Here is a 57671-nt window from a genome sequence, read left to right as displayed (position 1 = left end):
CAGTGCGATGCCAAGGCCAGGCGCGAGGATCGTGCCTGGCGTAAAACTGGAGAAATCCAAGCCGGAAAATCCCACGTCATGAAGAATTAGGGCATCGATGAGCAGAATGAGGCCGACTTCGAGCAACAGGGCCACGGCGAGCACTTTGGCGGCCATCGTGATCTTGTGATAGCCAAGCCAGGAGACGGCCAAAATCCCGAGGCCTGCCCATATCTCCCATCGCGTCGAAAAATCGAAGGCACTCTGCAGCAGATCGGACATGAAATAGGCCATTGCCCCCAGCACGGAGGCTGCCGCGCAGATATAAGCCGTAACCGCGACATAGGCGGCCGCGATGCCGGCTTCCTTGTTCAGACTGAGTGCAATGTAGGCATAAAAGGCGCCAGCGTTGCGCACATGCGGGATCATCCGCACATAGCCCATCGCAAACAGGATCATGATCAAGCTGACGAGGAGCTGCGTCCCGGGCACACCCGCGCCATTGCCAAAGGCGAGCGCCAAGGGGATGATTCCGGCGAGAACGCCCATCGGCGCGGCACAGGCGAGGATCATGAAAATGATGTCGCCAGTTCCCAATACACCGCTCAGCAAGCCGCCGTTGGATTGATCTTCTTGTGTACGCCTGTTCATGCTGCTTGCGTCATCCTCCCCTTGCCGCACACGCTGTGTTGCTCAACCCAATCAATGACGGATCAACCGTCTGTCGGTATTGCGTTGCTGGCATCTTAGTTTGTATTTTCGGCCAGCCTCGTTTGCGGGCTGGTTTTCTTATCTCGCATCAGGCCGCGTCTGTCGGCGCAAGCGCCATGACGCGTAGTGGGCTTCCCGAGCCGCCCTTGATCTTGAGTGGCATGGCGATGATGATCGATCCAAAGACAGGCAACTGATCGAGGTTCGTCAGGCATTGCAGACCATAGCGGCCATTGCCGTGAAGGATTGAATGCGCGGGGAGCGGCTCATCGAACAAGCTGGATTGCCCCGCGTCTGTGCCGACCGTTTCCACGCCTAGCCCGATGCAGTTACGGTCATGGACGAGGAAGCGCATCGCGTCGGCATCCGGGCCGGGCGAGTGGGCGCCATCGTCCTTGAGATTAAGATAGGAGAGCGTGCCTACCCGCTTCGACCAGTCTGAGCGCAGCAGGACCCAGTGGCGTGGCGGGATGGGGCCGTTGCGTGTTTCCCATTCCTCCAGAAAAGCGCGCGTAACGATGAAATCCTCGTCCGCCGCTGCTTGCGGCGCAATGTCGATGACGACGGCGGGGTGGATGAAGTCTTCTGGTGGAACCGCGTCAACCGTTCCGTTTGGAATGTCGCGCCCCGTCACCCAATGCGCCGGCGCATCGAAATGCGTGCCGGTATGCTCGTTCATCGAGATATTGTTCCAATACCATGCCGGGCCATTGGCATCGTAGCGCGAGACGGTTTCCATCCGGAAGGGCTCACACTGCCCAAATTCGGAGGGCAGTACGATGACCGGAAAATCGCTCGACAGGATGTTGGTAAGGTCGATGGCGCGGATCGCGCCGTCAGCTATGCCCGCGATCATGGTGGAGAGGGTCTGATTGGGGGTGAGGGTCACAGGTTCTTCTCCCTTGCATAGAGTGCCGGGTCAGCCAGCCAACGCGTCATCGCGTCGTCGGCCACATCGCCAACGCAGGTCTGCTCGCGCCCTTTCTGAAGTGCCTCGATTGTGGCGGACGCCAGCCGGGCAGGCGCAACCTTTGGCGGTGGGATGCTTTGGTGATGCTCATCCTCTACCGGGCCGGTGAAGATCGACAGCACGCGCACGCCAGCTTCCCGTATCTCGTGACGGAATGCCTGCAACAGTGAGAGCCGCGCTGCCTCGGCTGCGGCAAAGCCTGCATGGTCCGCCGAACCGGTCAACGCATCGCTCGATATGATGTCCACAAAGGCGCCATGCGATCGGCCTGCAAGCATCGGCCCGCAGCTTTGCGCCAGCCGTGTGAGCCCAATCGCTGCCACTTCAAAGGCACGGCGCTGCTCGACGATATTTGCGCCGCCACTAACGCCGCCACTGCGCACATGGCGCGCAGTGTTAATGACGATATCCAGCGGCCCGCCGATTTTGCTGAGCGCTTCAGACAGGCTGACCTGGTCCGTGATGTCGAGCGGCACCATCTGCACGTCGGGCAGACGCAGGATGGGGTGATCGGCATCGGCGATGCGCGTGGGCGGCAACATGCCGGCCATAATCAACCCCGCGCCTGCATCGTGCAGTGCCTTGACCATTGCGAGGCCGATGGCGCTGCGGGCATCGCTCACCAGCACGGTCTTGCCTTGCACGGGCACGATGAACTCGCGCAGTTGCGGATCGGTCATGTCGAAACCCCTATCAGGCGGAAAAGCGAATAGAGCGGCATTTCCGCTTCTGTCGAGGAGGATGCGAACCTCCACCCGGTCATCGGGGGCGAGATCGCGGTGCAGATGGACGAGGGCTATTGGCCCCGCATCGAGCGCGACCGTGCCGGTGCGCCAGGGCAGATGGTCGCGGAAATAGAGATCGGTCGTGGCGTGGATGATAGTGTGGCTGAGTAGCTGCCCACCATTCTCGATATCCTGCCAGGCAAGTTCGCCCCAGCAGGCCGGGCAGGCGTCACGCGGGGGATAGGTCGCCGTACCACAGGATGTGCAGACTTGCAGTACGAACCGACCCATTGCGGCGCGGGCGGACATGGCGTGCATAGCACGGCTGCGCGCCGAAGGGGGCGTGTGCCGCGCCTTTTTGCGGGCCAGCGGATCGCGTTTTTCGCGGGATGCGCGCTCGCTCATCGCAGAGCTTTCAAGAGAGCGGCGCCCGTGCAAACGCCGCGATCATAATTGACAAGGCCAAAGCCGGAGACGAGCGAAATTTCGGCATCGGGCACTTGGGCGCCGAGCGGCTGCGCGATGATCTGGCGCAAGCCCTCGGTCATGTTCTGGAAGCCGCCTGCAGCGCCTGCCTGACCGGCAGAAAGCTGGCCTCCATTTGTGTTGAGCGGAAGGTCGCCGTCAATGTCAAAGCTGGTCTCGCGAATGAACTGCGCAGCCTCACCCTTGGGGCAGAAGCCCAGATCCTCAAGCTGCATCGCCACGATGACCGGATAATCGTCATAGACCTGCAGTGTATCGACGTCCGTAGGGGCGATCCGTGCAGCGTCCCAAAATCCGTCAATGTCCATTGCCCAGCCGCCGCGATACTGCACCGGATCTTGCGGGAAGGCGTTGTGCCGTTCGATGGTCGCCATGATCGTCGCTGCGGCGAGGCCGCGCTCGGCGGCAATCTCCGGCGTGGTGACGATGAAGGCTTCGGCCCCGGCGCAGGGCATCACGCAATCGAACAGGTGGACGGGGTCTGCAATTGGCCGCGCGGCCAGATAGGCATCCAGCGTGAGCGGCTTGCGTTGCAGCGCCAGTGGGTTGGACCCGGCATTGGCGCGTTGGGCGACGCACAGCTTGCCAAAATCAGCGCGGGTGATGCCGAAGCGGCGCATATAAGCGTCCGTAATCAGCGCGAAGGTCGCGTTGGGGCCGCCATATCCATAGGGATACACGGCATCCCGCGAGAAGCGCGAAAAGCCTGCGAGGCTGTGGCGGAAGCTATCGATCTGGTTGGTGTCTGCTGCTAGGCACACGACCAGATCGGCATCGCCACATTGCACGGCGCGGGCAGCGCGGCGCAAGGCCATAACCCCACTCGCGCCGCCGGTCGGAATATGGTCCAGCCAGCGCGGCGTGAGTCCCAGATGCTGGATCATGCCCACGGCACTATCAGGGCCGGACGAGAAGCTGGAGAAGCAGAAGCCGTCTATATCGGCGGGCTGGAGACCAGCCACTTGAGCGAGTTGCTGCAAGGCCCGGCCTGCCCACCAATGCGCGCTCTCCGGTGAGAAGCGTACATAAGGCACCGTGACTGGTGCGCAGACGGCAACGCCATCATAGGAGGAGGGGCGGCGGCTCATTTGCTCCGTTTCTTGAAGGCGCGCGTGTCATGCAGCGCCCCTGCGGCCATCTGGTCTGTCACAAGATCCTTCAATGCCGCGCGCAGGATCTTCTCCGTGGGCGTGCGCGGCAGTTCGGTGACGAAGCCGATCCAGCCCGGCACCTTATAATAGGCCATCTCGTCCAGCGCCCAGCGCGCAATATCTGCCGCAGTCTCGTCATCCGCATCGCTGGTCACGACCAACGCCACCACTTCATCGCCGCGCACTGCGTCGGGCGTTGCGGCCACGGCGACCTGGCGGATAGCCGGGTGCTTTGCGAGGATCGTCTCCACCTCTACGGCCGAGATATTCTCGCCCGAGCGGCGGATCACATTCTTTTTGCGATCGACAAAGCGCAAGTCGCCATCGCTATCACGCGCGACTATATCCCCGGTGTGGAACCAGCCGCCCTCCCAGGCCTCCTGCGTCGCTTCTGAGTTTTTGAGATATTCGCGGAAGAAGCCGTAGCGCGGATTATCTCCCGCGCGCCGCACCAGCAACTCGCCGGGCTGGCCATCCTGTGCATCGTCGCCCGCATCGTTGATGATCCGGATCTCGATTTCGTCGGTCGCTCGCCCAAAGCAATGGGTGCCCACCTTGCGCGGCTCGTGGGAGGCGCAGATAACGCCCCCGCTGCCGGTTTCCGTCATGGCCCAAGCCTCGATCAGCGGGAAGCCGAAGCGCTCTTCGAAAGGCCCATGAAGCTCGCTGGAGACGCCCGCACCGAAACCAAAGCGCACGGCATGGTCGCGATCCTGCGCACTCTCCGGCGCCTTCATCAGCATCGCGGGCATCACACCCAGATAGTGCAGACATGTCGCCTTGCTACGCCGCACGGAATCCCACCATGTCGAAGGGTGAAAGCGATCAAGTAGGATAAGGCATCCGCCCTGCGTCATCATCGCCATGACGGATACGGCGAGAGCGTTCATGTGGAACAATGGCAGCGGCGTCAGCATGCGTTCCTCGCCCTCGCGCAGAACGATCAGCCCGCCTACATCGCGATACCAGTCGCCTGAATGCAGGAAATATTCGTTCGTCAGCACACAGCCCTTGGGGCTGCCCGTCGTGCCCGATGTGTAGAGCAGAGCCGCTTCCCGGTTGGCATCATCTGTCGCAGCAGGTGGTACGGACGTAGGCAGGGGCGGTGTTGGCTGGTTAGGGGTGACCGGCAGCATGGCGCTCCCGGCGGTCAATGCAGCCTCGGACATCTCCGCCAGACGATCTGGCAAAACGAACGCCGCTGCCATCTCAGAATGCGCGATCAGATATTCCAGTTCGCTACGCCGCAGGTCCGGGTTGATCGGCACGATCGACGCGCCGAGCCGGTTTGCTGCAAGAAAAATCTCCAGAAATTCGGGCCGATTGTGCAGCAGCACTCCGACGCGTGTACCCTCGCCATAGCCAGCCGCCGCTAGGGCATCGCTACGCTTAACTACACGCGCCAGCATCTCCGCATAGCTGATTTCACCTGCCGCGATGCCGTAGATATCGGCAGTTTCAGACAGAATGTCGAGAAAGGGCTTGTCTGGCCAGCGGGCGGCAGTCGCACGAAAGCGTGCAAAGATTGACAGGTCGCTCATGAATTGATGCCGGCCCCGTTAGTCCGCCACAGTGCGGCCTGTTGAAAGATATGCATCAGCATATGTTTATAGCTAAACTAAATGCTGTCAAGCCATCTGCGTCGGTAACGACAGGAAGCTTCAGCCGGTCAATTTGTTGAGGTTGGTGAGCATACGGGCAAGCACATTGCGGCAAATATCACGTTCGGCTGCAGACGTGCCCTCACTTAGCATTTCGAAATAACCGTCCATTGCCGGCCAGATTTGGTGCAGTTGTTTGCGTCCCTTGCTGGTCAAAACAATCTCACGGCGGCGCTGGTCCTGCTCAGGGACGCGCCGTTCGACCAGGCCTTGTAAAACCATCGCTTCGATCGCGCGGCTCGTGGAGGATTGTTCGGTGAAGGTCCGTTCGGCGACTTCGTTGATCGTTAGCCCGTCTTCGATCTGCAGGATCGACAACGCCCTGAGCGTAACAAGATTGATGCTGTCTTTTTGCAGCATACGCGTTTGTGTCGCTTGTCCAAGGCTGGCTAACCGATTGATTAGATAGGGTAGGTAGCTTTCTAGCTCGGCATAGCTGCTTGGGGGACTAGCGTGGTTCATTCTGTCTCTCTTCAATGCTTTTGGTCTAACGTCCGCGCTAGCTGCTCCAGAGTGATGCGCGTATTGCTTAGCTGCTCAGCAGCTATGGAGCCAAGCAGGCTTGCCAGCAGTTCATCATGCCGCGCCCTTGCCGCCAGATAAAGCGATCTGCCCGCTTCGGTGATTTGGACTAAAAAAGCCCTGCGATCGCTGGCTGATTCTTCGCGGCATATCAGTCCATCTGCGATCAGGCGTCGCACCAGGCCGGTCACGTTGCCGTCTGTAACCTTGAGTTGACGGGAAAGATCCCGCTGGTTGATGCCATTGGGGAAGCGATGAAGCTGGGCGAGTACGTCATATTTGGCCAGCGTTATACCAAACTCGTGACTCAACTCCCGGCTCAGCCGACCGAAGACTGCGCTATGAACTTCCAACATAGCCTGCCAGGCCTTCGTTTGCCCATTGCGCTCAGCGTCGGCCATTAGCGGCAAAACCTTGTTAGCCTGATGAGCGCCATCACATCCTCATTGTCCAAGCCCGGATGCTGCCCGCGCTTCAATTACCCCTTGTTCGCCGCGTAATGCGGTCTGCCGGGCGAGGGGGCAAGTGCAATCATGCGAAGGAACGGATGGTCTTGATCAGGCCTTCCAGATCGCCGCCCTCGCCATCGCGAATGGCAGTTTCGCGTAGCCGCCGGGCCCAGTCTGCCGCATCTTCGCGGTGCGCCAATAACTTGATTTCGTCGGTGACCCTGCCAAATTTCGAGACACCGCGCGCATGCGTATCGGAATAACCTTTGATAAGGCGCTGGCATTTCACGAGTTCTACGCCAAGCGCATAATTGCTTGGGGTCAGGTCGGCGACGAGTTTTAGCCAGTCATGGCGATGCGCTGTCTCGGTGGCGTGGCGCAGCGAAGCACGGCGCATGCGGCGCATGCCCGCAAGCGTATAGAGCATCAGGAACCAGCCTGGCGAATAGGTGCGCACGCGGCGGCCTTTGCTGATCCGCCGATCTAGCCAAGCATAGACGCGCTCGTGTCGCATGAGCCACTCGCCGAGCCGGACAGGAACCAGCCCGACCATTTCCTCCATACGGGGATGCATATATTCGGTCGTCTCGAATAGCTGATCTGGCCGCAAACCGATTTCATCGCCGATCCGCTGGCGACGCGCTGAACGCGTCTTGAGGTCAGCGACGCGGATCACATCATCATAAGTCATTGCATTGGCGATGTATTTGGCGGCATTGAGGGTGAGCGCAAAGCCCTTGCTCTCCCCCTTCAGCTCAACGTCGATCCGGTGAATCGCCTCGAGCGTGGTCAAATATTCCACGCCATAATCAAGATCCTGATAGTCCAGTACCTTTGCGAGTCCGGCGCGTGCCATCGGCTGGGCCTTTAGCGGGATGCTGGCCTGCAACCGCTCGACCAAGGCGGCAACCCGCGGCTGCATCGGCGCGGAGGGACTCCGAACCTGCTTCGTTGGCACTGGATCGGGAAGGGGCGTTACGTTCTCCGCATTGTTGTTCGCGCGGGCGAAGGCGGCGTCAAAGACAGCGATGCTCGCCGTCACGCCCTTGCCGTCGCCGCGAATGACCGCGTGATAAGCTTCGATGGGGAAGGGTAATATTTCAGCCGCAGCCAGCGCACCGAACATGGCGGATGAAATGACGCTGCCATGCTTGGCTGCGAGCGCATTCATGTCGAAGATGATGCTGCGCTTGGCGGTGATGCCGATCGCGTCAGTCACTGCACCGCTATCCGCAATCCCCTTGCCGGGTGCGCTTTTTTCGCCAATCGCGAGGGATCGGTGGCTCGATGCGATGAGCGTCGTACGTTCCGGGGTAACGATCCCGCGCAGGATCGAACGACCTGCTTCGATGAACTCCGATGCGATGACGACGTCGACATCGCCTGGGGTCGGCATTTGCGCAAGGATCGGCGAGCGTCCGCCGCTCGCCTGCATCATTTCTACATAGTAAATGGTCGCGCCGGTGCGCTGCGCCACGCCGGGCACGGAGGTTGACTGGGCGACCCAGCCCGCATCCTCGGCTAGCTTGACGATCCAGCCGGTTAGCACGCCGCCGCCCTGGCCACCCATCGCAACGATGGCAATGGAGATCGGTCGCTCGGTCGCCGGACCACCCGGTGCAAGCGGAAGCTTCACTGTTTCATTGCGTATCATGCCACTGCCTCCAGCACTACGCGGCGACGGTCGCGACGCGCCTGCAGGAAGCCGATGAAGGCCAAAGCGCTTTTCGCCTTGAACTTGTCCCACCAGCTGGGGTTGTGAATGATATCCGCGCGGTAGAAGGAGGGGCAAAGCACCGCCGCCTCGGAGACTTCACCGCAATTGCCGCAGCCCACGCAGCTATTGTCGATGGCGGCAACCGGGTCGTCGCGCAACGGATCGTCGAGATGCTTCACCGAGAGCGACGGGCATCCGGAAAGCCGGATGCAGGCGTGATCGCCCGTGCACACATCTTCATCCACGCCGAAACGCTGCTTGATAACGCGCACGCCATTTTTGACCGCCCTGGCCTCCAGAGGTCGCACCCTGCGCTGCTTGTTAAGCATGCATTCGGATGACGCGATGATGATCTTAGGGCCCTTTTCCTTCGTGGTGAGGGCTTCAGTCAGCACGCGCTTCATCTTGCCGACATCATATGTGCGGTCGACTTCGCGCACCCAGGTCGCGCCGATGCCGCGCACGGCTTTTCCGATCGGGTTGTTAGTCTTGCGCGTCTTGTTGGGTGCGCGGGACGAGAGAATGTCCTGCCCGCCTGTCGCGGAGGAATAGAAATTATCGACGATCAGGAAAACGCCGTCATGTTTGTTGTAAACGGCATTGCCGATGCCGCTGGTGAGGCCGTTGTGCCAGAAGCCGCCATCGCCCATCACCGCGATAGAGCGCTTGCCGGTGCTGCGGCTGAACGCCGATGCCGATGCGGCGCCAAGGCCAAAGCCCATCGTCGTGTTACCGAGGTTGAAGGGTGGCAGGATAGAAAAGAGGTGGCAGCCAATGTCGGCGGAGACATGATGCTCGCCCAACTCTTCCTGCACCATCTTCATCGCGGCGAAGATCGGCCTTTCCGGGCAGCCTGTGCATAGCCCCGGCGGGCGAGCCGGAACGACCGATTTGAGGTGCTCTACAGGCGCCAGCGCCAACACAGGCCGCGCGTCGGGGCGGGGAGGGCGGTTGCCGAGCGCCCGTGGATCATTCGTCTCGAAAAAGGCCTCGAACCCGCCCAGCAAGGCCTCGACCGAATAGTCGCCCCCCATCGGCAAGACATCCTTGCCATGGATCCGCGCCGCAACATTGCACCTGCGCAACACGGTATTGAGCGCCTGCTCCAGATATTCGGGCTGGCCCTCCTCCACCATCAGCACCGCATCCTTGTTGCGCGAGAACGCCTCGATCTCGCTGTCGATCAGCGGATAAGTGACGTTGAGCACATAGAGCGGAACCTTGGTGTTTCCATAGGCATCCGACAGGCCAAGATACTGCAAGGCGCGGATGACATTGTTGTACATGCCGCCCTGCAGGATGATGCCAACCTTGCCCTCATCCGGACCGAAAAATTCGTTGAGCTTGTTCTCGCGGATGAAATTGATGGCTGCGGGCAAGCGATGGCGAATCTTCTCCTGCTCATGCTCATAGGCCGCAGGCGGGAGGACGATCCGTCCAAGGTCGCGGCGTGGCGTGTTCAGCGCATCGTCCAGCGTATAGGCGGGGCGGACATTATCCTTGCATACGAAGCTGCCGTGCATGTGGCACGTGCGAACCCGCACTTCGAGCATCACCGGAGTATTCGATGCCTCGGAGAGCTCGAAGCCCTTCTCGATGAAGTCGACGATCTGTGCGTGGTCGGGCCGCGGATCGAGCAGCCACATTTGCGACTTCATCGCGAAGGCATGCGTGCGCTCCTGCATGATCGAGGAGCCTTCGCCATAATCCTCACCGATGATGACCATTGCGCCGCCGGTTACGCCGCCAGAGGCGAGGTTGGCCAGCGCGTCGGACGCGACATTGGTGCCGACCGTGGATTTCCACGCCACCGCGCCGCGTAGCGGATACATGACCGAGGCCGAGAGCATGGCGGCCGCCGTTGCCTCGTTCGCTGAACTCTGAAAGTTGACGCCCAGTTCGCCCAGAATGTCCTGCGCGTCGGACAGAACGTCCATCAAATGGGAGATGGGAGAGCCTTGATAGCCACCGACATAAGAGACACCGGCCTGCAACAGGCCCTTGGTGATCGCCAATATGGCTTCACCCTTGAACACCTCTCCCTCGCCGAGGCGAAGATGTTCAACTTCTTTGGCGAAGGACCGTTCTGCCATCTCAATTCCCCTAGGTTCTATGCATATGCATATATTTAGAGGTAAATTAAGTCAACAAGATGATTATTTAGCCCTGCACGAGGTCGATGCGTTGGGCATTCATTGCGAATCCGGGCATGTAACGACGCAGGATTTCGGCCTCGATGACGGTCTTTTCCGAGGCATCGCGCGCCTTGCTCATCTCCGCATCGACAAGCGCTTCATCTCGCCCGAACGCGCGCAGGCCTGCCAGATCTGCCCAGACGAGCCAGAAGGATCGACCATCGGGGGCCAGCCAGCCCGGCGCAATCTGCGGCGCATAGGCGCGGGCGGCAGAGTCCCCATCGGGCAGCCAGGCTTTGTCCTCATGGATTTGGCGCCACGGACCCCAGGGATGATCCGCTACCCACAAGCCAAGATAGCTCGGCTTACCAAAGGCCGTACCGTCCGGCGCGCAACCGATCCCGGCGCTGGTCATCATATAAAGCCCCAGCGGCGCATTCCACACCACGCTCGGCAGCCAGGATTCGACCACCAGATCGCCTGGGAACAGATTGGCACTGTTCACCCAACCAAGCGGAAAGCTGTGGATCGGCTGGCGGCTGGCAATATCTGCCGACCATTGTGCTCCGCCACCGCGCGTGCGCCCTGCAAAGAAACGATATGCTCTGCGATCAAGTAAGCGATCCTTTTCGACGCGGAACAACATGAGCTGATTCATCAACCCATCGACACTTCCGTTCAGACCATAAGCATAGACATAACCATCACGATCAGCCCCGCTGGCGCCGCCTTGCTGAAGAAAGGCCAGCAGCGAGAAGCAACCGTCCGGTTCATTGAAGAAGGGGAAACGCTCGCGTGACTGCGCGCTCCAATCCTCCCATACGACGGGGCTTGACCCATCCCCATTGCGCCAGGTCGCACCGCCATCCGGCGAATGAATGAGCTTTGCGCCCGTCCAGCGCCGGGGGCGATCCTCGGCATGATCGAGCGTGGCGAGAGCCTGATAGATGTTCTGGCCAATCGCGATCACGCCGTGGCCATAATAATGCGGCGCACCTTCGGGATGGGCGGCTCGGTCCACGATAGGATAGCCTGCCAATTGCGCGAACCGGGCGCTCTGCGGTGGGCCATCGACCGTCCACAACCGCGTGCTGAAGAATGTCGCAGGCGGCGGCACCCAGCCGGGGCCATCGTTCACGACAACGATCTGGCGACCGTCGCCCACCACGGTCATCTTATATCCATCGCCCAGCCCGCCCAGCCGAGTGACGGTGCCTTTGGCGGGCACGACGTGTCCAATTGAAGAGGAACCGCGTCTCGACGGAGCGGCAAGAGCGGGGGGTATACCTGCTCCGGCGACGCACGAGGTAAGGCCAAACGCCAGGCTCTGGCGCAGGAAGTCGCGTCTGCGGTTCATCTGCAATCTCCGGGAGCGGGGGCCGCGCGGTGATGCGACAGCCCCCGAATAGGCTTACTTGATCTCGTTGCCTGTCTTCATCTCGACGGTGCCGTCAGCGCCCACCTTGAACAGCGGATCTTCCCGATCGCAGAAATATTCCTCCATTTGGTAATCGGGGTTCCGCTTGTAACCGTAGGTGAAGGTGTAGGGTTCGAGCAGCCGTTGCGGATCCGTGATGGTGATGGCGTCTTCCAGCAGATCGGGTCCGGTCAGCCGGATCCGCTCGGTTATGACCATTTCACTACTGGAGGGAATCTCGAAGAAGTGCGCGCCTTCCTGCACACCCTTGGTGGTCACCACTAGTGTATCGCCTTCCCATTTGCCGACGGAGAAGCCGTAATAATTAGGGTTGAGCGCCTCGATCGGGGGCATTGGCCGGTTGAGGTAGATGCGCCGTGTCTGCGTCAGGAATTCAGCGAGAACCGTAACCCGGCCGGGCGTCTGAAGAATTTCGAGCGGAAAGATCGCGCCCATTATCGCTGGCATACCCTCTGGCAGGCATTGCGTACTGGGGTCTACCCGCGGTTTGCCAGCCTTGATGAGCGCTTCTCGCTCAGCGCGCAGCTTCTTCCATTCAGTCGCATAAGGCTCCTTGAGCTTCGGGCCGCTCCCCGGCACGGGGAGCTCAAGAAACGAAAGCTCCTGTCCCGCAAAAGGATCGGGATAGATTTCCCATACGCCAGAGATGTCAGGCTCGTTCGCTGACGCTGCGGCGGGAGCCAGATTAAAGCCCGTAAAGGCGAGTGCTGCTGCAAGAAGCAGTGCAAGTTTCGGTTTGCGCATTCCCATTCTCCCTCCTGGCTGGGTGCGCCAGCCAGGCCTATTTTCTATGTCAATTGGGTGAGTGGTGCTGGATTACCAACCGCTCAGCGTACGCCCGTCCGGCAACTTGATGGTGTTGAGCATGCCGCCTGGCTGGCCATTGCGCAGCGGGTAGAAGCTCAGGTCCACCTTGTCGCCAGCCTTGAGCGAGTTGAAGGCCCAGCCGCCCTTGCGCATCATGTTCACGCTGCTGCACTCGAACACGTAGCGGGTAACTTTCGGTCCCTCCTGCACATTAACCACAACGAAGGAGTGTGGGTTGGTGAAGCGAAATTGCGAAATCGTAACTGAGGTCTTCTTTAAAACTTTCGTCTGATCGAACATCGCGAACGAATGATGCGCGAGTGCTGGACCGGCCAATATGGCTCCAAACATGCACAAAGTGATCGCTTTCGCGGCGATATGTCCAAAACGTTTCATATACCCGTCTCCTTATTCGTGCCCGCGGTCCCAGATTCGTCGCCGAATACGTTTGCTGAACCTGACGGCCAGTTCGGTATCTTGAGTGACGTTTGTGCTCGCGTGGTGAGTAACTATAATGGAATAACGTAACTTGCGTGCGGTACGCTGCGAAGGCGATTACAGTTGTGAAACCGTTACAAGCGACGGAAATATCAGCGATATTACAAGGGTTTTACGCTTGACCTTATTATTTCTCTGTTTGCTGTCTAATGTTGCCAAGCGGTCCCATTGTTGCGATCTGTGAATTGTGGACCAATCCTCTGATCCTGTGAAACCATCTGCCTTGCACGAGCGCCATCCAGGTCTTGTTGAAGCGTCTGGTGCTGCGCGCGCCGCGCTTGAGGCAAGCCGCTCGGATCGCCTGCTCCGGCTGTTTGACTATTTGCTGTCCAAGAGCCTCATGGGCGAAGCACCATCGGAGCAGCAGATTGCGGCAGATGTTTTCAGCGCGGAAGATGCGCTGACGGGTGGGCAGGATCCCAATGTCCGCGTCTATGTTCATCGGCTGCGCAAAGTACTCGAGACAGTTTTCGCTAATGCGACCGGCCCGAAACTGCACATACCCGTTGGCGAGTATCGCGTACGCCTGATTGAGCGGAGCGATGCGGGGGCACAATCCGTTGCCCTGCCGCGCGTTCCTGTGGACGTAGCGGCCCGGCGGCGCAGGCTCGGCATCGTCATCCTGTCGGGCGTTGCCATTTTACTCGTTTTGCTGCTCGGCTGGCGTTGGGTGGATCGCGCGCCGCCCGCACTGGCGCAAACAGCCCTGTGGCAGCCGCTGAGCGAAAGCGAGCGACCGCTCGTCGTAATCGTAGGGGACTATTATCTGTTCGCCAAAATCAAGGGTGCATCCGCCGCACCTGATGGCGAGCCGCAACTGGTCTGGGATAAATCCGTACCGACCCGCGAAGACCTGACGGTGTTGCAAATGCTAGATCCATCGCAGGCTAATGCCGTGGTCGATTATAACCAGCAATTCGTGTCAGGCGGCACGATCGAGGCGCTGTCATCCCTGCGCGCCACCCTCAATCAGTTGCCCACTTTGCGCCGTAAGTCCGTCAAGCTGATACCTGCATCGCAATTGACGCCGGAAATGCTCAAATCCTCAGATATCATCTACGTTGGCCAGTTTAGCGGCATGCCGGCCCTCTTGCGTGATCCGCTCGAGGAGGCGTCCGGTTTCCAGATCGATCCCGGCTTCGATGGCCTTACTGACCGGGTCAGCGCCAAGCGTTATCAATCGGATGGTATGATCCTCACCGATGAGCGGATCGGTCGGCGAGATTTTGCCTATCTGGCAAGCAGCCCTGGTCCCGCTGGCAACCATTTGCTCGTGATCGCAAGCATAGGTGAAGCAGGGCTTAAGGAAGCGGCATTGCTGAGCGGGAATCTGGCGCAAATGAAGACTCTGGGGTACGATCCTGCCAAACGGCTAAGCGGATTTGAGGTGCTGTATCGCGTCAGGACCATCAAGAACGTCAACATAGGCGCAACCAAATTGTTTAACCGGGCGCTGCGGGGGGCGGGTATCTGGGATAGTTCAGGAGACGTGGCGCCATATAGGCCCTTCGACAGCAGAAAAGCGTCGGCAGAACAGCGATGATGTGGCGCGGCGCAGGCGTTGGTCCCCTGTCCGCTACGAGTAAGCTTCTGGCCGTTTTGGCAATGGTTGCGCGGGGTGATCCTCTGCACATTTTGCGCATGAAAACACTCAGTCTGGCCGTTGCTTTGTCCGCCCTGATGCCGTGCGCGGCATGGGCTGATCCTGTCGAAACTCTGGTCGCGCAGGAAATGGCGCGGAGCAATACGCCAGGTGTCGCCGTGGCGGTGGTCGATCGCGGGCGCATCGCGCGCGTGCAGGGCTTTGGCCAAGCCAATATTGAGCATGGCGTGCCCGTCCATGCCGATACGCTCTTCAAGGTGGGGGCCACGGGCATGCAGTTCACGGCGGCTGCGGTCATGCTGCTGGTCGAGGATGGCAAGATCGAACTGGATGCGCCTGTGTTGCGCTATCTGCCCAAGGCACCTGCGAAATGGGGCAAGGTGACGATCCGTCAGTTGCTAGACCACACATCGGGCCTGCCTGCGACGCCCAATGGCGATTTTCGCACAGATTATACGAATGCAGAGTTACTAGCCATCATAGCCGCGGAGGACCTTAATTTTCCAGCCGGAGCCCATTGGCGCTTTAGCTATGCGGGCTATATCGTGCTCGGCTTCGTTATCGAAGAAGTGACAGGCGAGCATTGGTCGAGCTTCATGGCGCACCGCATCTTCACACCGCTTGGCATGAACGGCGCACGCAAAATTGACGAGATGGCTATAATCTCCAATCGTGCGGCAGGCTATGAGTTGCGCGAATCTGGGATGCGTAACGCGGAATGGGTATCGCCAACCGCTAATTCGACAGCCGATGGCTCGCTTTATCTTTCAGCGCTCGATTATGCGGTTTGGGCACAAGCTGTTTCGGAACGCCGCCTGCTTAGCCCGCAATCATGGGATATATTGGCCAGGGAAGCGCGTCTGGGAGATGGCGCGACCTGCGCCTATGTGCCCGGCTGGTCTGTCAGCATGCGCGGAACGCAGAAAGCTTGGGGGCAACTCGGCAGTTGGCAGGGGTTCCAGGGGTATACATTGCGATACCCTGATCGAGACCTTGCCATTGTTGTCTACGCCAACGGCGAGAAAGCCGATGTGCAGCGCGTCGCACGCACGATCGCCGGATTGACCGATCCTTCGCTTGCGTTGCCGCCAGCCACTCCGCGCACCGATGTCGATTCTACCACCCTTAAAGCGCGCTCTTTCATTGAGGATTTAGCAAAAGGGCGTGCGCGCGCTACCGATTTCACGAAGTTCGCGAAGCTCGATTTTGACGAACTGACTGCGCTATATGGCGCAATGTTGGCCAATCTGGGGGAGCTTACCGAATTCGCGCTGTTCGACCAGTCGCCGAGCTGCGGTGAAACCACTTACCGCTATCGTGCGCGCTACACCAAGGGCATGGTCGATATTCAGTTGGGGCTTACCAGTGCCGGTAAGATCGTCAACCTTGAGATCTCCCCCTTAAGCGAATGGACTCAACCGCTTTAGCTCGGAACGGCAACGCCCTGATACCGCGCGGTTGATACAGGCCGATCTGAGAAGGTCGGGCTCGACGTGAGATCATAGAAAGGCCGAATGCACAGCTTCTGCTTCGGACCCACTCCTACCGCTCAGGCATCCCTTTGCTCGTCTCTCGGCAGACAAAGAGCTTTCCCATTGCCGGTTCATCATGGGCACGGAACGGGTCAATGCGTGAAGGGTTTACGCCATTGGATGACAGGAGATGGTATGGCTGCACGACCCTATTGGAAAGGCCAGATCCGGCTCGCGCTCGTGTCTATCCCGGTCGAGATATATTCCGCGACCCGAAGCGGCGCGACGATTGCCTTCAATCAGATCCACGAGCCTTCAGGCAAGCGCATCAAATATGAGAAGGTGGTGCCGGGCATTGGACCGGTCGATCTCGACGATATCGTCAAAGGATTCGAGTATTCCAAGGGCGAATATGTGCTGCTTGACGAAAAGGAGATCGAAGGCGTCAGGCTTGAGAGCAAGAAGACACTCGAACTCACGCAGTTCGTCGACTCCCATGACATCGATATGATCTATTTCGAGAAACCCTATTACGTCGTGCCCGCAGACGAGCTTGCGGAAGAAGCGTTTATTGTCCTGCGCGAAGCGCTGCGGCGCAGTCGAAAGGTGGGGCTGGGCCAACTGGCGATGCGCGGCCGGGAATATGTCGTCAGTATAAAAGCGTGCGGTCGCGGAATGGTGATGGAGACGTTGCGCTATGCTGACGAAGTCAACAAGGCAGCAAGCTATTTCCGGGAAATCGGTGATGACGAGCCGGACGACGAACTGCTCGATCTCGCCACCACCTTAATCGACAAGAAGACCGGCAAGTTCGATGCTAGCGATTTCCATGATCGCTATGTCGATGCGCTCAAGGCGCTTATCGAGCAGAAGAAGAAGGGCAAAACGCTCAACATCGAGAGTGCCGATGAAGGTGGCAGCGACCCGAGGGGAGGGAATGTCGTCGATCTCATGGCTGCGCTGAAAAAATCCATCGGCCCGGAGAGCAAAGCCAAGTCTTCAGCAAAGAAGCCCGCTGGTAAAGCGACGACCAAGCGAGAGGTTAATTTGGCGGACAAGACACCGACCAAAGCACCCGCCCGGAAACGAGCGTAAATGGCAGCAGTTAGGGCTTAAGCGGTAAAGAGGCGGACCGAGCAGAATGGCGAAGGCTCAGGACAAACCTGCAAAAGACAGCCTGGACATCTATCGGGCAAAGCGTGATTTTGCGCGCACCGCAGAGCCTTCCGGTGCAGAATTCCCGACCGCCGGCAACGGCTTTGTCGTTCAGAAACATGCAGCGTCGCGGTTACACTACGACTTCCGCCTTGAACTCGACGGCGTTCTTGTGAGCTGGGCCGTCACTCGGGGGCCAAGCCCAAGCCCCGACGACAAGCGATTGGCAGTACGTACCGAAGATCATCCGCTCGATTACGCCCGGTTCGAGGGCATTATTCCCAAAGGTGAATATGGCGGCGGCACGGTGATGCTGTGGGACAATGGCACCTGGGAGTCGATACCCGGCAAGGATCCACGCCAGACGTTGCCAGAGGGCCATCTCCATTTCATTCTCCATGGCCATCGTATGCGGGGCGAGTGGATATTGTTCCGGCTCAAGCCACGCGGGAAAGAACGGGGTGAAAACTGGATATTGCGCAAGGTCAGCGATGGCTTTGCAGGGGGATCGGACGATCTTGTAAACCAGCATCTTACGAGCATCGACAGCAGCAGGACGATGGAAGAAATCGCGGCCGGTAAAAAAGTCCCCAAGCGTAAAATCCAAAAAGCGAAGTGTCCGGTGCAGCGAAAGACGAAGGGCGGCGATCCACCACCTTTCCAGCCGGTGCAACTCGCGACGCTTGTCGACCATGTACCCGCAGGCAAACAATGGCTCCATGAGCTAAAATATGACGGCTATCGCACGCTTTTGGCCATGAGCGGCGCTGGTGGAAAAGCCTATACCCGCTCAGGTCTCGACTGGTCCGATCGCTTTGCCGGGTTGATCGCGGACGCGGAAAAGTTGGAGGCATCCAGCGCGCTGATCGATGGCGAGGCAGTGGTGATCCTACCCGATGGCCGCACCAGCTTTCAAGCATTGCAAGCGGCGCTTAAGAATGACGCCGACCGGATCGACTATATGGCGTTCGACCTTTTGCAATTGAATGGTGAGGATCTGACCGGTCGGCCCCTGCTCGAACGCAAGACATTGCTCGCCAAGCTGATCGGGGACGGGCTTGGGCGTATCCGCTATTCCGATCATATCGTCGGGCGGGGGGAGCAGCTATTCGAACGCTTCTGCGGTGCGGGGCTCGAAGGCGTCATCTCAAAGCGTGTCGATGCACGCTATTCTGGCGCCCGCTCCGGAAACTGGGTCAAGACCAAGTGCACCCGCCGTCAGGAATTCGTGATCGTAGGCTGGTTGCCATCGGACAAGCAGCGCGGATTCAGATCGCTGCTGCTGGGCGTCCATGAAAAGGGCAAGCTGCGTTTCGCCGGGAAAGTCGGCACCGGCTTCTCTGCGGACGAGATGGAGAGGCTGCTGGAGCTGATGGCGCCACTTGCGCGGAAACAACCCACAGTCGAGGCACCGCCTGCGGCCGTGCGCCAAGTGCACTGGATCAAGCCCAAACTGGTTGCGGAGGTCGCCTATGCAGAGTTTACGGACGAGGGAGTGCTGCGCCATTCGAGCTATCTGGGTTTGCGAGAAGACAAGAAGCCGGAAGCGGTCGTGTTTGAGGACGATTTGCCCGTCGAGGAGGTAACCCGACCCACCGCCACCAGCGGCGTGAAAATTAGCAATCGCGAACGGGTGATATTTCCAGAGGGTGAAATCACGAAGGGCAATCTGGCCAACTATTATGAGGCGGTGGCGGATATCATGCTGCCTTGGGCAGGCAGTCGACCGATCAGCCTCGTGCGATGCCCACAGGGCCGCGACAAGAAATGCTTTTTCCAGAAGCATGACGCCGGAAGCTTTGGCGAAGCGGTAAAGCAGGTGCGCATCGTCGAAAAGGATGGGGAGGAGGAATCCTACCTTTTCGTGGATGCGCCCGCCGGTCTCCTCACGTGCGTCCAGATGGGGACCATAGAATTTCATGGTTGGGGTGCCCGTATCGAGGATGTCGAGAAACCGGACAGGCTGGTGTTCGACCTCGATCCCGATGAGGGGCTTGAATTTAAGGATGTGGTGTCGGCTGCCTTTCATCTTAAAGACACGTTGGCGCAGATGGGTCTCGTCACCTTTCCCATGGTGACCGGCGGAAAGGGTGTCCATGTGATCGCGCCGCTGACCCCAGGCGCGGAATGGCCGCAGGTCAAGGATTTTGCGCACCGTTTCGCCACTGCATTATCACAGGCCGATCCTGACCGGTTTACCGCAGCTCTGGCCAAGGCGAAGCGTACAGGCAAAATCTTCATCGACTATTTGCGTAACCAGCGCGGGGCGACCGCCGTCATGCCCTATAGCGCGCGTTCGCGGCCGTTCGCGCCGATTGCCGTGCCGCTAAGCTGGGAAGAACTGCGTAATCTCGATAGCCCAGCGCATTGGCATATTGCGGATGCGGCAGAGATGGTGAAGCGTGCGGCCTCCAAGGATTTGGTACAGTGGGGCAGAGCCGATCAGTGTCTACCTGACCTCTAGAAACGGCCCGACTGGATTGGCGGAGGACGCAGCAGACATAGCAGGTGTTGCGCGCTCCGCCCCACTCCTTGCGTTGGTGAGTACGATCCGTACGCCCGCCCTAACGTCGGTTAATATGATTTCTCAATGACGATTGGACCTATCCGACGTCCAGGCGTTGTCCGCTCATAAGGAGGCGTAGCGTCGAGGCTGCGCTTCACGGACATCATCAGAGGAGTCGGAAATGTCCATGACCATGGCAACAGACGAAGCCCCCCCGGCAACATCGAAGCTGAAAGACGAACGTACGAGTGCGATCGCCGCCCTGACCCAACCTAAGGGCGACGACTTGATAGGACGGTCGGTCACGATCAACCGTCCGCGAGAAGAGCTGTTCGCCTATTGGCGCGATTTCTCCAACCTGCCCACGTTTATGGATAATGTCGAACGGATCGACGTCTTGTCCGACACGAAATCCCACTGGGTGGTTAAAGCGCCGGCGGGAAAAACCGTGGAATGGGATGCCATTATCACCGAAGAGAAACCGGGTGCGCTGATCGCCTGGACATCGGCTGAGGGCGCTGACGTACCCAATAGCGGGCGTATCGAATTTGTGGATGCTGCGGAGCGCGGGACAATCGTCAGGGCGACAATCGCCTACGACCCACCCGTCGGCGTCGTGGGCAAGGTGATCGCCAAGCTGTTCCAGCGTGAGCCCGCCATCCAGGCGCGACGCGACTTGCGGCGGTTCAAGCAATTGATGGAAACCGGAGAGGTCGCAACGGCGGCCTGGACACAAAAACAACGCGACGAGGAGAACGCCTGATGCGCGCACTTACATGGCACGGTAAGCATGACGTCCGCGTCGATACGGTCGATGATCCGGAGATTCTCAACCCGCGCGACGCGATCATCAAGATCACCTCGACGGCGATCTGCGGTTCCGACCTGCATCTTTACGACGGGTATATCCCGACCATGCAGGCAGGCGACATTCTTGGCCATGAGTTCATGGGCGAAGTTGTAGAAACTGGTGCCAAATCAAGCTTGAAAAAGGGCCAGCGGGTCGTGGTGCCTTTCACCATCGCCTGCGGTAGCTGCTATCACTGCGGCAAGCATCAGTATTCCGCGTGCGACAATGGCAACCCGGCTGACAATCAGGACATTGGCCAGGAAATGTATGGTCAGCCCATGTCGGGACTGTTCGGCTACAGCCACCTGACGGGAGGCTATGCCGGTGGGCAGGCCGAATATGTCCGCGTTCCGTTCAGCGATGTGGGACCGATTATTGTGCCTGATGGCTTGGACGACGACGAGGTGCTGTTCCTTTCCGATATCCTGCCAACCGGCTGGCAGGCTGCGGAAAATGCGGACATCGAACCGGGCGATACGGTCGCTGTATGGGGCTGCGGCCCGGTCGGGTTGTTTGCGGTCCAGTCCGCCTTCCTAATGGGCGCGCACCGCGTCATCGCAATCGACCATTTCCCGCATCGCTTGGACTTGGCCAAGAAATTCGGGGCGGAAACGATCAACTTCGAAGAATCAAAAACTTACGAAGCGCTTATGGAAATGACTGGCGGCATCGGGCCTGACGCAGTGATCGACGCCGTCGGACTCGAAGCCCATGGCTTCTTCGTCGACAATGTGGTCGATCAGATTAAGGCGTCGCTGTTCCTGGGGACCGATCGCACCCATTCGATCCGGCAGGCGATCCATGCCTGTCGCAAGGGCGGCCGCGTGTCGATGCCGGCCGTCTATGGCGGCTTCGTAGACAAATTTCCGCTGGGCGCATTCATGGAAAAAGGTCTGACGCTCAAGACCGGCCAGACAAGCGTGCAGCATTATATGCCTGCCCTGCTCAACGCGATTCTGGAAGGCAAGATCGACACGACCTTTCTCATATCCCATCGCATGAGCCTTGAGGACGCGCCCAAGGGTTACAAGATGTTCCATGACAATCAGAATGACGTGACCAAGATCGTGCTGAAGCCCGGTCTGGCCGCCGCGATATAATAGGAGACGCACCATGGCAGACAAATTTGCAATCGTCACAGGCGCCTCGACCGGCATTGGCTTCGAACTGGCCTCTATCGCGGCAGAAAACGGCTATGACTTGCTGGTCGTTGCTGACGAACCGCTGATCGATGCCGCCGCGCAGGACTTTAAGCAGAATAACGTCGACGTTGTATCGTTGGAGGCTGATCTGGCTACATTGGAGGGCGTCGATGCGCTCCTTGCTGCCACAAACGGCAGAAAAGTCGACCTGTTATGCGCAAATGCCGGGCGCGGCCTCGGTCACGGCTTTCTGGATCAGGACGTGGCTGACTGGCGGCGTGTCGTGGACACCAACATCACTGGCACGCTGTATTTGCTCCAGAAAGTCTTGAAGGAAATGGTCGCGCGCGATGCAGGCAAAGTGCTCATTACCGGATCTATCGCTGGCTTTATACCAGGCAGCTTTCAGGCAGTGTATAATGGCTCAAAGGCGTTTGTAGACAGCTTTGCCGATGCGATCCGCAATGAGATCAAGGAAAGCAAGGGGGTCACCATCACGACCTTGATGCCCGGACCGGTGGAAACCGAATTCTTCGATCGCGCCGATATGCTTGATACCAGCGTGGGATCCTCGGAAAGCAAAAGCGATCCGGCCGACGTCGCCCGCGATGGCTGGGACGCCTTAATGAAGGGCGAGGCTCATATCGTGTCTGGATGGAAGAACAAAATTCAGGCTGCAGTGGCGCACGTAACGCCGGCTGCGGTTCTGGCGGAACAGCATCGCAAAATGGCGGAACCCGGGTCGGGCGACGATGACTAGGAGACGGCCTGCGCAAGCGGCTTGTCAGAGCCGTTCGTTGGCGTGGGCATGCTGACTTCACGCCTCCTCTCCAACCGCGTCAAACGATCTATCCGCCATCAGGTGGTCAGTTTGTTCAACGATGGGAGAAAGAGGGAGACGCCGGTATCGAGAAGCAGCAACGCTCTGTTGGACGAAGGGTCGGCTGCATGGCGCGTGCATGGCGATGTCACATCCATGATGGTGGGCGGGATAAGCAGCCTGCTGATGCAGATGCTGCATCCGGCTGTGCTGGCAGGGGTGTGGGATCATTCTAATTTCCGCGCCGACATGCATGGCCGCTTGCGGCGAACCGCGCGCTTCATCGCCACGACGACCTACGCCGATCGCCAGCAGGCGGAAGCTGCCATGGCGCGGGTTCGTGCCGTGCATGACCATGTCACGGGCGCTCTGCCTGACGGTACTGCCTACCACGCCAATGATCCCGCGCTGCTTGCCTGGGTCCATGTTACCGAAACGAGCAGCTTCTTGGACGCGTGGATCCGCTATGGTGAACCGGGCATGTCCTTGGACGACCAGAATCGCTATTTCGCGGAAATGGCGGTGATCGGCGGCACGATGGGCGCCGACCCGGTTCCCACTTGCCGATCCCATGCGCGTGCGTTGATCGAAAAGATGCGTCCACAATTGTACTTTGATGCAAGAACGGAGACGGTGGCACGATTGATACTGCACGGAGGTGCGACCCGATTAATGGCGGAAATGCCAAGAAGGTTGGCAGCTCAAGCGGCGGTAGACCTATTGCCACATTGGGCGCAGGTTATGCACGGACTTAACCTAACGCCTTTGGAGCGCCCGATCATCCGCGCAGGCACGTTCGGCGTTGCCCAGACAGTGCGTTGGGCGTTCAAATGACCAAACCCGTTACCTTCGACCTAGAAGCACTGCGCCTGTCCATGGAGGATGCCGCTAGTCGTGGAGATTTTGAAACTGCCGCGGCTCTGAGGGACCGCATCAGTCTTTTGCGCGGCATCCCGGCGGGAACCCAGCCCGTGGATTTCGATACCACGGGATTGGACCGTCAGAAGCCCGGTGCCATGGGGTTGGGGACGAGCCGACAACGTGCATCTCCACCTCCCGGATGGTCACCGCCCAAGAAGCCGGATCTCATGACCCAAGGGCGATCTCGGCGCGGCAAAGGCAGCAACAGCGACAAGTAAAACCGAGTTTTGGGCCGCCGGATCGTTCGTCGTGACGGATTGCAGCTACTGCGCGTGCGGCCCGGCAAGATGTGTTTTGACCGCCGCATAGACTGCCCGAGCCTTGATCAATGCGTCGAAATGAAGACGTTGCCGGCTGGAGCCGATCGCGATGGCCCCATCGACGATCTTCCTGCTGTCTCGCCACAGTCGATGACAGTTGTTCGCTTCGCGCGGTACGCAGGTGTCGAACGACATATGGGGCTGACGTCCGATCCTACTTCTGATGTCCCGCATCAATAGCTGGCCAGGGGCGTAGGCCCGATATTCTTCATCGAAGGCCATCTTGAAGCCATGGCCCCAAGTCGAGGATTCAAACCAACTCGACATGGCGACGGTCCGGCCATTGGCCGACAAGCTGCACAATCGTGCGCTGCCGTTTGCATGGCCGCGTTCGATGACGGTGCGAAACAGAATTTCCGTTGCTGGATCGCTACTGAGCGCGCTGCCCATGCGGCCCTTCCAGCCGGATGCCTCCATTTCCAAAAATGCATCGATCCAGGCAGCGCAGGGCTGACCCGCATCGAGCATCGTGATGGCCACAGGACCATGATCGCGTTCAAGGCGCTGCGATAGGCTGCGCAGTCGACCTTGTGTTTTGGCGTCGCCGCGCACTTCGGCATCGTCGCCAGCGCGGTGCGCCGGGCGCTCAAGGCACTGGATGGTGTGACATGCACGCCCTTCCTGCTTGCAGCGGTCGAACAAAGCGATGCTGACCGGATCGTCGGCATCGAATCTTTCAAAATGAAGCAATATTTCGCCGCTGGTGCGCATGTCGAGGAACGCAAGTAATCTATCCCAGAAGATTTTCGCCGATTGCGCTGCAACCAATGGCGTCCCCAGAAACTGGTTGGTAGCTGACCAATTGCGCCATATGCGTGCAGGCCAGCGTCCAAATCGTTGTTCGGCAATCAGCGGCATCACGCCAAGCCATCGCCCGCGTCCATGGCTAACGACAACAAGCATCGCGTCACTGCCATCATGGGAATGGCTTAGCGCGGCTTTCATAAACCAATCCTGCACAAACACATTGGCAGCACCGGCCTGTGCGGACAATGCCGCCCAGCACTTGCAATCGTGTGCTGTTAGGTCCGCGTAACGCAACATGCGTACATTTAGCTGGTTCGCACCAACCGCTAACTCCTCATCGCTATTACTCGCACGAAAGGCGCTGGCGGGCGGCAAGGCACTCATAACAGACCGGCTTTGCGTGCCACACGGCAACCGAGCGAACGCCATTTCGGCACCTTTGGCCATGTGGGTATGGCGCCGGTCGGCAATCCGCAGCGGCGCAACATCGGATTGATCTGCAGCGCGTCTCCAACCGACTGGCTCCATTCACTCTGCCACGTTATCGATAGAGACACTGAAGGTTCCGCGCCCGCCTTTACCCAATGGGGCGACGCATAAGGAACGAAAAGCGCATCGCCGGGCCGCAGCGTGTGAATATTGGCCTCCGCTTCATAGGCGTCGTTCCAGGGCAGCATATTATTGCCCCCGCCATGATAGTCCTCGTGCCGCTCAAGCGGTAACCAAGGAGGAATGGGTTGATAGGTCGCAAACTGCTTATCGCCCGCAATCTGGAACAGGATGTTATATTCGCAGTCGAAGTGAAACGGCGTTAATGTACCAGGCGAAGAAATGAAGATGAATCCTCTGACGGTCAAACCCTTGCCGGTCGCAGGAAAAATTGAGGGTCCGATCTCATCCATCAGCCTTTCTAGCAACTCACGATAGGCGGGCAGTTGCTCTACGAAGCGGAGCATGACCCAGTTGCCGCTCGTACCGATAGATTGAATGACGCTTGCCGCATCGGCGTCGTCTGATCGGTCCATGGCAAACTCGCCGCCGTTCGCAGCGTTCGAGATCCGCCGCTCGACATATTGCGGCGGCAGTTCGAGCGCCGCTTTGGCCAGTGCATCCAATGATAAGAGGGGCTGATCCACGAGGCTGTGCTTCAGCATCGCTGGCGATAGAGGATAGGCACTGGCGAAGGGGCCGAGACTGGACGGGGCGAGGAAGGTCATAGCGGCAAGTCTTCAGCGAGGGCAATTGACTCAGCATTGCCGCTGAAGGCTGAAAATCCAGTTAAGTGCCGCACGTTCGTTCTGGTGCAATTCCTTACCAAAGTGCGTTCCGCTTAGATTCCCCTAACAGCAATCCCAAAGCCAAGTGTTCACACTTGAAAAGGAAAGTGCTGCGGGACAAGGTTTGTCATGTTGCGCTGCCGCAATATCGGGGTTAGGGACCCCGCATTCGTATGGACCCGGTGCAATTCCGGGTGGCTATTCCGGCCGCCGATCCGCCGGACAACGCATTTCGCACCTTTGTTTACGCAACCGCGATGACGGCCTTGCTGCGATTTCTGCGGATTAGATATATATGAACACCACTTCCCTGGCCCGATATCGCGCCGAATGGTTTAGCAGTCCCAGCGGCGCGCGCCGAGATGTACTGGCTGGCATGGTCGGCACTTTCGCTCTGATTCCTGAAGTCATCGCTTTCTCCTTTGTCGCAGGCATCGACCCGGAAGTGGGAATTTTCGCCTCTTTCGTAATCGGGATCGTCATCGCCTTTGCTGGCGGCAGACCCGCTATGATCTCTGGCGCAGCCGGCTCGGTTGCACTTGTCGTGGCAGCGCTGGTCCACAGTCACGGCCTCCAATATCTGCTGGCTGCAACGCTTTTGGCAGGCATCCTGCAGATAGCTTTTGGCCTGCTGAAGCTGGACGTGTTGCTCAGATTTGTGTCGCGCTCGGTTCGAACCGGATTCGTCAATGCATTGGCGATACTGATTTTTTCAGCCCAGCTACCCCAGATGCTGGGAGTGACTTGGCATACTTATGCAATGATCGCATTCGGCCTCGGCATAATCTACTTGGTCCCTCGCGTGACGCGCTCCATTCCGTCTCCGCTAATCTGCATCGTCGCTCTGACGATCATCAGCGTGGCGTTTCCAATGCCTATCCACACCGTAGCCGACCTTGGTCGATTGCCCGCATCGCTGCCCTCTTTCCATCTTCCCGATTTTCCGCTCACTCTGGAGGCTCTGCGCATCGTTGCGCCTTACGCCTTCGCGATCGCGGCAGTCGGGTTGCTGGAATCGATGATGACGGCCAGCGTAGTCGATGACCTCACGGAAACGACAAGTTCGAAGGCGCGGGAGTGCACGGGTCTTGGGCTTGCCAACCTCTTGGCGGGCCTGTTCGGCGGCATCGCGGGATGCGGCATGATCGGCCAAACTGTCGGCAATGTGCGGTACGGCGGGAGAGGGCGCCTCTCAACACTGGTTGCGGGGGTGTTCCTGCTTGTCGTCATGGTCCCGCTGCGCCCATGGGTTGCGCAGGTGCCGGTCGCAGCCTTGGTTGCGATCATGATCATGGTCTCCATCAGCACCTTCTCGTGGGGCTCGCTGGCGGACCTGGCACGTCATCCAAAGGTTTCGGGGGTGGTCATGCTGGCCACAGTTGCAGTGACGGTCGCCACGCACGACCTGTCCGCTGGAGTCGCGGTAGGCGTACTGCTCAGCGGCGTATTTTTTGCCTTCAAGGTCACGAAATTAATGCACGTAGACGACGATCTCGATCCTGTAACCGGCATCCGAACCTACACCGTCACGGGGCAGATTTTCTTCGCCAGCGCGGAGATTTTTGCCGATAAATTCGATCTTCGTGATACGACGGATCGTGTTCGGATCGATCTGACGGAGGCTCACCTTTGGGACGTCACCGCTGTCGGAGCCTTGGATGATGTTGTTACCAAGATGCGCCGACACGGTACGGTTGTGGAACTGATCGGACTCAACCAGGCCAGCGCGATCCTTGTCGACCGGCACGCGCCGTTGGTTCGAGGGGCGACAGTTTAGTTGAGGCTATAGGTGTCGAGAATGAAACGGAAACGATGGGGTAGGGGTTCGGCATGCACGCCTTTCCCATCGTCCGCTTTGCGCCGGATATTTGCACCATTACGTGCACACGCGCCTATTTGACGTTTGCCAACATAGCGGTCATCCGCTTCGCTGCCATGGGAGGCAGCTTTACCGCCTTTGCTGCGGCGATGTCAGCCGGGGTCACCTTGCCGACCTGCACCAGCGCCACCATGCCCATGGAATAATGGGGCATGCACTTGATACCGTAGAGGCCAACTTTCGTCACCTTCATGGCGACTTCCTTATTCATGAGGCCTTTCATTGGCGTAGCGCCGGTGGGAAGCATCGTAGGCAATGTTTCTGCATTATGCGCAACATCGGTAGGCTTGAAGTAGATGGTATCGCCTGGGGCCGCTTTAACGAAGGCTGGTTCGAACACCATTGCTCCGCCGACACCGGAGTTTTTCATATGAACTATGATGTCTTTGGCGCTAACCGGCACTGCAGTTATTGCCGTAAGTGTAGCGATCAGGACGGCAACAGTTTGAAAGCGCATATATTCTCTCCATTATGTCGGTCACCCTGGCCGATGCCGTAATTCGATACGCATGTCTTCCGACATGGCGCGTGGACGTACAATTGGCCATTGGTCTTAAGGCTCACCGCTCCGGCGCAGCAGGAACCAGGGGGTGGCCCAAGCTACTCCAGCCGTCCGTGCCTTCTGCGAACCACCAAATATTGGTGTAGCCCATCTTTCGCAGCCGGCGCGCGGCGTTCCAGCCCATCCAGCAGTCAGCAAGACAGAATGTAACGATCATGCGGTTTTTCCGGCCCTGCGTCAGCCGGGACACACTCTGCGCAAACGCGGCAGCAATTGCCGGCGGCGGCGTGCCTCGTCCGACCTCGGGGAACCAATGTGCACCGGGCAGCGAGTTGTGCGGCTGTGCCAGTCGCCAAGTGCCGTCGTCCTGCCTTTGCCCGCCCTCTGCAGGAAGAACGTCGATCAAAAGCACGTCGCGCGTCGGGTTTAATGTCGCGATTGCTGATGCTGCAATCCTGGGTGCCCCTTCAGGCGCGTGCCGGACTGGGCCGCGATAATGCGATGTCCGGTAGCCCTCGGTGTCAAACACATGATCCTGCGCAGATAAAGGGCTACCGATGGCACCCAGCATCCCCAGCCATGCGAACTTTTTTCCAACAACCATGCGAAGCCGCCTACCGGACCAAAGGTGCAATAGTAGCGGCAGAGGATCGGGATTACTTTAGTCCTTTGGGAGAACAATATGCGGCGCAGTGTTCTGGGTGTGGTTGCGTTGGTGGCCGCTGCTGGTTCGGTCGCAGGAGCCGCGCCATATCCCCCCGATCCACTGCAATCGCCGATGTGGACTGCCCATGCCGAGACGATTTTTGGGGACGATCCGGTCCGTTTCGATCCGCGCGTCAAAGTGACCTATCCCGAGATCGCGGAAAACCAGCGTGCCTTTCCCGTGGCGCTCGACGCGCGCAACATTCCCGATGTCAAACGCATGGTGATATTTGCCGATCTCAATCCTATTCCCATAGCCGTCGATTATAGTCCGACAGCGGCGCAAGCCTATATCGCCACGCGCATCAAGCTCGATCAGCGCACGCCTGTGCGTGGCGCGGTGCAACTGATGACCGGCGAATGGCTTGTCGGCGGCGGCTGGGTCGATGCAGCAGGAGGCGGCTGTTCCGCGCCACCGATCAGCCGCGTGAAGGGCGATTGGGCACAGCATCTGGGCGAAATACGCGGCGAAGGATGGCCGATGGCCGCGCAGAGCAGCGGACCGCCCTTGAGCCGCCTGCGTGTCAGCTTTCGGCATCCGATGGACACCGGCCTCGTCGCCAACATCGCAACCTATCATATCGAGGAGATCGTGGTGAAAAGCGCGGTGGGCGCGGTTTTGGGTGAAATGGCGTTGTGGGCATCGGTGTCCGAAGATCCGGCGCTGACGATCATGCCCAATGCTGCGGTGGGTGACCGGCTCACCGTCGTCGGGCGCGACACTAATGGCCGCGAATATACCGCGAAGATCGCCATTGCCGCACAATCGCCGATGCCTTTGGCTCTGGCGCAGTGATCGTATCGCGCCGGACCGCTATTGCCGCGCTGATGGCGGCCCTCCCGGTCGCAGCATTGGCGCAAGCCAGCGACTACTCCATCGTACCCGAACGCGTTGCTGACGGCATCTGGATGATCCACGGCGCTGACGCGCCCATATTGCGCGAAAATGGCGGCGCCATTGCAAATATCGTGATTATCGACACACCGACTGGCACAGTGCTGGTCGATAGTGGCCCCTCGCTGCGCTACGGTCGCGCGCTTAAGGCGGCTGCGGAACGTCTGACGGGCAAGCCGGTCGTGCGGGTATATATCACTCATCTGCATCCCGATCATGGCATGGGCATCGCGGCGTTCGACCCAGCGATAGTGGCTGCGCTGCCTCAGACGATTGGCGACTTGCAGCGTGATGGACAGGGCTTTTCCGATGCGTTGTATCGGCTTCTGGGCGATTGGATGCGCGGCACCGATCTTGTTTTACCGGCGCTTCGAATCGGTTCGGATTTCGAGGATTTTGGCGGACGGCGGATCGGGCTGATAGCGCTTGCAGGGCATAGCGCCGCCGATCTCGCGCTGCTGGACGAGCAAACTGGAACGCTGATCGGTGGCGATCTGCTTTTCAACCGGCGCGCGCCCAGTACACCAACCGCCGATCTGGACGTGTGGCGTGCAAGTCTCGACAGATTACGCACCCTGCCGCACAAGGCAGTGATCCCCGGTCACGGTCCCTTCGATCCGGGTGGCGTGACGGCAATTGCGCAAACGCGCGACTGGATAGACTGGTTGGAAACGACGATGACCCAAGCCGTCGCCAGCGGCCTGGACATGGTGGAAGCGGGACAATTACCGATCCCGGCGCGCTTCGCCGAGATGGCCGCTGCTCGCTACGAATTGCAGCGCAGCGTCTCCCATCTGTACCCCGCTATCGAAGCCAGGATGTTGCCCCGCGTGGACATCCCCAACCCTTAGAACTTCGCCTTGATCCCCGCATACCATCTCCGCGGCGCTCCCGGGCCATAGGCGCGCGGGTCCGAAGCATCCGGTGCTTCGGTAAGCGCAATTTCGCTGACATCGCTGAACGTACCGAAGGTCGCGTATCGGCGGTTGAAGACATTGCGCACTTCGCCAAACAGGGTGACACCGCGCAGCACGTCCAGTCCGGCACGTATATTGGCAAGGATGTAGCCCGGCGTTTTTGGCGTCAGGTTGGCCTCATCGCCCACCAGATACTGACCGCTGCGTCCCATGATATCCGCGCCCACCGACCAGGTCCGCTTGCCTGCCAAGGCCGCACTGTAATCCAGGCTGAGCGTCGCGCTGTGTTTAGGAATGCCCGGGAGCGTATCGCCGCGCATAATGGCTATCGTTCCGTCCGCCTCCGCCAGCGGATTGGCGGGGCTGGTGCGGACATGCGCTGTCCGGAACGTACCATCGGTATAGGCATAGCTCAGATGCGCGCTCAGCCCACCTTGCGTGGCGGTCAGGCTCGCTTCGATCCCTTGCCGCCGCGTGTCGCCCACATTCTGGAAATAGGCGCGGCCTCGCACCTGCGATGCGATATACTGGATGTCGTTGGCGTTGACGGTGCGGTAAGCTGACAGTAGCCAGTCGATCTTCCAGCCGCCTTGTCGCATTGTCCCCAGCGCTCCGGCTTCCCAGCTTTTGGCCACGACCTGTTTCAGCGGCGGGTCCGCCACGAAGAAATTGGTCAAGCTGCATGGCGCATTTTCATCCGCGCAGGACAGCTCGGCAGGCGTTGGCGCGCGATTGCTCTGGGCATAGCCAATGCGAAGGGAGGCAGCGTCCGACACACGATAATCCAGCTCGATGCCCGGGTTCAGCCGCTGAAAACTGTGCTTGCCGTTCAGCGCCGTGCCGATCTGATCCTGCAACACGATGCGCGCATGATTGTACCGCAGCCCGAGTTCCGCCGAAAGGCGCGGGCCGAGCGGTAAGCGGTCCTGAATGAAGGCGCCCCAGTAGCGGGTATGCGCAACCAGTCCTACCGGCGCTATGGCACCGTCGGGCTGGACGATGCGGTTCCCCAAACCTTCCACGCTCCTGTCGTCGGTCAGCGCGCCAAGTTCGGTCGAGGTGTCGAAACGGGTGCGGCTGGCGTCATAGCTGGTGCCGATCGAAAGATAATTTTCGCCGCCGAACAAAGGGCGCGTGTCAATGATTTGTGCCAGTGCACCCACTGCCCGGGTGCTGGTGCGGCTACGGTTCAGCACACCATAGCCTTCGCCGCTCAGCGTGTCGGCGATTTGCGCGCCCGCAGCATCGACCAGCGGCGCTTCCTCGTCGGCGCTTTCGAGGCACAGGATTCCCTCTATATCGCCGCATTCCTCAATGTCGGCGGCATCGCCATTCACGGTGCGCGTCTTCAGGCTTTGCCCGTAAAGACTGGCTTCGATGCGCGTGGTTTCGGACAATGCCAACCAAGGATGAAGGCTGACTCGGCCATAGCGGTTGCGCGTATTGTCGGGATGGGTGAACACCGACTGCCGCCGCGCCGCGAGCAACTCGACCGGTGAAACGCCGTTGCCCGTCAGATTGCTGTCTGCGCCCACGACCTTCACGTGCAAGCCGCCGCCTGCGGTGTCGAAGCCAAGATCGGCATAGCCGTTGTACAGGCGGGACGGGCTGAAATCCCGCCAGCCGCCATCCTTGCTATACTGGATCGCGGCAAAAGCACTGACGTCACCGCTTGTAAATCCGCCGGATGCCACAGCTTCGCGATAGCCGAAGCGGCCACCCGTGAACGATGCATCGATGCCGGGATCGCTGTGCCCCGTCTTCGTCTCCAGCACGATCGCGCCGCCCAGTGCGTTCAGCCCATAGATCGGACTGGCGTCGAGCAATGTCAGGGACCGGATCGCGGCTTCAGGGATAAGGTCGAACGAAACCGTATCGCCGAACGGCTGATTGAACCGCGCGCCATCAAGGTAGGCGGCAAGACCTTGCGCCTGACCCTGTAGTGGCGATGCGATAAAACCGCGATAAACGAGGTTCGGTTGCCAGGGATTATTCTGCGCATCCTGCAAGGTGACGCCTGCAACGTTGCGTGCCAGTGCCTGCAACAGATCCGGCGTGCCGGCACGGTCGATGTCGTCAGCGGTCACGCTTTGCGCATCGTCGGCATCCACGGCGCCGCCGGGCGCGGTTACGATAATCGGCTGCGCGCCTGCGCTCCCCCATGCCACCAACCACGGCAACGCTGCGATTGCTCCGATCATTGCATTGCGCTTCACACCCTTCTCCCGCCGCTTTTATTGTGTGCTGTCATCGCTATGGGCTGGCGAACGCAGCGGCCATTGTACCTTTGGTCGATGATGAGCAGACAGGCGCAACGAAGAAGCGGTGCCCCATCGGGACACCGCTTCCTGTTTTAGTCAGCTTGGAGCTGTGCGAAGGTCAGAAGAACAGGATCGCACCTGCCGCGACAGTGTCCGCTTTCGCTTCGTTGCCGTTATGCGCTTCCGACTTTGTGCGGATATATTCGCTGATCAGCGTCACCCAGCTTGTCAGGCCATAACGCACCTGCCCGACATAGCTGCTGTTCTTGTCCACCAGTGTCGGGTTCGCGAGTGCATCGGCAGTGTTCGCATAATCGAGCGTGCTCTGGCCGTAGCTACCCCCGACAGAGAACTTTCCGAATGTCGCAAGCCCTTGCAGGTAGAAGCCTTCGCTGTCGCGCTTGTCTCCGAAAGCATCGGTATCGAACAGGTTGAGCGCCGTTGTGCCCAGGCCGGAACCCTTGTAGTAATAACCCATGACAGACAGCGGACCGATGCCGATCTTTGCACCGGTATCGAAACCGCTGCCCGTATAGGATGCGCCGTCCACGCGATCATGCTTCTGCGTGATCCCGGACAACCAGACACGCGTGGAAATGTCACCGAACTTACCATCGTAAACGACCTTCGCCTGGAACCCCGGCGCACTGCCCGTTTCCCCCGGGCCGGTCAGCGACTGGAGCGGCTGGAATACGCCGACGCTGGCCTGAAATCCGCTCAGATTAGGTGTGCTGTAGGTAATCTGCGGCTGGAAATCCGTGTAGATATAGCCTGCCCCGATGCGCCCCAGTGAAGTGTTGGAGGGGGCGACATTGCCACCGGTCGATCCCACGGAAAGCAAGGTGATGTCGTTCAAAATACCTTCGGAACCGAACAGGCCGATGTCGCGGCCCATCTTCACTTCGCCAAAGCCCTTGCGACCGATGGTCAGGTAGGTTTGGCGGAAATCGATGCCAGCCGTCTGCAACGCGGCTGGGAAGCCCGGACTGTTTGCGCCGCCGCCTGCTGCGTAATTCACGCTGTTGATGCCGGGATACATGCCGAAGTGCGCGCCGACATCCCAACCGCCCTGCGTGGTGGTGAAGTCGAACTTGAGGAACCCGGGAAGCAGGCCGTTGCGGATTGCCGACGCATTGCCGCCAATTGGCACGACGCCGCCAACAACCGCAGTATTCGGACCCGGCGCCTGGCCATTGTCATGTACGTAGAAGCCGTTGACTGACCCGGACATTTTTACGGTGACGCCACCGACTTCCATGCCGATGCCGCTGTCGGTCATCCGCACGATCCGCTTGTCATCCAGCGACGCTGCGGCGGCCTGTGCAGGCGCGGCGGCAGGCGAAGTCGCAACTTCGGTGCCTTCCTGCGTCAGCAATGCCTGATATTCTTCGTCTGTCAGAATGCCCTTTTCATGCAGGCGTTTCAGCAGCTCAGCGGTGGTCCCTGCCATCGCCGGTGTCGCTGGTACGGCCAGCATCATGGCCAATGCCGCCCCTGCGAGCCATTTTCCTCTTTTCATAACACCCTCCCGTTTTCCGGTTATCCCGGTGAAGCGACAGTGCGATGCAAGGAGGCGATCTTAAATTGGACTTTGGTTCTCGTTCCTTGGGTCGCCAAGGGTCGAGGTACCCTCTCAGGGGGCGATAGTGACCCCCCACGGACCAGCGCCGGTGGCGACCGTTGCAGTCACTTTGGCGGAGGCAAGGTCTATCACAGACAGCGTGTCGGATAATCCATTGGCGGCATAAGCTGTGGTGCCATCGCCGGAGATCGCCAGATGCCACACGCGCTTTCCGACCGGCACATAGGCGCGCACGGTGCGTGTGGCGACATCGACCAGCGCGACATGGTCGGCGCGCCCCAGTGCGATAACGGCTGTCTTGCCATCTGGCGTGAAGCGGATACCGCACGGCAACATGCGGTACGCGGCAACGCCTGGGACCGCGAATTTCAACGTCTCGATAATTTTTCGGCTCTCGACATCGACAATCTGCACCGTGCCGCCCACTTCAGCCGCTATCCACAATTGCTTCCCGTCTGCCGTGAACTCGACATGGCGAGGCCGCTGATCCGTTGGCGTTTCGTCCACCATCGTCTTTGTGGAAAGGTCGATCCAGTTGACGATATTGTCTTCTTCTGACGTCACCACTACCCATTTGCCGTCCGGGCTTTGCGCGACGCCCTCAGGCTCCCCGCCGACATCGACCTGAAAATCGACGCTGCGCTTCTGGAGGTCGATTGCCGTCAGCGCGGCATTGTCTTCATTGGCAACGAAAAGGCTGTTCCCATTGCGGGAGAGGAAAAACTGTTCGGGGTCTTGTCCCGACGGGAGATCCGCTACCAGCTTTCCGGTTTCACGGTCGATCATCTGGACCGCATGATCGGCGCTGGCGGCCAGATAGATATACCGTCCGTCCTTCGACACGGTAATCCCCCTTGGACGACCACCGGTTGGCCATGTGGCAGTGACTGCGTGAGTCGCAGCATCGATCACCGTGATGCTATTTCCCCGCTCATTGGAGACATAGATCGTCTCGGCCTTCGCGCTTGTGGCATATAATAAAATCGTCAAGGCCAGCAGTTGCGCGCGTCTCATCATTGTCTCTCCTATACTGCATTCTAAGCAGAGCCGTGCTGACAAGGCATTGTACCAATGGGCAATGGGGCAGGGGATCGGACTACCCTACATTGGCGGTCATGGCAGGGGTCATATAAAAGTTTGGGTGAGGACAGAATGAGCAATTTCGGACGTGCCATATTGGCGGGCGCAGCATTGGTCGCCGGGATATCGGTGACCTCCTCCTTGATGGCGCATGGCAATGTGACTCCGCAGGCCGTCGATACCAGCGCGCTACCAAAATTGGGGGCCGACTGGCTGCCTAAAAACCCCTATACGGGCAACGCGAAAGCCATTGAAGTCGGCGCCTCAGCCTACAATCAAAATTGCGCACGATGCCACGGTCTGGAGGCAATATCCGGCGGTATAGCGCCCGATCTTCGCTATCTCGAATTGGGCGAGAGTGGCGACGAATGGTTCATGGAGCGGTTTCGCAAAGGCGCAAGCCATGACGGCAAGGTCTACATGCCTGCCTTTGGCGATGTACTGGGACAGGAAGCCGGTTGGGCAATCCGTTCCTGGTTGGAAACCAAGCATGAAGAATAGACCGACGTTCGACCGGCGTATGCTGCTTCACTCGATGGGCGCGGTATTCGCCCTAGCGGTTACGTCATCTGCAGCCGATGCCGCGCCGATTGCTAAGGTCAAAGCACTGGGGGTTCTCCGGGTAGCCGTCTATAAAGACAACCGTCCCTGGTCCTGGAACAAGGAAGGCCAGATCGTCGGCATAGACGTCGATCTGGCCAAGGCGCTGGCGCAATCGCTGGGTGTTCGGCTCGATCTGGCCGAACTGAGCGCAGACGAAAGCGTCGACGATGACCTGCGCAACGCGGTCTGGCGCGGCGGGTTGCTGGGGTTTGCGCCAGTAGATGTCATGCTGCATGTGCCGTTCGATCGCACATTTGCGGCGCGCAACGATCAGGTGGCGATTATCGCGCCTTATTATCGCGAGAGTTTTCAGTTCGTCTGCGGCAACAGCGACATCGATTGCGATGCTGCACCCTCGCAGTTCAAGGGCAGAAAAATCGCCGCTGAGCTGGATAGCATCCCGGATTTCTATCTGACGAGAACTGGCGGCGGTGCCATCGCGAAGGATGTCGCACACTATCTTACCGGATCGGAGGCCGTGATGGCCGTTGCAGAAGGCAAGGCCGATGCGGTTCTCGCCAGCCGCGCACAGATCGAAGCGGGACTGCATGACATGCCGGGTCGTCAACTGACGCGGCGCAAAATGCCACTGCCTGCCTTTTCGTCCGGTGGCTGGGATATCGGCATGGCGGTCAAGGAAAATAGCCGCTCGCTGGGCGATGCCATCGAAGCTGAGCTGGAAAAGATGATGGCGACCGGACAGTTGCAGGCGATTTTTGCCGCTCATGGCGTCAAACATGTGCCGCCGGCCCTTGTTTAAGGCCTGAACTGAGCGATGCGTGGGGGCGGGGCCGACCCAAGGTCCAATTGCTGCATTATACCCATAGCATAGGCTGCATCCCGAAGGCGCCAATAGCGTCTGAATCAGGGAGGATGACTATGACGGGACGTATAGCGCGTTCGATTGCCAGGCTTGGCATGGGTGCGGCAGCAATGGCTTTGATAGGCGCGCCGTTGATGGCCCAGGGGCCTACAGACGCACAATTGATGGGGGACGCAGCCTCGACCGGGGATGTGTTGACGTACGGCATGGGGCCGCAAGCCCATCGGTTCAGCCCCTTGACCACAATCAACAGCGAAAATGTCGTCAAAATGGTTCCGGCCTTTTCCGCGTCGCTAGGCGGTGAAAAGCAACGCGGTCAGGAAGCGCAGCCGATCGTTTATGACGGCACGATTTACGTAACGGGATCCTACTCGCGCCTCTTTGCTTTCGATGCGAAGACCGGCGAGGAAAAGTGGCAGTACGATGCGCGCCTGCCCGACGGCATCATGCCATGCTGCGATGTCGTCAATCGCGGAGCCGCTATCCATGGCGACAAGATCATTTTTGCGACACTCGACGCGCGGCTCGTGGCGCTCAATCGCCTGACCGGCAAGGTGATCTGGAACAAACAGATCGCCGACTATCAGGCAGGCTATAGCGCAACCGCCGCGCCCTTGATCGTCAATGGTATGGTCATTACTGGCAATTCCGGCGGTGAATTCGGGGTTGTCGGCGCCGTCGAAGCGCGCAATGTCGATACTGGCGAGCTCATCTGGCACCGTCCGGTGATCGAAGGCCATATGGGTACGCTCAATGGCAAGGATAACGGCATCACCGGCAAGCTCAATGCAAGCTGGACCGGCGATCAGTGGAAGAATGGCGGCGGCGCGACATGGCTGGGCGGGACATATGATCCCGAAACAAACCTGTTGTTCTTTGGCACCGGCAACCCGGCGCCGTGGAACAGCCATTTGCGTCCTGGCGACAATCTGTACACCGCTTCGACATTGGCAATCGATCCGGCGACCGGCACGATCAAATGGTCGTACCAGACCACGCCGCACGACGGATGGGACTTTGACGGGGTGAACGAATTCATTCCCTTCGACGCCACCATCAATGGCAAGCCAATGAAGCTGGGCGCAAAGGCCGACCGTAACGGCTATTTCTTCGTCCTAGACCGTACCAATGGCAAGTTCATCTCTGCCAACAAGTTCGTCATGCAGACGACTTGGGCCGATGGCTTCAACAAGGCAGGTAAGCCGAATGTCATCCCGGCGGGACGCCCCGGCGCACCGACAGCGGAAAAGGGCACGACCGTATTCGCATCGCCTTCCTTCCTTGGTGGCAAGAACTGGATGCCGATGGCTTACAGCCACGATACCGGCCTCTTCTATATCCCGTCGAACGATTGGGGCATGGATATCTGGAACGAACCCATCGCCTACAAAAAGGGCGCAGCCTATCTGGGCGCGGGCTTCACCATCAAGCCGATTGCAGAAGATCATATCGGCGCACTGCGTGCCATGGATCCCAAGACTGGCAAGATCGTCTGGGAATACAAGAACAAGGCTCCGCTATGGGGTGGCGTCCTCACCACGGGCGGCAATCTGGTGTTCACCGGCACGCCCGAAGGTTATCTCAAGGCATTCGATGCGAAGACCGGCAAGGAATTGTGGAAGTTTCAAACCGGATCGGGTGTGATCGGGTCTCCGGTAACCTGGGAAACGGATGGCGAGCAGTTTGTCGCTGTCATGTCGGGCTGGGGCGGTGCAGTTCCACTTTGGGGCGGCGAAGTGGCCAAGTCTTTCAAGGAAATCAATCAGGGCGGCGCGCTATGGGTGTTCAAGCTCCCCAAGGGCTGACGAAATCTACACTATAAGGAACGTAAGATGATCGTGATGGGGCGCAGCAGCGGCGGTGGTACAAGTTACAATGCCGCGCGACTTGCTGCGCCTCATGTCGTAATGCCCTATAAGGGACGAGGGGAAGCTATGGTATTGAACAGCGGGGGAGCAGAGATGGAGCGTGTGCTCATCATCGACGACCATCCGCTTGTACGAGATGGCCTGCGCAGCGTTATTGCGGTGACTTTCGATCAATGCGAGGTTTTCGAAGCGGCTGGGCTTGAGGAAGCCATCGCTACGCTGGAGAAGCAAAGCAACTTCGATCTGATCCTGCTGGACGTCCACATCCCGGACGTGAAGCGGCTGGACGGCTTGAAGTTGCTACGCGAACGTTTCCCCATATTGCCCGTCGTGATGATTTCAGGCGCTTTCGACCGCAGTATCGTACGGGAGGCATTGGCCGCCGGCGCGTCCGGCTTCATCCCCAAGTCGATGAAGCGTAGTGCCATCGTCGAAGCGCTGCATCGTGTCGTCGCGGGCGAAATCTACATGCCCGATGCAATAGAAGAAGACAGCCAGGGATCGCAGCAGGAAACCGACATATTGGGACGCATTGCCAGCCTGACGCCGCAACAGCGGATTGTGCTGACGCATCTGGTTCATGGGCGTCTCAACAAGCAGATTGCGCATGACCTTAGCGTTTCCATGACCACCGTGAAGGCGCATGTGTCCGCAATCCTCCAAAAACTGGGCGTCTACAGCCGCACGCAAGCCGTTATCATGGCAAATCGAGTGCATTTCGACGGCGAGAATTGAAACGCCGCCACGTGCACTAATGCAACATCGTCCGCAGGAGGGCCCGCAACTGTGCGGGCTTTACCGGCTTGTTGAGCAGAGGGGTGCCTCTTGCTGCCAGTTGTGCCTTGAGCACGTCGCCTCGATCCGCAGAGATCATGATCGCCGGGATGGCCGCACCGAAATGCTGGTGCAATTGCACGATCGCGTCGTCACCTGTGGCTCCATCCTTCAGATGGTAGTCGACGAGGATTACATGAGGCTGGGTGCCATCGGGGAACTGTGCGACGGCCTCTTCAAATCCATCCGCCACCGTTACGGAACATCCCCATCCCGTCAACAGACTGCGCATTCCCGACTGTATCTGGCGTTCATTATCTATCACCAATACGGACAGACTGCCCATAGGACGTTCTCGGGCAGGCAAAGCAGCATTCTGCTCATTGTCGATCACCTCGCTGCCAAGCGGTATGGTAATGGAAAAAGCCGCACCTTTGCCGGGTGCCGAAACAAGACCAATGGGGTGACGCAGCATTTCGCTGGCGCGTTTGACGATGGCGAGACCCAGCCCCTTGCCCTGGATCCGCGTGTCGAGCCGTCTGAACTCTTCGAATATCGCTGATTGTTGTTCTTCGGCGATACCCGGCCCGGTATCGCTGACTGTGACAACAACACTCGCTCCCTGTTGCGCACAGGTGACCCGCACGGAGCCTTTCTGCGTGTAACGTATCGCGTTTGAGACGAAATTCTGAAGTATGCGGCGTAGCAGTCGCATATCGCTAGCGACCCAAACGCTACTGGCGTCGACGACAAACTCCAGACCTGCTCCATGCGCCATCGGCGCAAATTCCAGCGCCAGCGTGTGCAGCAGGCGATCGATACGAAAATGCGTGATTTCCGGCTGAATCGCCCCAGCATCGAGGCGCGATATTTCCAGCAAGGCTTCCAGCAAATCCTCTACCGAATCCATTGCCGTCGACGTCTGGTTGACGAGCGCACGGGTAGGAAGCGCCAGCCGCCGATCTGCCAGTGCGGCGATAAAAAGACGTGCGGCATTCAGTGGTTGCAGCAGGTCATGGCTTGCCGCTGCCAGGAAGCTCGTCTTCGATAGATTGGCCTTTTCCGCCGCGGTCTTGGCTTCCAGCAATGCTGCTTCGACGTGCCGCCTTTCGCTGACTTCCGCTTCAAGCCGTCGGTTTACTTCAACAAGCTGCGCGGTGCGTTCGGACACACCCTGCTCCAGTATTTCGGCTGTTTCGCGCAAGTTTGCTTGTGCATGGAGCATGTCGGTGACGTCTGTGAAACTGAAAACCTGCCCGCCACGCCCCATGGTGGTGGCACGCAGTTCGAATGCGCGCGTGTCGGTGCGGCATTGATGCGCAATCCTACTCCCCGGCGGCTGGTCGCCGCGCCATTCAAGGCAACCGGCGTCATCCATGCCCATCTGGTCACGGCACCACCGCAACAGGTCGTCATGAGTCACTATGACGCGGGCAAAATCGTCGGACAAACCCAGCAAGCGCCCAAGCGAGTCATTCCACGCTGTGAGATGCCCGCTATCGTCGAAAACGCACACGCCTTCCGACAGGTTGTCGAGCGTGGATTGGAGAACAAGGTTACGTTCGCCCAGTTCGCGCGCCCGGTTGCGTGCATCTTCTGCCTTAACTTCGGTAATATCGGTGTAGATACCGACGATCCCGCCTTCGGACGTGCGTAATTCGTTTATCTGCACCCAGCGGCCGTCCGCCAGCGCCTGCACATGGCCACCATCGGCCACGCCGTGCCGTGCCAGCCTGTCGGACACCCAGCGGTCCGGTGCTACCAGCGACCCTTGCGGGCGTTCATGTGCAGCGGCCAGGCGCACCAGTTCGTCGAAGGCCAGACCTTCGCGAATGTGCGGCGTGAGTTCCGGCCAGAATCCGAGATAAGCATCGTTGAAAAGAACGAGCCGGTCTTCGGCATCGAACAGTACGAAGCCTTCATTGATGGAATCGATGGCATCGCGCAGGCGCATTCGCGCGGCATCGGCTTTGCCATGCGCTCCCGCCAGTTCGGCATTCGCTTGCGCCAGACGGGCGAGCGCATCTTCCAGTGCGCTGGTGCGGTCGCGCACAAGAGCTTCCAGCGAAATCGCCGTCTCGAACATGGAAAAGGCATTGGCCGACATATCCGTCGAGCGCTCGACCCGGTCCATCAACGCTGCGTTGATCCGGCGCAGCTTGCGCACCTCGTCGCGAAGAGCAATCGCCTCCGTTTCAAGATCGGCAGAATGAGGGGCAACGGCGTCAGTCATTTGCCGATGGCAAGGCCGCTGAAAGTCTGATTGACGTGAAGGGCGTGATACTGCTCACCATAGGTGTTGAACCCGACGACGCGGTTACGGACGTACAGTTTTGAAACATCGCGTGCGATTTGCCGCTGTTCGGCGTCGATGCGATTGAGCACGCAATCGAAAGCAATGATGCGGTCCACTTGACCGACGCGCTCGCCAATATCGGCGAACAGTTTTTCCATGCCTGCGATGCGGTTGACTGGCTCGCCTACGGTCAACACTAGCCCCACGTCGATCGCACAATAAAATGTCAGGCTGCCGTCCGGATTGGCGCACTGGATTGACCGCACGTGATATTCGCCGCCAGCCCGCACCATCGGGGGGTGTGCGGCGAAAAACTGCATGCCCAGTGCTTCGCCAGCATGTCCCGCCAAACGCAGATATTCTTCTGCCGCCGGCTCCGCATTGATTTCCGTCACGATGCGCTCGTGAGGGGTGGCACCGGTAATCACCATCTTGCGGTCACTCGGTGCGTAGTGCTGCGCCTTGAAGACATGCATCGGCTTTGGGGAGGACAGGATTGCGACGACAGCCGCGCGCGGTCGAAATTGCCCACCATGAAAAATTGCGGTTTGCCTGAACGCCAGATCGTCACCCGACGATCCGCCGATCAGCGGAATGTCGTTCAGCGCATCCTGAATGGTCATGGTCAGGATCTCTTCGCGATGGGACAAGCCATCGACCAGAAACAAAGCGACATGGTTGACTTGATCGCCCAGCGCCTTGCTATCGCGCTGCGCTATGGCAGCCAGATTGCGCACCGCTTCGCGGGCCTGATCCGGATCGAAATTGTCGAGATCGGTAAAACAATGCGACACCATTTGAAAACTGTCCGCGGGGAAACCGATCACGGTCAAGCTATCGTGATCGTACCCCGCTTCAGTCACTTCGCCAGAACTGGTGCAGCCTATTACCGTCAGGCCTTCCGTTCGACGATTGATCGCGCGTGAGAGCTTGTCGCGATCGTACCGCTGTGAGCAAAACACCAGCGCCCCGGCGAGCGGTGTAGCGCCAAGTTGCGTGATAACATCGTCCATCGCTTCAAACGGATCATCCGCATGACTAGCCGCAAAGGCGATACCAGACTCCAGCGTTGCGCTCACGGCGGTCATTGCCCTCTCCATTATAGTTATGGGCAAGCTATGCACTTGTTATACCGCGTTTGTCACGCACCGCGCATTGGTTCCCCCGCGCTTTCCAACAGCTCCGCTTCTTCGTCCGTGAACACGCGCGAGCGAATCATGAAACGCATCCCCTCTGGGCTTTCCAACGACATGCCTGCACCACGTCCTGGCACGACATCTATGGTCACCTGCGTATGCTGCCAATATTCGAATTGGGCTGCGCCGATCCACACCGGCACATCGCCTGCAATGTTGCCCATCAACACGTCCTGTGCGCCGACTTTGAACTCGCCCCGTGTAAAGCACATCGGTGCAGATCCGTCGCAACAGCCGCCTGATTGGTGGAACATCAGCGGGCCATGCTTGTCCGTCAGGGATGCGATCAGCGCATCGGCAGCCGATGTCGATAGTATCCGGGACGGCAAAATGGGCGTGGCCATCGGGAACGCTCCTTTAAAAGAACAAAGCGGCGGGCATCGTGAGATGCCCGCCAGGAAACATGCGACACATGAAAGGGGAAATCTGCATCGTCACATTTCGATCAGAAGAACCCCAACGCCTTGGGGCTGTAACTGACCAGCATATTCTTGGTCTGCTGGTAATGATCGAGCATCATCTTGTGGTTCTCGCGACCGATGCCCGATTGCTTGTACCCGCCAAAGGCAGCGTGGGCGGGATAGAGATGGTAGCAGTTGGTCCAGACACGTCCGGCCTGAATGGCCCGGCCGAAGCGATACGCCCGCGTGCCGTCGCGCGTCCACACGCCAGCACCCAGACCGTAAAGCGTGTCATTGGCGATGGAGAGTGCCTCTTCCTCGTCCTTGAACGTGGTGACCGACAGGACAGGGCCGAAGATTTCCTCCTGGAAAATCCGCATCTTGTTGTGGCCCTTGAGAACAGTGGGGGTCACATAATAGCCTTCGCCCAGTTCGCCCTCATGTATCGCACGTTCGCCGCCCGTCAGTACTTCTGCGCCTTCTTCCTTGCCGATGGCGATATAGGCGAGGATCTTTTCAAGCTGATCGTTTGATGCCTGCGCGCCGATCATGGTCGATGGGTCCAGCGGGCTGCCCATCTTGATGGCCTGCACGCGCTTGATCGCCCGCTCGATAAAGGCGTCGTAAATCGATTCCTGAATGAGCGCCCGGCTGGGGCAGGTGCACACTTCACCCTGATTGAGCGCGAACATCGAGAAGCCTTCAAGGCACTTGTCGAAAAACTCGTCGTCGGCATCCATCACGTCAGCGAAGAAGATATTCGGCGACTTGCCGCCCAATTCCAGCGTGACGGGGATCAGATTTTCCGACGCATATTGCATGATGAGGCGGCCGGTGGTGGTCTCACCGGTAAACGCGATCTTGCTGATCCGCTTGCTGCTGGCGAGCGGCTTGCCTGCTTCGACGCCGAAACCGTTTACGATGTTGAGAACGCCCTCGGGCAGCAGATCGCCGATGATTTCCATCAGCACCAATATCGACATCGGGGTCTGTTCGGCTGGCTTGAGCACGACGCAGTTGCCGGCGGCAAGCGCGGGAGCAAGCTTCCACACTGCCATCAGGATCGGGAAGTTCCAGGGGATGATTTGCCCCACGACGCCCAGCGGTTCGTGGAAGTGATAGGCGACCGTGTCATGATCGATTTCGCTGATCGACCCTTCCTGCGCGCGGACACAGCCGGCGAAGTACCGAAAATGGTCGATGGCGAGGGGAATATCCGCGGCAGTCGTTTCACGGATCGGCTTACCGTTGTCGATGGTCTCAGCCAGCGCGATCACGTCCAGATTGGCTTCCATCCGGTCGGCGATCTTGTTCAGAATGTTGGCGCGTTCGGTCGATGACTTGCGGCCCCATGCGTCCTTGGCGGCATGTGCCGCGTCCAGTGCCAGCTCGATATCTTCGGCAGTTCCACGCGCAATCTTGCAAACCACTTGGCCCGTCACCGGCGATACATTGTCGAAATAGGCACCCTTGGTGGGTGCCACCCACTTGCCGCCGATATAGTTGTCATAACTATCGCGGATCATTGTTTTGCCTGAAAATTTGTCCAGCGCCTGTTGCAGCATGGTCGTTCTCCTAAGGTCCGTATTGCATCGGGATTACACCGGCACAGCATGACAAAGTGAGAGATTCTGGCAATTGGACCTTAGGTCAGTCATCCGGTCTGGAGGCCAGACGAGCTGCGTTCCTCACCCGATCTGGCGGATCCAAACCTATTCCACAGTAGCGCACTGGGGATTCTGAACCAAGGTATCGGCAGGAACGATCAGCGTTATGCGGAGCGATAGCCCACCCGCAAACGGCGCCGATATTGCCCCGCCAATCTCACACGGTCGGCACTGTGCCGCCGTCAATCACATATTCGGCGCCGGTGATCGTGCCTGCACGGTCGGACGCCAGAAAGGCAATGAGGTTCGCTACTTCTTCCGGCTTCGATGGACGTCCAATCGGAATGCCGCCGAGTGAGTCCATGATCATCGTCTTACCGACTTCGATGTCGCCGCCATGCTCGGACGCTAGTCGTGTCGCAAGGTCGATGGAAGCTTCGGTTTCGATCCAGCCGGGGGAAACCCGCACGACTCGAACGCCTTGAGGTGACACCTGCTTCGACAGGCTCTTGCTGTAAGTCGATAAGGCCGCTTTCGCCGCGGCATAGGCTGTCGTCGCCTCCGGTAAGGGGAGTTTGCTCTGAATGGAGGTCACATGGATCACGACGCCGCTACCGCACGACACCATGTCGGGCACGAGTTCGCGGTCGAGGCGGACGGCCGGCATGAGGTTTAGGGCGAACTCCCTGCTCCAAATCTCGTCGCTGAGGGCTTCGAACCCGCCCGCAGGCGCAGAGGATCCGCCGAGCATATGGACGATGATATCCAGGCCGCCCATGCGCTCCCGCACGGCTGCCGCCAAGGCCGCACAGCCGTCGGGGCTGGTCAGGTCTGCGGCGACGAACAGCGAATCCGGAAGGCCGTCTGGTCGGGTCCGGGCGGTGGTCAGCACCTGTGCACCCAGCATCTGGAAAAGGCTGACAGTAGCGGCTCCAGCACCGCGCGTACCGGAGGTGATCAACGCCCGCTTCCCGCTCAGATCGAGGAAGGGATGCAAATTCGGGCTAAGCCCGGCGCCCTGAATGGCTTTGCTCACAGGACGATCTCTAACGCGGCGATCTTCTCATCGTCGAGGGTGAACAGGTAGCGCAGGTCTACCGGGCTCCCCGGAAAATCACCGACAAGATGGCTCGTGACGACTGTTCGATCATCTTCGATAGAGATAGAAAAGGGCTCCACCGTATACTTGTACTTGCGTGAGGAATCCGCCTTCCACTGCCGAATTGCATCGCGCCCTACATAGCTGTGCCCCTCGTCCTTGACGGTGGCGGTCTCCGTGAAACAGCGGGACACAGCATCCCCATCTTGCTCAGTGTCGGCGGCGAAATATCTCGCGATTACATCGGGTAGCGCGATAGCCATCGTTCATCTCCTGCATGCTGGCGGGATGCACCGTTTCGGTGTCCCTGTCTCCACTATGCCAACATAGTGCTGGACCCTTGTGCCGATAATCGTGATAAAGCGGGATGCAACGTGGTGGAAATCGGGATAATGTCTCACGATGGATTGATTGAGCTCGACGCGGTACTTGCCATTGCGCGCCGTGGATCTTTCAGGGCAGCGGCGCTGGAGCTGGGGCTGTCGACAACGGCGCTGAGCAATGCCATTGGTAAGCTGGAGCGCCAACTGGGCGTTCGCATGTTCAATCGCACGACCCGTAGCGTTTCGCTCACGGATGCCGGACGGAACTTCGTCGCTCAGATCGGCCCTGCACTCAAAGACATTCACGATGCGATGAACGCGGCCCGATCGCAGCGGGAAACGCCATCGGGAACGCTGCGGATCAACACCTTCGCCACCGCTGCGCGTGAGGTTCTTGCACCGCTTCTTCTTCAATTCCTGCATCGTTACCCTCGGGTGCATATCGACCTGGTGACTGAGGGCCGACTTGTCGACATAGTGGCCGATGGCTTCGATCTGGGCCTGAGGAGCGCTGACCTCGTTCCCAGTGACATGATCGCGATCCCTGTTGGGCCATCCCGGAGCTTTGCCGTCGTTGCCTCACCTGCCTATTTTGAGAACAACGAAAAGCCCCGTGTTCCTCCCGACCTGCTCCATCATGCATGCCTTCGCATTCGCCTCCCGAATGGCGCATTGCATCGCTGGCAGTTCGAGAAGGACGGACAACCTGTCCAGATAGATGTCCAAGGCCCGATCACTCTGGACGAAGCCAGCCTCTCACGGATTGCTGTCCTGGACCATCTGGGCATCGGCTATTTCATGGAGTCCGATGTGCGCGAAGACATAGCGGCGGGGCGTCTCGTTCGTGTTCTTGAAGATTGGACACCGCCGCTCGCGCCTCTGTGCCTCTATTATCCCAACCGCCGCAACCCTTCAGCGGCATTCAGCGCCTTGATCAGCCTCGCACGCACGTTCGCCAATACGCTACCGCAACATCGTCTCGTAGCATCTTGAAGAACTGCCGTTGCCGCCCAAGCTCGGATTGCACGAGTTGACGGGGGATCGGAAGGCAAGCTGGTCGATGACGGTTGCGAGAAATATCTGGAAAAAGCCGGTCGCCGCGCCGCACCGCATCGTCGATCAGACCATCAGGCCATCAGACACGCCGACAGGATAATCCGCCGGTCACGAGGTTCGGCAAGACGTGCGAGCGGGATGCTGGCAGCCGCGTAGAGCAGCGCGAAGGCTGGCCCGCTCATCAGACCCAGATGCCAGTCGGTCAGATGGAGATCATATTTGATCTGTTCCTGCAAAAATGCCCAGCGCCGTCAGGCCGCCGAAGCTGACGGTGTGCTGAGCAGCAGCAGGATCAGAACGGTCCATGACATCGGGACGGAACCGTCCTGTTTCCCTGCCATGCTGTCGGGAGCAGCCTCGTCATGCATGGGCATGGCTCTCGACGCGGATGGTTCGGATGTCAAAGGGTCAACAAGCCGCCCGGATTGAACGCGACGCGCACGATGATCTCTCCGCCGTCGGCGTGGCTGTTCTACCCAAGCTGTGTCGGCCCCGGCAACCCGCCAGCGTCGCTGGCGATGGGAGGCGCTCGGTCATGAACCGGCTCAGGTAGCGATAAGTCCTGCCAAGAAGGCGATGCGCAGCGCTTCGGAGAGGCTTCGCACCTCCAGCTTATCCATCATGTTGGCGCGATGGACTTCAACGGTGCGCGGGCTGATGTCGAGTTCGTAGCCGATTACCTTGTTGGATTTTCCTTCGATCAGTGCGTCCAACACATTGCGTTCTCGCGCAGTAAGGCACGCAAGCCGTCGCTGCGCCTGACCGGTGCGGGCAATCGTCTGCTCGGTCTGTTCCAGGGTCTCAAAGGCGAGGTCGATCGTCTGCAGCAGCGCTTGGGGCTCGCAGGGCTTCTCGAGAAAATCGATTGCGCCCGCCTTCATCGCCTGCACGGCAACACGCATGTCTCCCTGGCCAGTCACGACGATGGCCAGAAGGTCTGGCCGGTCGCGAAGGGCCGCAAGAACATCTGTGCCGCTTGCGCCTGGCATGTTCATATCAAGCAAGACCAATGCGGGCGACAGGCTGTCCAGTTCCCGAAGGAATTCGTCACCCGATGAGAACGAGCGAAGCACCGTATTTGTGTATACGCACAACAACGAGCGCAGCTCGGAGCGGACCGTGTCGTCATCGTCGACTATGTAAATGCTGCGCATAGATATTACTCCACTCAGGAGGTAGAAAATAATCTGAGTAGGCCTTCGGTGTCGAGGCTCGGCGTTCCCCATAGGTAGCCCTGCCCGTTCCGTGCGCCCATAGAGACCGCATGTTCCAAGTGGTTGACGGTCTCGATACCTTCGATCGTAGACGTGATGTTTCGGTCGTCACAATAACGCACCACCTCCTTGAGCAAAGCGGGAGGCTCGCGACCGTCGACACATTTCCAGAAAATCTCCCTGTCGATCTTCAACTCGGTGAGAGGCAGGTCGAAAAGGCGTTCCAGACTCGTTGCGCCGCGACCGAAATCGTCGATCGAGATGCCGCAGTCCCGCATCGCAAGTCGACTGACCGCGGTTGCCAGGGCGTCGAACGAATAGACGGTCTCGTGTTCGGTGATTTCGATCAAAAGGGAGGAGGCCGGCATGCTCCAGCGGTCGAGGCCAGAGAAGACAAGGTCCTGAAAATCGGGCGCGCAAAGCAGGGCAGGGGTACAGTTGACCGCGATGGGGAGGTTTGCGCCAGCACTTCGCAAGGTTGAACCGAAGCGCAGCGCGTCGTCGAGCACTGTGCGTGTCACTGCAAGTTGATCGTGCAAGGCCACTGCAGGAGCGAAAACCGCTTCGGGGTTAACCGAGCAGCCATCCACCGAAATCCTCAGCAACGCCTCATAGCCGACGATGTCGCCGTTCAAAAGCCGATGCTTGGATTGAAACGCCGTCTGCACATGGCTCGTGAGGGTCTGTGTGTCGACAAGATGGCCGATCAGCGCCGCATGATCGTCTGCCGTCTTGCCTGGCGCGGTCAGACGGCTTTCGACAAGCGCCAGCAAGGAGGCGATCGAATAGGGTTTCTCTAGTGCTCCCAAAACATGCAGACCAGCTTCCTGTGCGCTGCGGACTGCGGCTCTGATGATTCTTTGCTCGTGGCCGCTGGCCACGATGAGATGCGGCTGACGTCCCGCACCGGCGAGGTTCTGAATGACCTGGAAGCCGTCTACCCGCGGCATGCTCAAATCCAGGATCAGAATGTCAGGCGCCGGTTCATGGGGCGCCATCATGGAATCAGGAGAATGTGCCCAGGAGCAGTCGTACCCTGACGCCATAAGCGCGTCCGCAATTTCAGAGCAGCTCTCTTCATCGTCATCGATGATGCGGATCCGGGGCTTAGGCATTTATCGCATGCTCCGTAGGCCCGAATGGAAGCCTGTCGCGCGAAAGAGCGACGAAGCTCGGAAAGTCGATGGTCAGGATTGCGCCCCGCTCTGGCGTCTGGCGCGACCCAATGCTGATCTTTCCGCCGATTTCCATGACGATCTGCCGCGAAATATAAAGGCCAAGGCCTGTCCCGCGATCGGTTTCCTTGGTGGTCATGAAGGCATCGAATGCCCGGTCCGGCTGGATCAACGCTAGCCCTGCGCCATTGTCCACAATGCTGATGCGAAGTCCGCTTTCTGTGGCAGTTACCTCCAGTTCGATGGCGCCGGTGAGGCCGGGGTCGTCGCCTTCGCGGCGACTTGCGATAGAATCGACCGAGTTCTGGATGGCGTTGACGAGCACCTGCTCAAGGCCGACGCGCGGCGCAAGGAGCAAAACCGGCGGCCCGTCCGGCAACGTTATTTTCATGCCGACATCGTGCTGGACGAGCAATGGCCGCATGAATGACAGCGTCGTTCTGACCACGTCGCCCAGATCGACAGGTTCGGGACTGTCATTCTCGATCCGGGCGTAGCGCGAGATTCGGGCAATGATATCGCGCGCGCGGTTTACCTGTTCGCTGATCCGATCGAACTTGCCGCGCGCGCGGGGCACGTTTTCGGGGCCTCCCTGGTCGAGCAACAACCGGCCGTTTTCGGCTGCAAGCGAGATGGTGAACAGCGGTTGCTTGAGTTCATGACTCAAGGCTGAGGCCATGCCTCCGAGCTCAACGAGGCGTGCCTGCTGAAGCATGCGATTCTGAACCAGCTTGGACTGGCGAAGGCGCACCATCCATCCCGAACGCCAATGGCCGGGGGCCATCAGGTCGTGACCGACGAACAGATACCAGTCGCTTGAATTTTCGTCTGCCAGCCGAAACTCGATGAACGCCTCGACATCATTGCGAATGTCGACAAATGCCAGGCGATCATTGGGATGGACTGCTTGGGACCGTTCCTGCGCAACCCGCGTGATGCTGATCTCCTGAAAATTAAGAACGCCTGTGGCGGAGTCGAAGTGGATATCCGCTGCGAGGCGCAAATCCATTTCCTTCTTGAGCTCGATGAATGCCTCGGCAATTCGCCGACGCTCCTGAGCCAACTCGGCAAGGCTGTTGTTCGCGGCGACGATGGCTTCGATCGGGCGGTCGAACTCGTTGAACGTGAGCTTGTGCGGGGCCGAGAGGCCAGGCTGGCCCAAGCCTTCCGCGACTTCTTTCCAAGCCTGCAACGAACGCCGCAGTGCGCGCGTGATCAACATCTGCAACAAGATCGCCACGACCAGAAGGATGCCCAGACCGAGCATCTCGAGGAGCACCTTGCGATAGGCGCTCTCGGCAGCTGGACGGGTTGAGTAGAGGTAGAAATATTTGCGGCCGGAAAGCGCGTGATGGCCCAGTTGGCACGCGGAAACCCAATAGGCGAACGTGTTGCGATCGTTCGGCCCCGTGACGTCCAGTCCGTCGTCGATCCGTGTGCAGCCGAAAATCTGCAGTGCTTCTGGGGTGCGTACGCTGCGTTCGTTGTCCGCAATTAGAAGTTTCTGAGGTACCGTCCCCGTATTTCGCAAATTCTCTACGCCGAGGAAGGCTTTTCCGGTGATGAGCCCGTGATCGATCCGGACTTCAGCCTGAAGCGCAGTTTCTTGCATGAACGATCTGAAGTCCTCAGGAAAACGCCGGACGCTGCTGACAAACATCACAAGCGCGGACGCCAGCACGACGAGCGTAATGGAGGCAGGCAGGAGTTCGGCAAGGCTGACCGTTTTGCGTAGCACGATGCGACCAGCCGGAAGGTCTACAATCAAAAGTGACAGAGCCAGGTCGACCATCGCCGCCATAAGCACGTCATTGAGAAGCTTGCGGATCATCGTCAGCGCGAAAATGGTCGGCGATGCATCGTAGTGAAAGTGCAGGAACAGGAACGACGCCGCCGCCCCGATGGTCAGCGAGAAGACAGCGGTAGCGATGGCGAGCGACGGACCGGCGAAGCGGGTCTTGTCGATGAAAAGCACGTGTCCGAGCGCCAGCGCAATGGTGAAGATATGGCCCCACCAGAACCAGGATGACGCCATCGTCAGCAGCACCATGGGAATGGCCAGCCGCAGACCGCCCAGCCTGTAGGCTATAAGGTAGAAAATCGGGCCGAGATACATCTCGAACCCGGGGGCGAGAATGATGCGGAAGGAACTTGCGCCGATGGCCACGGCCAACAGGACGATCGTCAGTGCCCATCCCTGGGCCGTCATACGCTTCAGGGACGCGCCGCTCAGCCGAAAATCGCTGCCGTCTCGTAACGGGTTAAGAATGCCATGCATCAGCCTGGCCCGTCTTGTACGAGCAGGGATAAGAGCAGATCGATGTTCACCGGCTTGAAAAGGATATGCAGATCCTGCTTCGCGATTTCGTGCTCCATCTGCTCTGTCAGATCGATGTGGCCTGTCATCAGGATGATGGTGTTCACCTTCGCATTCAGGTCCGGGTCGGATCGAATAGTGCGGATCAGATCAAGACCACTGCCTTCGCGCAAGCGGAGGTCCGTCAACAGAGCTAAAGGGCCAGTCGCCTGCCTGACGGTCTCGAGAGCGGGAGCCAAGCTCGCGGCGCCGATAACCGCGAATCGCCGCAGTTCCAGCATTTCGACCAACTCCTCCCGGACGTCGGCCTCGTCCTCGACGACCAAGATCATTGTCTGGTGCTTTCAATGGCTAACCGACGGACTGATAAGAGGGTAAAGTTGCCAAAGTGTCAATTTTTCACGAATTCACTGTATGGTCGGGCTGTCGAGACCAGTACAGTCCGCCTCATTTGATTTGCCGTGCCTCCGCCGGGTTAGTTGAGACAAACCCGTCCTACGGGACAGAACCCGGACGCGTCTGTTTTCGGAGGACCCTATTGTTCGGGACGGTGCATGGATGAGCAGGGACCGTATTATCCATCGGCCGGAAGTGGTTGAAGCCAACGCCCGATGATGATCAGTGTCTCACCCGCCGGGAGCGGTGGCAGCAAGTCTGGCCTGCCCTTGTTCGTAGGCGGCGCGCTCGGCGTCCTGCACGCTCGGGCGGCTTCCGATCTGTTTCAGGTAGCGCGTGAGGTTCGGCCATGCTTCCGTCGAGATGTCATGCGCTGCGGTCCACATGGCAATGGTGTAACAGTGGGCGTCGGCAATGGTGAAGTCCTCCCCGACCAGAACCGTGCGGTCCGCCAGTTGACCGTCGAGCCAGGTCAAATGCCTTCCCAGATATTGACGGGCGATCTCCCGATATTCAGGGGGTGTGTTGGCTTTGAACAACGGCATGAAGCCGCCCTTGTGCAAATCGGCTCCGACGAAGCTCATCCATTCCAGCACGCGAAGGCGTTTGATCGAACCATGGGGCGGCAGCAGCCGCCGTTCCGGACTAAGATCCGCGAGATATTGCATGATAACCGTGCCTTCGCTGATCCGATCGCCATTCGGAAGTTCGAGCGTTGGAACAGTACCCTTGGAGTTCACCAGATGATAATCGCTGCCGTCCTGAAGGCGCTTCGAAGCCATATCGACCCACTCCAGGTCTAGGTCGATGCCTAACTCCCGCGCTACAATGTCGACCGCCAACGAACAACCGCGCACCTCATGATAGAGTTTCATTCCTTGCCTTCCCTCATATGATGTCCCCCTGCCACTAATGCGCGCTGGTGCGATAACGCTCCATTTCGGGTGGGAATAGGTGTTCGCTGAAAACAATCGGCCAACAGAGCTTGGCAAAAATTTCAGAATGTAACCCTATCAGCTCAAATCATTTCCAGCGTGTAATTTAATGTGTAAATGAAGACGGTGCAGCGAAGGAGTGTCCCGTGCGATCAATGACGCTAATGCTTTTAGCAGGAATGACCTTGATCAGCGGATGTCAGAAGGACAACGCGAACTCCGATCCCCAGCCGGTTGTGCTTCAAAGCATGATGAAGAACGTGGTGGCCCCGCAAGCACAAATCCTCTGGGATGTCAGCAACCGGGCGTTAAACGACGCAGGGGAGCCGCAGGCGTCGAAGCTGACCGCCGACGATTGGGCCAAGCTGTCCGCCGCTGGCCAGAAGGTGAAGGCACAGGCAGATGCCATAGTGTCCGCCAGCAAAATTACCGTTTCCAAGCCCGGCCAAAAAATCCAGGATGAAGGCATTACTGGAGGATCCACAGCGGCCCAGGTTCAGGGCTTCATCGATGCCGATCGAACCAGCTTTGCGGATATGGCGAAGGCTCTTTCGGTCAGTGCGGATCAGTTTATCACGGCAGCCCATGACAAGGACGTGGTAAAAATGAACCAGGCCTCGGGCGACCTCGATCAGGTCTGCGAATCTTGCCATGTGCGATACTGGTATCCCCAGCAGGCAAAGCCGAAATAATCAGCCCTCGTTTGCGTTCCGACGACTGAATTTCGACGCTGCGCAGGATACTCCCCGCGGGAGGCACGCGAGCGGGGCGCAGGCTTCAGTGTTACAGACTGCGCGCGCCGCCGGTTACGCGAATGTTGCGTGGTCCAAGCTTGCACGCGAAGCGTCAGGTAAAGTTATGGAAAGTCCACTTCGTGGCGGAGTAGATTGTGCCACCGTCAGACGGATGCGTGCTGAAGATCGAACCGATATTGACGATGCTTCCTCCGGCTTAGCCGAAATGCTTTACCGTTTCGCGTATGTGTGTCGCGCGCAGATCGTATCGAGATCCGGCAGAGTCATCGGAAAGGATGGTGCGGACCATTGCCCGAAATCGAAATCGCGCGCTTTGGAATGCACACAACATGCGAGCAAGCGGCGTAGTTGACGTAGCTGTCCACCGACAGACGCCCCAGCCCGGAAGGTATGTAAAAGTGCGTCACTGGGAGGGGTGGAAATTTCAGATTAAGTCATTGAAATCTTGGTCGGGACGAGAGGATTCGAACCTCCGACCCCCACACCCCCAGCCCTAAATTTGAGGGTTTTGAACGCTCCCATATGCACCAGAAAAACTTGCTAATTATAGCGCGTTATGCCACTATTTAACCGTTATGGTTGTTGCGTTTGGACGCTGTTTGTTCCGCCTTGTTGCAGCAAGTTGCACCACCAGCGCACCACCAGAATGAGTCGATTTGGCTGGCGAGGCGCGCGATGCGAACTGTTCTGACACAAGCGATGATCGAAAAGATGGTCATGCCGGTTAAGCCGGAGGATCACCGCGATGCGCGCCTGAAGGGCTTGGTGCTGCGCGTCATGCCACGTGGCGTGAAATCCTTCTATTGCGAGTTCGCCAGAGGTAAGCGTGTGTGGCTGGGCAGGGCGGATGCCGTTGGCTTGGCCGAAGCGCGCGATAGCGCCCGCGTCATCCTGTCCGAAGTCTATCGCGGCATTGATCCTATTGAGGCGCGCAAGCCCAAGCAGGGTGTGCCGACCTTTCGTGCTTTCCTTGATGGCGATTATGCCGTGTGGGCCAAAGCCAATCAGAAAGCCCATGTGCAAAATCTCAAGCGTCTGGCGACGGCCTTCAAGGCATTGCTCGACAAGCCGCTCGACAAGATCAGCGGGCTGGATGTCGAACGCTGGCGCGCGGGCGAAATCGAGCGCGGCTTGAGCCTTCAAACGATTAACCGGGATATTTCGTCGATCAAGGCGGCATTCAACCGGGCGGTGGATTGGGAACTGTTGGGAACCAATCCGCTGGCCAAGGTCAAGAAGTCGCGCACGGACGATTGTCTCAAGGTGCGGTTTTTGAGCGATGTCGAGGAGAGCCGCCTGCGTGCTGTGATCGATGCCCGCGAAGAACGCCGCCGCGCCGAACGCGATTCCGCCAATCATTGGCGGCGAGAAAGGGGCTATGTGCAACTGCCCAGCCTGCGCACCGTCATGTTCACCGATCATGTGAAGCCGCTGATCTTGCTGTCGATCAACACCGGCTGCCGTCGCGGGGAATTGTTCGATCTCACATGGCCGAATGTCGATCTCGATCGGCGTATCCTGACCGTGACCGGGGCGACCGCCAAATCGCGGCGGACACGCCATATCCCGCTCAACCGTGAAGCCACGCGCGTGCTGCAAGGCTGGCGGGCGCAAGTGGAAGAAGAGCATGGGCTGGTCTTCGTCAATGAGGCGGGCCAGCGCTTCGATCGCGTCAATTTTTCATGGCGGCATTTGCTCAAGGACGCGAATATCACCGCGTTCCGCTGGCACGACATGCGGCACCATTTCGCGTCGCGCCTGGTTATGGGCGGCGTTGATCTGAACACCGTGCGCGAACTGCTGGGGCATTCCGATTATGCAATGACGCTGCGCTATGCCCATCTTGCGCCGGAGCATAAGCTCAAAGCGGTTGAAGTGCTGGATCGCCGAACGTCGCTGGCGGCGGTGGCCTGAACAGTCTCACATTGACTTTGTTGGCAGATTTGACTACCTATGGCGAAATCACGCAACACGCTCCGCACGGTTTCTTGGATCAAGGCGGCGCGAAGAGCTTTTGAGACGTTTCCTTCGCGTGCCGTGGATCGGGCATTCGATGCCCTGACCGTGGTCGCCGACGGCGGAACGCCGGATATTGCCAAGCCGCTTGCCGGGTTGGGTGCCGGTGTGTGGGAACTGGCGATCAAAGAGCGCGGCGACGCCTATCGGGTCGTCTATGCGCTGCAACTGGGCGATGATATCTGGGTGGTTCATGCCTTCCAGAAGAAATCGACCAAGGGAATTGCAACGCCGCGCCACGAAATCGACCTCGTGCGCGAGCGGATCAAGCGGTTGAAGGAAATGCTCGATGGCTGACCAAGATGACGATTTCGAACTGGTTCGCGGTTCCGGCAATGTCTTTGCCGATTTCGATCAGCCCGATGCCAGCATTCGCCAGTTTCGAGCAATACTGGCCGCTGAAATCGTCAAAACGCTCGATGCCGAGCGGCTGACGGTTCGGGATGCCGAAGCGCGCACCGGCATATCGGCCGCCGATTTTTCGCGTATCCGTCAGGTCAGACTGGAGCGATTCACCATCGACCGGCTGTTACGGATTCTCGACCGGCTCAATCGGGACGTTCGGGTGAAGATTTCCGTCACGCCGCGTGCGGGAGGAAAGCGGACTTCGATATCAACGCTTGCTGCCTGAAACCAATTAGCCTCGATCGAAGGGAGCGGCGCGCGCATAGGGTCGGTGGGTGGGACAAGAAGGGGCCGCCACTCCTTGGTGCGGCCTCATCAAAATAACTACGCCGCTTTCTCGATCGCTTCTGGGGCCGCCAGTTGGTGCAGATAGGCAATGGCGCGGGTGTCCTTTTGCAGCACCTTGATTAATCGCGAGGTGTCGATAATGTGAAGGAAGGCGGCCAGATTGGCTGAGTTCTGGGGTTTCCTGCCCACGTTCCTTCACATTATTTCAAAGCGTGTCGAGCCAGGCGAGTACGCTTGCATC

General features: G+C 59.0%; 54 protein-coding genes and 1 other annotated feature (1 of these 55 running past the window's edge). Of the genes, 21 read left to right on the top strand and 33 right to left on the bottom strand.

Going from position 1 to position 57671, the window contains the following annotated elements; translation table 11 throughout:
* The 12 genes from LQ220_RS18535 to LQ220_RS18480 all read right to left on the bottom strand — a co-directional run.
* Positions 1-630: the 5' portion of an APC family permease gene (locus tag LQ220_RS18535; protein ID WP_230189621.1), read on the bottom strand. It extends 849 nt beyond the left edge of the window; 630 of the gene's 1479 nt are visible here — the first part of the coding sequence; its start codon is at positions 628-630; the stop codon falls past the left edge of the window.
* 148 nt (positions 631-778) lie between these two features.
* A complete protein-coding gene (locus LQ220_RS18530) occupies positions 779-1579 on the bottom strand; it encodes a cyclase family protein (protein WP_230189620.1) in 801 nt (266 codons plus the stop codon).
* A complete protein-coding gene (locus LQ220_RS18525; RefSeq protein WP_230189619.1) occupies positions 1576-2790 on the bottom strand; it encodes an SDR family NAD(P)-dependent oxidoreductase in 1215 nt (404 codons plus the stop codon). Before LQ220_RS18525 ends, LQ220_RS18530 begins: the two co-directional genes overlap by 4 nt.
* Entirely contained in the window at positions 2787-3959 is a 1173-nt protein-coding gene (locus LQ220_RS18520) for a thiolase family protein (protein WP_230189618.1), read from the bottom strand. Before LQ220_RS18520 ends, LQ220_RS18525 begins: the two co-directional genes overlap by 4 nt.
* Positions 3956-5563 (bottom strand): AMP-binding protein, encoded by a 1608-nt coding sequence (locus tag LQ220_RS18515; protein WP_230189617.1) that lies wholly within the window; start codon positions 5561-5563, stop codon positions 3956-3958. Before LQ220_RS18515 ends, LQ220_RS18520 begins: the two co-directional genes overlap by 4 nt.
* Positions 5564-5683: 120 nt before the next feature.
* Positions 5684-6145 carry a MarR family winged helix-turn-helix transcriptional regulator gene (locus LQ220_RS18510; RefSeq protein WP_230189616.1) on the bottom strand — a complete coding sequence of 154 codons (462 nt, stop codon included), beginning with the start codon at positions 6143-6145 and terminating at the stop codon, positions 5684-5686.
* 11 nt (positions 6146-6156) lie between these two features.
* Positions 6157-6606: a MarR family transcriptional regulator gene (locus tag LQ220_RS18505; protein ID WP_230189615.1), complete on the bottom strand. Its 450-nt coding sequence runs from the start codon at positions 6604-6606 to the stop codon at positions 6157-6159.
* A gap of 130 nt (positions 6607-6736) precedes the next feature.
* Positions 6737-8308 (bottom strand): indolepyruvate oxidoreductase subunit beta family protein, encoded by a 1572-nt coding sequence (locus LQ220_RS18500; RefSeq protein WP_230189614.1) that lies wholly within the window; start codon positions 8306-8308, stop codon positions 6737-6739.
* On the bottom strand, positions 8305-10464 hold the full coding sequence (locus LQ220_RS18495) for an indolepyruvate ferredoxin oxidoreductase subunit alpha (protein ID WP_230189613.1): 2160 nt from the start codon (positions 10462-10464) through the stop codon (positions 8305-8307). The genes LQ220_RS18500 and LQ220_RS18495 overlap by 4 nt, the downstream gene beginning before the upstream one ends.
* Positions 10465-10531: 67 nt before the next feature.
* Positions 10532-11863, bottom strand: coding sequence for a DUF4185 domain-containing protein (locus LQ220_RS18490; protein WP_230189612.1), 1332 nt, complete (start codon positions 11861-11863; stop codon positions 10532-10534).
* A 54-nt stretch (positions 11864-11917) separates the two neighbouring features.
* On the bottom strand, positions 11918-12688 hold the full coding sequence (locus LQ220_RS18485) for a hypothetical protein (protein WP_230189611.1): 771 nt from the start codon (positions 12686-12688) through the stop codon (positions 11918-11920).
* 72 nt (positions 12689-12760) lie between these two features.
* Positions 12761-13147: a DUF6152 family protein gene (locus tag LQ220_RS18480; protein WP_230189610.1), complete on the bottom strand. Its 387-nt coding sequence runs from the start codon at positions 13145-13147 to the stop codon at positions 12761-12763.
* Positions 13148-13472: 325 nt separating this feature from the next.
* Here LQ220_RS18480 and LQ220_RS18475 point away from each other — a divergent pair, with 325 nt between their 5' ends.
* The 9 genes from LQ220_RS18475 to LQ220_RS18435 all read left to right on the top strand — a co-directional run bounded on the left by LQ220_RS18475 (position 13473) and on the right by LQ220_RS18435 (position 23936).
* Positions 13473-14792 carry a hypothetical protein gene (locus LQ220_RS18475; protein WP_230189609.1) on the top strand — a complete coding sequence of 440 codons (1320 nt, stop codon included), beginning with the start codon at positions 13473-13475 and terminating at the stop codon, positions 14790-14792.
* Positions 14793-14890: 98 nt separating this feature from the next.
* Positions 14891-16279 carry a serine hydrolase domain-containing protein gene (locus tag LQ220_RS18470; RefSeq protein WP_230189608.1) on the top strand — a complete coding sequence of 463 codons (1389 nt, stop codon included), beginning with the start codon at positions 14891-14893 and terminating at the stop codon, positions 16277-16279.
* A 240-nt stretch (positions 16280-16519) separates the two neighbouring features.
* Positions 16520-17419, top strand: a complete 900-nt coding sequence (locus tag LQ220_RS18465) for a Ku protein (protein ID WP_230189607.1) — start codon at positions 16520-16522, stop codon at positions 17417-17419.
* Between the two features lie 46 nt (positions 17420-17465).
* On the top strand, positions 17466-19943 hold the full coding sequence (gene ligD / locus LQ220_RS18460) for a DNA ligase D (protein ID WP_230189606.1): 2478 nt from the start codon (positions 17466-17468) through the stop codon (positions 19941-19943).
* 229 nt (positions 19944-20172) lie between these two features.
* Positions 20173-20748, top strand: coding sequence for an SRPBCC family protein (locus LQ220_RS18455; protein WP_230189605.1), 576 nt, complete (start codon positions 20173-20175; stop codon positions 20746-20748).
* Positions 20748-21935, top strand: coding sequence for a zinc-dependent alcohol dehydrogenase (locus LQ220_RS18450; protein ID WP_230189604.1), 1188 nt, complete (start codon positions 20748-20750; stop codon positions 21933-21935). The genes LQ220_RS18455 and LQ220_RS18450 overlap by 1 nt, the downstream gene beginning before the upstream one ends.
* A gap of 13 nt (positions 21936-21948) precedes the next feature.
* Complete coding sequence (locus LQ220_RS18445; protein ID WP_230189603.1) at positions 21949-22737, top strand: SDR family NAD(P)-dependent oxidoreductase; 789 nt, start codon at positions 21949-21951, stop codon at positions 22735-22737.
* Between the two features lie 48 nt (positions 22738-22785).
* Positions 22786-23631 carry an oxygenase MpaB family protein gene (locus tag LQ220_RS18440; RefSeq protein ID WP_230189602.1) on the top strand — a complete coding sequence of 282 codons (846 nt, stop codon included), beginning with the start codon at positions 22786-22788 and terminating at the stop codon, positions 23629-23631.
* Complete coding sequence (locus LQ220_RS18435) at positions 23628-23936, top strand: UvrB/UvrC motif-containing protein (protein WP_230189601.1); 309 nt, start codon at positions 23628-23630, stop codon at positions 23934-23936. The genes LQ220_RS18440 and LQ220_RS18435 overlap by 4 nt, the downstream gene beginning before the upstream one ends.
* A 45-nt stretch (positions 23937-23981) precedes the next feature.
* Here the strand turns inward: LQ220_RS18435 and LQ220_RS18430 are convergent, their stop codons facing one another.
* Both LQ220_RS18430 and LQ220_RS18425 read right to left on the bottom strand, forming a co-directional pair.
* Entirely contained in the window at positions 23982-24983 is a 1002-nt protein-coding gene (locus LQ220_RS18430) for a GNAT family N-acetyltransferase (RefSeq protein WP_230189600.1), read from the bottom strand.
* Positions 24984-25165: 182 nt separating this feature from the next.
* The gene (locus tag LQ220_RS18425; RefSeq protein ID WP_230189599.1) at positions 25166-26002 is read right to left on the bottom strand and encodes a cupin-like domain-containing protein; all 837 of its coding nucleotides are present in this window, start codon (positions 26000-26002) and stop codon (positions 25166-25168) included.
* A gap of 232 nt (positions 26003-26234) precedes the next feature.
* Positions 26235-26290: a sequence feature (sul1 is cis-regulatory element that is thought to sense ions involved in sulfur or methionine metabolism; They are found in Alphaproteobacteria), on the top strand.
* A 67-nt stretch (positions 26291-26357) separates the two neighbouring features.
* Here LQ220_RS18425 and LQ220_RS18420 point away from each other — a divergent pair.
* Complete coding sequence (locus tag LQ220_RS18420; protein ID WP_230189598.1) at positions 26358-27839, top strand: SulP family inorganic anion transporter; 1482 nt, start codon at positions 26358-26360, stop codon at positions 27837-27839.
* A 115-nt stretch (positions 27840-27954) separates the two neighbouring features.
* Here LQ220_RS18420 and LQ220_RS18415 read toward each other — a convergent pair whose 3' ends face one another.
* Both LQ220_RS18415 and LQ220_RS18410 read right to left on the bottom strand, forming a co-directional pair.
* The gene (locus LQ220_RS18415) at positions 27955-28398 is read right to left on the bottom strand and encodes a pseudoazurin (RefSeq protein ID WP_230189597.1); all 444 of its coding nucleotides are present in this window, start codon (positions 28396-28398) and stop codon (positions 27955-27957) included.
* Between the two features lie 103 nt (positions 28399-28501).
* A complete protein-coding gene (locus tag LQ220_RS18410; protein WP_230189596.1) occupies positions 28502-29047 on the bottom strand; it encodes a rhodanese-like domain-containing protein in 546 nt (181 codons plus the stop codon).
* A gap of 78 nt (positions 29048-29125) precedes the next feature.
* On the opposite strand from LQ220_RS18410, the gene LQ220_RS18405 reads away from it, so the two are divergent.
* Entirely contained in the window at positions 29126-29944 is an 819-nt protein-coding gene (locus LQ220_RS18405) for a quinoprotein dehydrogenase-associated SoxYZ-like carrier (RefSeq protein WP_230189595.1), read from the top strand.
* The gene (locus LQ220_RS18400; RefSeq protein ID WP_230189594.1) at positions 29941-30894 is read left to right on the top strand and encodes a quinoprotein relay system zinc metallohydrolase 1; all 954 of its coding nucleotides are present in this window, start codon (positions 29941-29943) and stop codon (positions 30892-30894) included. Before LQ220_RS18405 ends, LQ220_RS18400 begins: the two co-directional genes overlap by 4 nt.
* Here the strand turns inward: LQ220_RS18400 and LQ220_RS18395 are convergent.
* From LQ220_RS18395 to LQ220_RS18385, 3 genes are all read right to left on the bottom strand, one after another.
* The gene (locus LQ220_RS18395) at positions 30891-33161 is read right to left on the bottom strand and encodes a TonB-dependent receptor (RefSeq protein ID WP_230189672.1); all 2271 of its coding nucleotides are present in this window, start codon (positions 33159-33161) and stop codon (positions 30891-30893) included. The two genes, LQ220_RS18400 and LQ220_RS18395, sit on opposite strands and share 4 nt — an antisense overlap.
* A 178-nt stretch (positions 33162-33339) precedes the next feature.
* Positions 33340-34740 (bottom strand): porin, encoded by a 1401-nt coding sequence (locus LQ220_RS18390; RefSeq protein ID WP_230189593.1) that lies wholly within the window; start codon positions 34738-34740, stop codon positions 33340-33342.
* Between the two features lie 114 nt (positions 34741-34854).
* Positions 34855-35817: a PQQ-dependent catabolism-associated beta-propeller protein gene (locus tag LQ220_RS18385; RefSeq protein WP_230189671.1), complete on the bottom strand. Its 963-nt coding sequence runs from the start codon at positions 35815-35817 to the stop codon at positions 34855-34857.
* Between the two features lie 138 nt (positions 35818-35955).
* Between LQ220_RS18385 and pedF the strand changes: the two genes are divergently transcribed.
* The 4 genes from pedF (at position 35956) to LQ220_RS18365 (ending at position 39912) form a co-directional block, all read left to right on the top strand.
* Positions 35956-36384 carry a cytochrome c-550 PedF gene (gene pedF / locus LQ220_RS18380; protein ID WP_230189592.1) on the top strand — a complete coding sequence of 143 codons (429 nt, stop codon included), beginning with the start codon at positions 35956-35958 and terminating at the stop codon, positions 36382-36384.
* 19 nt (positions 36385-36403) lie between these two features.
* The gene (locus LQ220_RS18375) at positions 36404-37246 is read left to right on the top strand and encodes a transporter substrate-binding domain-containing protein (RefSeq protein WP_230189670.1); all 843 of its coding nucleotides are present in this window, start codon (positions 36404-36406) and stop codon (positions 37244-37246) included.
* Between the two features lie 119 nt (positions 37247-37365).
* The gene (locus LQ220_RS18370) at positions 37366-39114 is read left to right on the top strand and encodes a methanol/ethanol family PQQ-dependent dehydrogenase (protein ID WP_281820725.1); all 1749 of its coding nucleotides are present in this window, start codon (positions 37366-37368) and stop codon (positions 39112-39114) included.
* 27 nt (positions 39115-39141) lie between these two features.
* Positions 39142-39912: a response regulator transcription factor gene (locus LQ220_RS18365; RefSeq protein ID WP_230189591.1), complete on the top strand. Its 771-nt coding sequence runs from the start codon at positions 39142-39144 to the stop codon at positions 39910-39912.
* A gap of 16 nt (positions 39913-39928) precedes the next feature.
* On the opposite strand, the gene LQ220_RS18360 is transcribed toward LQ220_RS18365, so the two are convergent.
* The 6 genes from LQ220_RS18360 to LQ220_RS18335 form a co-directional block, all read right to left on the bottom strand.
* Positions 39929-42184, bottom strand: a complete 2256-nt coding sequence (locus LQ220_RS18360; RefSeq protein WP_230189590.1) for a NahK/ErcS family hybrid sensor histidine kinase/response regulator — start codon at positions 42182-42184, stop codon at positions 39929-39931.
* Positions 42181-43335, bottom strand: a complete 1155-nt coding sequence (locus LQ220_RS18355) for an FIST N-terminal domain-containing protein (protein ID WP_309298531.1) — start codon at positions 43333-43335, stop codon at positions 42181-42183. The genes LQ220_RS18360 and LQ220_RS18355 overlap by 4 nt, the downstream gene beginning before the upstream one ends.
* A 53-nt stretch (positions 43336-43388) precedes the next feature.
* Positions 43389-43787 (bottom strand): DUF779 domain-containing protein, encoded by a 399-nt coding sequence (locus LQ220_RS18350; RefSeq protein WP_230189589.1) that lies wholly within the window; start codon positions 43785-43787, stop codon positions 43389-43391.
* A gap of 101 nt (positions 43788-43888) precedes the next feature.
* Positions 43889-45409 (bottom strand): aldehyde dehydrogenase, encoded by a 1521-nt coding sequence (adh, locus tag LQ220_RS18345; RefSeq protein WP_230189588.1) that lies wholly within the window; start codon positions 45407-45409, stop codon positions 43889-43891.
* Positions 45410-45668: 259 nt separating this feature from the next.
* Complete coding sequence (locus LQ220_RS18340) at positions 45669-46487, bottom strand: SDR family oxidoreductase (RefSeq protein ID WP_230189587.1); 819 nt, start codon at positions 46485-46487, stop codon at positions 45669-45671.
* The gene (locus LQ220_RS18335; protein WP_230189586.1) at positions 46484-46813 is read right to left on the bottom strand and encodes a nuclear transport factor 2 family protein; all 330 of its coding nucleotides are present in this window, start codon (positions 46811-46813) and stop codon (positions 46484-46486) included. The genes LQ220_RS18340 and LQ220_RS18335 overlap by 4 nt, the downstream gene beginning before the upstream one ends.
* Positions 46814-46942: 129 nt before the next feature.
* Between LQ220_RS18335 and LQ220_RS18330 the strand changes: the two genes are divergently transcribed.
* Positions 46943-47866 (top strand): LysR family transcriptional regulator, encoded by a 924-nt coding sequence (locus tag LQ220_RS18330; RefSeq protein ID WP_230189585.1) that lies wholly within the window; start codon positions 46943-46945, stop codon positions 47864-47866.
* A gap of 134 nt (positions 47867-48000) precedes the next feature.
* Here the strand turns inward: LQ220_RS18330 and LQ220_RS18325 are convergent, their stop codons facing one another.
* From LQ220_RS18325 to gstA, 6 genes are all read right to left on the bottom strand, one after another.
* A complete protein-coding gene (locus tag LQ220_RS18325; RefSeq protein ID WP_230189584.1) occupies positions 48001-48165 on the bottom strand; it encodes a hypothetical protein in 165 nt (54 codons plus the stop codon).
* Between the two features lie 309 nt (positions 48166-48474).
* Positions 48475-49083: a response regulator gene (locus LQ220_RS18320; RefSeq protein ID WP_230189583.1), complete on the bottom strand. Its 609-nt coding sequence runs from the start codon at positions 49081-49083 to the stop codon at positions 48475-48477.
* A 14-nt stretch (positions 49084-49097) separates the two neighbouring features.
* Entirely contained in the window at positions 49098-50258 is a 1161-nt protein-coding gene (locus LQ220_RS18315) for an EAL domain-containing response regulator (RefSeq protein WP_290369064.1), read from the bottom strand.
* Complete coding sequence (locus LQ220_RS18310) at positions 50251-52596, bottom strand: ATP-binding protein (RefSeq protein WP_230189582.1); 2346 nt, start codon at positions 52594-52596, stop codon at positions 50251-50253. The genes LQ220_RS18315 and LQ220_RS18310 overlap by 8 nt, the downstream gene beginning before the upstream one ends.
* Positions 52596-52967 (bottom strand): response regulator, encoded by a 372-nt coding sequence (locus LQ220_RS18305; protein ID WP_230189581.1) that lies wholly within the window; start codon positions 52965-52967, stop codon positions 52596-52598. Before LQ220_RS18305 ends, LQ220_RS18310 begins: the two co-directional genes overlap by 1 nt.
* A 294-nt stretch (positions 52968-53261) precedes the next feature.
* Positions 53262-53906, bottom strand: a complete 645-nt coding sequence (gstA, locus tag LQ220_RS18300) for a glutathione transferase GstA (RefSeq protein WP_230189580.1) — start codon at positions 53904-53906, stop codon at positions 53262-53264.
* A 239-nt stretch (positions 53907-54145) separates the two neighbouring features.
* Between gstA and LQ220_RS18295 the strand changes: the two genes are divergently transcribed.
* Positions 54146-54658, top strand: coding sequence for a hypothetical protein (locus LQ220_RS18295; RefSeq protein ID WP_230189579.1), 513 nt, complete (start codon positions 54146-54148; stop codon positions 54656-54658).
* A gap of 154 nt (positions 54659-54812) precedes the next feature.
* On the opposite strand, the gene LQ220_RS25065 is transcribed toward LQ220_RS18295, so the two are convergent.
* On the bottom strand, positions 54813-54905 hold the full coding sequence (locus tag LQ220_RS25065; protein WP_354958166.1) for a hypothetical protein: 93 nt from the start codon (positions 54903-54905) through the stop codon (positions 54813-54815).
* Between the two features lie 491 nt (positions 54906-55396).
* Here LQ220_RS25065 and LQ220_RS18290 point away from each other — a divergent pair, with 491 nt between their 5' ends.
* The 3 genes from LQ220_RS18290 to LQ220_RS18280 are packed head-to-tail and all read left to right on the top strand — an operon-like array spanning position 55397 to position 57368.
* Entirely contained in the window at positions 55397-56635 is a 1239-nt protein-coding gene (locus LQ220_RS18290; RefSeq protein WP_230189578.1) for a site-specific integrase, read from the top strand.
* A 39-nt stretch (positions 56636-56674) separates the two neighbouring features.
* Positions 56675-57034 carry a type II toxin-antitoxin system RelE/ParE family toxin gene (locus tag LQ220_RS18285; RefSeq protein WP_230189577.1) on the top strand — a complete coding sequence of 120 codons (360 nt, stop codon included), beginning with the start codon at positions 56675-56677 and terminating at the stop codon, positions 57032-57034.
* The gene (locus tag LQ220_RS18280; protein WP_230189576.1) at positions 57027-57368 is read left to right on the top strand and encodes a helix-turn-helix transcriptional regulator; all 342 of its coding nucleotides are present in this window, start codon (positions 57027-57029) and stop codon (positions 57366-57368) included. Before LQ220_RS18285 ends, LQ220_RS18280 begins: the two co-directional genes overlap by 8 nt.
* 98 nt (positions 57369-57466) lie before the next feature.
* Here LQ220_RS18280 and LQ220_RS18275 read toward each other — a convergent pair whose 3' ends face one another.
* The gene (locus LQ220_RS18275) at positions 57467-57619 is read right to left on the bottom strand and encodes a hypothetical protein (RefSeq protein ID WP_230189575.1); all 153 of its coding nucleotides are present in this window, start codon (positions 57617-57619) and stop codon (positions 57467-57469) included.
* Positions 57620-57671: the final 52 nt, after the last annotated feature.

The organism is Sphingobium sp. CECT 9361 (assembly GCF_918741285.1).
Lineage (GTDB): Bacteria > Pseudomonadota > Alphaproteobacteria > Sphingomonadales > Sphingomonadaceae > Sphingobium.
The sequence above is the reverse complement of the archived record's forward strand: the minus strand, read 5'-3'. Positions and strand labels throughout refer to the sequence as shown.

Bases quoted from the DNA above. Each gene is read 5' to 3' on its own strand.
- LQ220_RS18430 (WP_230189600.1), bottom strand. From the start codon at position 24,983: ATGAAAGCCGCGCTAAGCCATTCCCATGATGGCAGTGACGCGATGCTT.
- LQ220_RS18440 (WP_230189602.1), top strand. From the start codon at position 22,786: ATGCTGACTTCACGCCTCCTCTCCAACCGCGTCAAACGATCTATCCGC.
- LQ220_RS18415 (WP_230189597.1), bottom strand. From the start codon at position 28,398: ATGCGCTTTCAAACTGTTGCCGTCCTGATCGCTACACTTACGGCAATA.
- LQ220_RS18375 (WP_230189670.1), top strand. From the start codon at position 36,404: ATGCTGCTTCACTCGATGGGCGCGGTATTCGCCCTAGCGGTTACGTCA.
- gstA (WP_230189580.1), bottom strand. From the start codon at position 53,906: ATGAAACTCTATCATGAGGTGCGCGGTTGTTCGTTGGCGGTCGACATT.
- LQ220_RS18495 (WP_230189613.1), bottom strand. From the start codon at position 10,464: ATGGCAGAACGGTCCTTCGCCAAAGAAGTTGAACATCTTCGCCTCGGC.
- LQ220_RS18485 (WP_230189611.1), bottom strand. From the start codon at position 12,688: ATGCGCAAACCGAAACTTGCACTGCTTCTTGCAGCAGCACTCGCCTTT.
- LQ220_RS18385 (WP_230189671.1), bottom strand. From the start codon at position 35,817: ATGAGACGCGCGCAACTGCTGGCCTTGACGATTTTATTATATGCCACA.
- LQ220_RS18310 (WP_230189582.1), bottom strand. From the start codon at position 52,596: ATGCATGGCATTCTTAACCCGTTACGAGACGGCAGCGATTTTCGGCTG.
- LQ220_RS18280 (WP_230189576.1), top strand. From the start codon at position 57,027: ATGGCTGACCAAGATGACGATTTCGAACTGGTTCGCGGTTCCGGCAAT.
- adh (WP_230189588.1), bottom strand. From the start codon at position 45,409: ATGCTGCAACAGGCGCTGGACAAATTTTCAGGCAAAACAATGATCCGC.
- LQ220_RS18480 (WP_230189610.1), bottom strand. From the start codon at position 13,147: ATGAAACGTTTTGGACATATCGCCGCGAAAGCGATCACTTTGTGCATG.
- LQ220_RS18410 (WP_230189596.1), bottom strand. From the start codon at position 29,047: ATGGTTGTTGGAAAAAAGTTCGCATGGCTGGGGATGCTGGGTGCCATC.
- LQ220_RS18445 (WP_230189603.1), top strand. From the start codon at position 21,949: ATGGCAGACAAATTTGCAATCGTCACAGGCGCCTCGACCGGCATTGGC.
- LQ220_RS18525 (WP_230189619.1), bottom strand. From the start codon at position 2,790: ATGAGCGAGCGCGCATCCCGCGAAAAACGCGATCCGCTGGCCCGCAAA.
- LQ220_RS18500 (WP_230189614.1), bottom strand. From the start codon at position 8,308: ATGATACGCAATGAAACAGTGAAGCTTCCGCTTGCACCGGGTGGTCCG.
- LQ220_RS18315 (WP_290369064.1), bottom strand. From the start codon at position 50,258: ATGCCTAAGCCCCGGATCCGCATCATCGATGACGATGAAGAGAGCTGC.
- LQ220_RS18470 (WP_230189608.1), top strand. From the start codon at position 14,891: ATGAAAACACTCAGTCTGGCCGTTGCTTTGTCCGCCCTGATGCCGTGC.
- LQ220_RS18330 (WP_230189585.1), top strand. From the start codon at position 46,943: ATGTCTCACGATGGATTGATTGAGCTCGACGCGGTACTTGCCATTGCG.
- LQ220_RS18285 (WP_230189577.1), top strand. From the start codon at position 56,675: ATGGCGAAATCACGCAACACGCTCCGCACGGTTTCTTGGATCAAGGCG.
- LQ220_RS18355 (WP_309298531.1), bottom strand. From the start codon at position 43,335: ATGACCGCCGTGAGCGCAACGCTGGAGTCTGGTATCGCCTTTGCGGCT.
- pedF (WP_230189592.1), top strand. From the start codon at position 35,956: ATGAGCAATTTCGGACGTGCCATATTGGCGGGCGCAGCATTGGTCGCC.
- LQ220_RS18455 (WP_230189605.1), top strand. From the start codon at position 20,173: ATGACCATGGCAACAGACGAAGCCCCCCCGGCAACATCGAAGCTGAAA.
- LQ220_RS18450 (WP_230189604.1), top strand. From the start codon at position 20,748: ATGCGCGCACTTACATGGCACGGTAAGCATGACGTCCGCGTCGATACG.
- LQ220_RS18420 (WP_230189598.1), top strand. From the start codon at position 26,358: ATGAACACCACTTCCCTGGCCCGATATCGCGCCGAATGGTTTAGCAGT.
- LQ220_RS18320 (WP_230189583.1), bottom strand. From the start codon at position 49,083: ATGCGCAGCATTTACATAGTCGACGATGACGACACGGTCCGCTCCGAG.
- LQ220_RS18515 (WP_230189617.1), bottom strand. From the start codon at position 5,563: ATGAGCGACCTGTCAATCTTTGCACGCTTTCGTGCGACTGCCGCCCGC.
- LQ220_RS18490 (WP_230189612.1), bottom strand. From the start codon at position 11,863: ATGAACCGCAGACGCGACTTCCTGCGCCAGAGCCTGGCGTTTGGCCTT.
- LQ220_RS18305 (WP_230189581.1), bottom strand. From the start codon at position 52,967: ATGATCTTGGTCGTCGAGGACGAGGCCGACGTCCGGGAGGAGTTGGTC.
- LQ220_RS18510 (WP_230189616.1), bottom strand. From the start codon at position 6,145: ATGAACCACGCTAGTCCCCCAAGCAGCTATGCCGAGCTAGAAAGCTAC.
- ligD (WP_230189606.1), top strand. From the start codon at position 17,466: ATGGCGAAGGCTCAGGACAAACCTGCAAAAGACAGCCTGGACATCTAT.
- LQ220_RS18505 (WP_230189615.1), bottom strand. From the start codon at position 6,606: ATGGCCGACGCTGAGCGCAATGGGCAAACGAAGGCCTGGCAGGCTATG.
- LQ220_RS18365 (WP_230189591.1), top strand. From the start codon at position 39,142: ATGATCGTGATGGGGCGCAGCAGCGGCGGTGGTACAAGTTACAATGCC.
- LQ220_RS18435 (WP_230189601.1), top strand. From the start codon at position 23,628: ATGACCAAACCCGTTACCTTCGACCTAGAAGCACTGCGCCTGTCCATG.
- LQ220_RS18370 (WP_281820725.1), top strand. From the start codon at position 37,366: ATGACGGGACGTATAGCGCGTTCGATTGCCAGGCTTGGCATGGGTGCG.
- LQ220_RS18295 (WP_230189579.1), top strand. From the start codon at position 54,146: ATGACCTTGATCAGCGGATGTCAGAAGGACAACGCGAACTCCGATCCC.
- LQ220_RS18290 (WP_230189578.1), top strand. From the start codon at position 55,397: ATGCGAACTGTTCTGACACAAGCGATGATCGAAAAGATGGTCATGCCG.
- LQ220_RS18520 (WP_230189618.1), bottom strand. From the start codon at position 3,959: ATGAGCCGCCGCCCCTCCTCCTATGATGGCGTTGCCGTCTGCGCACCA.
- LQ220_RS18390 (WP_230189593.1), bottom strand. From the start codon at position 34,740: ATGAAAAGAGGAAAATGGCTCGCAGGGGCGGCATTGGCCATGATGCTG.
- LQ220_RS18425 (WP_230189599.1), bottom strand. From the start codon at position 26,002: ATGACCTTCCTCGCCCCGTCCAGTCTCGGCCCCTTCGCCAGTGCCTAT.
- LQ220_RS18395 (WP_230189672.1), bottom strand. From the start codon at position 33,161: ATGATCGGAGCAATCGCAGCGTTGCCGTGGTTGGTGGCATGGGGGAGC.
- LQ220_RS18405 (WP_230189595.1), top strand. From the start codon at position 29,126: ATGCGGCGCAGTGTTCTGGGTGTGGTTGCGTTGGTGGCCGCTGCTGGT.
- LQ220_RS18335 (WP_230189586.1), bottom strand. From the start codon at position 46,813: ATGGCTATCGCGCTACCCGATGTAATCGCGAGATATTTCGCCGCCGAC.
- LQ220_RS18350 (WP_230189589.1), bottom strand. From the start codon at position 43,787: ATGGCCACGCCCATTTTGCCGTCCCGGATACTATCGACATCGGCTGCC.
- LQ220_RS18465 (WP_230189607.1), top strand. From the start codon at position 16,520: ATGGCTGCACGACCCTATTGGAAAGGCCAGATCCGGCTCGCGCTCGTG.
- LQ220_RS18360 (WP_230189590.1), bottom strand. From the start codon at position 42,184: ATGACTGACGCCGTTGCCCCTCATTCTGCCGATCTTGAAACGGAGGCG.